The sequence below is a fragment of the Bradyrhizobium lablabi genome (assembly GCF_018131005.1).
Lineage (GTDB): Bacteria > Pseudomonadota > Alphaproteobacteria > Rhizobiales > Xanthobacteraceae > Bradyrhizobium > Bradyrhizobium lablabi_D.
On sequence record NZ_JAFCJK010000004.1, the window covers coordinates 1 to 55,348 of the forward strand.

Sequence of the window (55,348 nt, forward strand, 5' to 3'; positions counted from 1 at the left end):
GACACCACGATCGGCATGCCGAAAACAGTGGCAGTGCGTGCTAGAGCGATCACGTTGTTCAGAAGCATTTGGCGATCAATCGATCCCACGCCGAAAGCAAGTCCGGCTTGCTGATCAACCAGCACCAAGGCGCAATCCTTCGCCTCGATCAGGATGTCGGGCATTGCCCCCGCGGTTCCGGGTCCTGTCATGATTTCGTTAACTCCAAACATTGGGGATCTGTCACCGCGGCTTCGCTTCTGCTCCCGACAGCATGGCCTTGAAGGTGATTTCGATGAGCTGTTCAGAAAAGGCCAGTCTCGTCACGCCGATCAGGTTGCTGGCGCACCGAGGTCGTGCCGTGCCGTAGGCCTCCTTGCGCACCTTGCCCGCGGCAACGAATGCGGCGTCAACATCGAGGACATAGAGCGTCTCCTCGACGACGTTGTCGAGCGTTGCCCCGAAGCGCGCCAAGAGCTTGACGGCATTGGCGTAGGTCGCCCGCATCTGCCGTTCCATCATCGAGAACTCGGCCGGCTTGCCGGATTCGTCGAGAGAAGCAGGCGCGATCAGGTTCCCCTTCTCGTCGTGGCTGAGCTGGCCGGAAACATGAATCGTGTCATCAACCTTGATCGCCTGCGCGTATCCGTAGGCATCTTCCCACGGCACACCGAAATAGGTCGCCTCTTTACCATTCACCGCGGCTACGTTTACGTCGTGATCTTGCATATCGAACCTCCTGGCTTCTCAATCTGGCATCGCGCCTCGGTGGCGGCACTCAAAGCTTCGGTACGACGATGCTTTGGAGAATGACCTTGCAACGCCGGCGAGGGAAATCACCTCTCGCCATAGAGTCGATAGACGATCGTTATTCCCGTCACGCCGCGTGATGCAGTAGCGAGGAATGCCACCAGCCGCATCTGCAGAGACTTCTAGACCTGTCGTGTGCCACGTCGCCGACCGGATGCCCGACAATGGCCGGATCATCGTGATCGGCTCGACCAACGGCGACGCTGTGCCCTTTCCGCGCATAAGCGCCTATGCGCTCACCAACTCGGCGGTGCAGGGCATGGTGCGTGGGCTCGCACGCGATTTCGGCGCGCGTGGAATTACAGCATCGAGCCTGGACCGAGCGACAGCGACATGAATCCAGCGAACGGACCGAGCGCCGAGTTCATGCGTAGCTTCTGGCCATCAAGCACGGCGCGAGAAAACTCGATGCGGGGAATTTCAATGGAGACCGGTTCGTATCCGAACGCTCATGGACAGGGTGAGGCTTGCGTCAAATTCGCCATCAACGGTCCCTTGGTCGCGGCTGTGCCGGAGCCTGCCACCTTGGCCGTCCGAATAAACATCTGCGCTGTAGGGGTCGGCTCCGCGCGGCACGCCCGTGGGTTGCCTCGCGGTTAGCCCAATCCGATGCGGGCCTGGCGATATCCTCCATCGAGGATAGCCCGCCACCAATCACGGTTCTCGTGATACCAGCGGACGGTCTTCGCCAATCCGCTCTCGAAATTCTCCGCCGCCTTCCACCCCAGTTCGCGTTCGAGCTTCGAGGCGTCGATTGCATAGCGTCGATCGTGTCCAGGCCGATCGGCGACGAACGAGATCAGCCTTCGTCTTGAATCGGGTCCGGGAACCAGCCCGTCGAGCAGGTCGCAAATCGCTTCAACCACTTCGAGATTGGTCCTCTCGTTGCGGCCGCCGACATTGTAGGTTTCGCCGACCACGCCCCGCTCGAGCACCTTTGTGAGCGCTCGCGCGTGATCCTCGACATAGAGCCAGTCGCGGATGTTGCGACCGTCGCCATAGACCGGCAAAGCCTCTCCCGCGAGCCCCTTGATGATCATGTGGGGGATCAGCTTTTCCGGGAAATGGTAGGGACCATAATTGTTGGAGCAGTTCGTGATCATGGTCGGAAGTTCGTAGGTTTCCCGCCAGGCACGGACCAAATGATCGGAGGCGGCCTTGCTCGCCGAATAGGGAGAGTTCGGCGCATAGGCGGTGGTTTCCGAGAACAGGCCGCTCGCGCCCAGTGAGCCGAATACCTCGTCGGTCGAGACGTGGAGCAAGCGAAATGCGGCTCGTGCCTCCGGTGACAGGCTGCGCCAGTAGCGCAGGGATTCCTGCAGCAAGGTGAACGTGCCGATGATGTTCGTCTGCATGAACTCGTCCGGTCCGTCGATCGATCGGTCGACATGACTCTCGGCCGCAAGATTGATAACCGCATGCGGGCGGTACTTGTCGAAAAGTCCACGCAGGGAGGGTGCCTCGCGGATGCATTGCCGCTCGAAAGCATATCGCGGGTTCCCGACGGCGCCCGGCAGCGAGTTGAGATTGGCTGCATAGGTGAGCTTGTCGATGTTGACGACGCGCGCGCCGGTGTCCGCCAGCAGATGACGCACGACGGCGGAGCCTATGAAGCCCGCGCCGCCGGTGACGAAGACAATACTGTCCTTGAAGCGCACGATCTGACGAACTAGCTGGCGAACGAACGAGCGACGGATTTCAGATATTCTCCGTAGCTGCTCTTTGCGGTCTTATCGGCCGTGCGATTGAACGCTTCAAGCGTAATGTATCCTTGCCGCAATGCGATCTCCTCCGGGCAGGCGATGCGCAGCCCCTGGCGTTGTTCGAGAATTTGGACGAAGTGGCTGGCCTCGACCAGCGACGAATGGGTGCCGGTGTCGAGCCATGCGAAGCCGCGGCCAAGCACTTCCACAAACAGATCTCCACGCTCCAGATAGGCCTTGTTGACGTCGGTGATTTCGATCTCGCCTCTTGCGGAGGGTTTCAGTCCCGCCGCGATGTCGACCACGTCGTTGTCGTAGAAATAGAGCCCGGTCACAGCGACGTTGGATTTCGGGACCTTCGGCTTTTCCTCGATCGATCGTGCCCGTCCGCTCTTGTCCAATTCGATCACGCCGTATTGCTCGGGGCTGTTCACGTAATAACCGAACACAGTGGCGCCGCGCTCGCGGCCGGCGGCCTTCGTGAGCATTTCGGGTAGTCCGTGGCCATAAAAGATATTGTCGCCAAGAACGAGCGCGACGGGATCGTTCCCGACGAAGCGGCGGCCGACGATAAAGGCATCGGCCAATCCGCGCGGCGTTTCCTGGCTGGCGTAGGAGAAGGTGAGGCCGATCTCTGAGCCGTCGCCGAGCAGACGCTGAAACAGAGGCGCGTCCTGAGGCGTCGAGATGATGAGAATGTCGCGAATGCCACCCAACATGAGAGTGGATAGCGGATAGTAAATCATCGGCTTGTCAAAGACCGGCAGCAACTGCTTCGAAACGACGGTCGTTACCGGAAAAAGGCGTGACCCGGTTCCGCCGGCGAGTATTATGCCCTTCATTGTTCCTCGCAAATTCCCAAGTAAAGAATATCACTTGTGGTGCGACGCACAAGTTTGTTTACGGCACCTAAGATTTGAGAAGTGTAAATGAAGGTAATTCCGACAGATATTCCTGAGATTTTGGTTATCGAGCCTGAATTATTCGGCGACCAGCGAGGATTTTTCCTAGAAACCTACCAGCTTGCGCGCTATGCGGCGCACGGCATCACGCGGCCCTTCATCCAGGATAATCTTTCGCGTTCGCGGCGCGGCGTGCTGCGTGGGCTGCATCTTCAGAATCCTTCGACGCAGGGCAAGCTTGTGACCGTTCTTAGCGGGTGCGTGCTCGATGTCGCCGTTGACGTCCGCATCGGAAGTCCGACCTTCGGGCGTCACGTCGCTGTCGAGCTGAACGACGAGAACCGGCGTCAAATGTGGGTTCCTCGCGGCTTTGCCCACGGTTTTGCGGTGGTCTCTGAGACCGTGGATTTCTTCTACAAATGCGACGAAGCCTATAGTCCCCAGCATGAAGTTGCCATCCGGTGGAATGACCCGGCGATCGGGATCGCGTGGGGGATTACCAATCCTGCGCTTTCCCCGAAAGATGCCGCGGCGCCGCTGCTCGCTGACGTCAAGGGCCTGCCGAGATACGGAGAGGTCTGATGCGGGTTCTCGTGACGGGAAGCGCGGGCCAGGTTGGCGGAGCTCTGTTGCCGCTTGTCGAAAATCAAGCGGTCGTATTGGCGCCGTCGCGCCAGGACTTTGATCTGTCTCGACCCGCTGACCTGCCGGACAGGCTGAGCGCGCTGAAGCCGGACCTGATTATCAATCCTGCAGCCTACACGGTGGTTGACCGGGCCGAAGACGAATCCGAACTCGCATTCCGCATCAATGCGGAGGCGCCTGGCGCAATCGCAGAGTGGGCCGCGCGCCATCGGGTTCCTTTTCTCCATTTTTCCACCGACTATGTCTTCGACGGTTCGGGAGCGGCGCCCTGGCGGGAAGACGGCCCCACAGGACCTCTTTCCGTCTATGGCGCGAGCAAGCTTGCAGGCGAGGAAGCGGTGAAAAGCGCCGGTGGGCCTCATCTCATCGTTCGCACATCCTGGGTGTATGCGGCGAAGGGCGCGAATTTCCTCCGCACGATTGCGCGGCTCGCGGCCGAGCGGGAGGAGTTGCGGATTGTCGACGATCAGATTGGGGCGCCGACCTCGGCGCACGCAATCGCTCATGCGGTCTGCACGATCCTGCCACCGGGCTTCGAGGACGTCGGCGCTGCACTGGAGAAGCGCGGAGGGATCGTCAACATCGTTTGCGCGGGAGAGACCAGTTGGTACGGCTTCGCGGTCGCGATCGTTGCAGGCTTGAGGTCGCGAGGCGCCAATCTGAGGGTAGAGCGCATCCTTCCAATAGGGTCCGCAGAATTCCCGGCAAAGGCGAAACGCCCCTTCAATTCACGCCTTGATCTAACGCGGTTGCGCCATGCATTCGGTGTGAGCATGCCATCATGGCAGCAGGCGCTTGATCGCGAACTGGACTTGATCCGGGAATTGGCCTGAACGATCCTGTCGTGCGGTCTCGGCACCAGAGCCGCCCCGGTCAGTGCCTTCCCGCAGGCGTGGCAGCACGAGTCAGTTGCAGCAACCCGTTCGGGCCTTGCTTAAGGTCGCCCCGATTTGCGCGTCACGACATTGCAGGTTCACGGGGGTCGAACTGATTGTTCCTTCACTCACACCGTCGCGCGCCATCGTCTCGATCGTTGTCCAGTTCTCCCGAAAGATTCTGGTCGCCTCGTTGGCGCTAGCCGCCTGGATCGTCAGGCTGCAGGCGCGTCTCGCGCCGTTGCTGGCCAGTTGAAAATAAAAAACATATCCAGGCGAATCCGCGCTCACCGCGCCCGGCCGGGGTTGCTGCTGCATGAAGGCACTTTCCATTGTGAGTCTGTGGCCCGTTGCAGGCAGGATCGAACCTCGATGCGGCACAGTCGTGTTTGCAGTCGGGCAATCTGCGCGATCGTGCTTTTTCTTCGACGGTGTTGCCCGAATTCAACACCGGGCAGGGGAGTCCGGTCCGACGAAAGCGTGGACACGTGCAGGATCGACGTTTGCGCACCCTCGCGACAGCTTGCAGTTGTGGCGGATAGAGGTGCGATCTCACCGGCCGTTTCGGCGATTTCGTGTACACACCATCGTGAACCGGGCGACCGGGCCTGCGGGTAACGGCATCACCGAGTCCTACGTAGCTCCGAGTAGAACAAGGCCGGCGCGCCGGCCGATGTTGCTATCGTATAATCAGAAAAGAGCTCTTCATGGATATGTCATTCAACGTCGCCGAAAAGGGCGGCGGATCATACAGCCTGCTCGCGATCCTGCGCTGGGTCATGGTCATCATCTTCGTGTCGTTCGGCATGCAGAAATTCACGCTGCAGTCGGCGCAGGGCCTGGTGCAGTTCATCAGCAACAGTCCCTTCATCTCATGGATATCGGTGTTCGGCTTCAGGGGCGAAGCCTATGTCCTCGGCGTCATCGAGTTCATCATCGCCGCGCTGCTGGTGGCGGGCGCGTTCAGCCCCATCCTGTCGGCTCTCGGTTCGCTGATGGGTGTGGTCACGTTCATGATCACATGGTCGTTCTTTTTCACGACGCCGGGCGTCGTGAAGTGGAGCTGGTCGACGGATCCGATGGCCTGGAATCTCGCCGGCGAGTTCATCTTCAAGGACATCGTCCTGCTCTGCGTCTGTATCGTGCTGTTCCTGGCTTCGCTGCCGAAGTCCGTCGTCGGGTTGCGGGCTCCGTAGTTGGCTGCGTTTCGACGGCAGTGCGGTTCTCACAGTAAAATGCAGCCACATGACAAGGCTGCCGAAACGGGGGAGAGAGATGCAAAAATCGCCGTGGCGCTGCCAACCCTTCGGCTGTATAAACCGGTAGCTTCTTCTCCTAAACGAAGAGGCTGACATGATCGATTTGCATACGTGGCTTTCGCAACAGCACCACGGCTTGCGGACCTTCAAGACCTTCCAGCAAAAACTCGAAACTTTGAGCCGCGACGACCCGGAGCAGCGCGCCTTGTGCCGGCTGCTGAGCGGCCTCGTCGGCAGCTATATCGAGGCGTTCGACGAAGAGCCATTGCCCGTCGCGGTTGCCGATCAGGCGTATGGCCGCCTGCTCGACCTCGTGGCAAGCCTCGATCTTCGGGCGAATGCCGATCGCCGGCTTGCCGACGTCAACCGCATTGCCGCCTGCGATCTCCTGCATTGATCGCGCAGGAAGTCCGGTTCTGCTTCAATCAGCGCCGATGATGCTCTGGTCACGGCGCGTCGCCGCTAATTCGCGGTAGAGCGCGGCGTAGCGGCCCGCGCGATTGTGCCACGACACGTCGGTCGTCATGCCGTTGTGCTGAAGCCGGCGCCAGGTCACCTTGTCGTTGAACAGGAGGTTGGCCTTGCGCAGGGCGTGGGCGAGCGCCTCCGGGACGACCGGGCCGAACTTGATGCCGGTCGCTTCGCCGCCGGCGACTGCCGCTTCGTCGACATCCAGAACCGTGTCCGCGAGGCCGCCGACATCGGAGACGATCGGGACCGCCCCATAGCGCAGAGCGCACAACTGGGTGAGGCCGCAGGGCTCGAAGCGCGATGGCACGACGAGCGCATCCGCGCCGGCCTGGATGAGGTGGGCGAGCTCCTCGTCATAGCCGATCACGACCGCGATCCGCCCCGGATTGGCGTGCGCCAGCGACTGATAGCGATCCTGGAGATCGCGGTCGCCGCTTCCGAGCAGCGCCAACTGCATGCCTTCGCTCAGGAGGGTTTGGGCATTCTCGAGCAGCAGATCGAGACCCTTCTGCCAGGACAGCCGGCTGATGACGCCGAGCAGCAGCGCGTCCGGTGACGGATCGAGGCCGAAGCGTTGCCGCAGCGCCGCCTTGTTTGCCGCGCGCGCCGGCAATTGCTCCGCGCAGAAACGAGTAGCGAGATGCGGATCGGTGCCCGGATTCCACACCGAAACGTCGATGCCGTTGAGGATGCCACTCAGCACCTCGGACCGTTCACGCAACAAGCCAGCAAACCCCATGCCGCCTTGATCGCTCTGGATCTCGCGCGCATAGGTCGGGGACACCGTGGTGATGCGATCCGCGAACTGCACGCCCGCCTTCAGGAAGCTGATCGTTCCGTAATATTCGACGCCGTGGATGGTGTAGGACTCGGCGGGCAGTCCGAAAGCGGCGAGCATCTCCGGCGAAAATTGGCCCTGATAGGCGAGGTTATGCACCGTCATCACGGTGCCCGGCCGCGGACGCCTGCCATAGTGCAGGTGGGCGGGAACAAGCCCGGCCTGCCAGTCGTGTGCGTGCACGACGTCAGGTACAAAGGACGAAACGGCACCCTGGCCAATCTCGGCGGCCATGCGCGAGAGCGCAGCAAAGCGGATCCCGTTGTCCGGCCAGTCCCGGCCGTCCGGCCCGAGATAGGGATTGCCCGGGCGTGCAAACAGATGCGGTGCCTCGAGCGCATAGAGGTCGAGGCCGTCGTGCCGGCCGCCGAGCAGGCGGATCGGCCCGCCGTAGAAGTCCGGCCGGTGCAGCAATGTTTCCGCTGATTGCAGCGCCTTGAGAACGTCGGGATACCCAGGCACCAGCGTCCGGGTCGCGATGCCGTGCTCCTTCAAGGCGGCCGGCAGCGCACCGACGACGTCGGCAAGGCCGCCGGTCTTGACGAGAGGAAAAATTTCCGAGGCGACCGCGAGGACGCTGACCGATGTCATGCGCCGAGCCTGTCGATCATCGGCTGCGTGATCAGCGAGATGCCCTGCGGGGTGGTGCGGAACCGCTTCGCATCGAATTCCTGGTCCTCCCCGACCACCAGTCCCTCCGGAATCTGAACCCCCCGGTCGATGACGACATTCCTGAGCCGCGCGCCCCGGCCTACATTGACGTAAGGCATGATCACCGCATTTTCGATACTGGCAAATGAATTGACGTGCACCCCGGTGAAGAGAAGGGAGCGGCGCAGAGCCGCACCGGAGATGATGCATCCTCCCGATACCAGCGACGTCACTGCTTGTCCGCGCCGCCCGTCCTCGTCATGAACGAACTTGGCGGGCGGAGTGATTTCGGCATAGGTCCAGATTGGCCATGCGCGGTCGTAGAGGTCGAGCTCCGGCAGGACATCCGTGAGATCGATGTTGGCGGCCCAGTAGGCGTCGACGGTGCCGACGTCCCGCCAATAGGCGCGGGGATCGTCGCCGGAGCGGACACAGGATTCGCCGAACTGATGAGCAACCGCCCGGCCGTGCTTCACGAGATGGGGGATGATGTCCTTGCCGAAATCATGGCTCGAATTCGGATCGGCCGCATCGCGCCGCAGCTCGTCGAACAGGAATTCTGAATCGAACACGTAGATTCCCATGCTGGCGAGCGACCTGTCGGGCTTGCCCGGCATCGGCGGCGGATTGATCGGCTTCTCGAGGAAGGATTGGATGACGCCGTCATTATCGATATGCATGATGCCAAAGCCGCTCGATTCCGCCCGCGGCATCTCGAGGCAGCCGACGGTCACGTCGGCGTGGCTCTCGACGTGCTGCTTCAGCATCAGCTCGTAGTCCATCTTGTAGATGTGGTCGCCCGCGAGCACGACGATGAACCTGCTGCCGTGCGGCTTGATGATGTCGATGTTCTGATAGACGGCATCAGCCGTGCCGAGATACCAGTTCGTTTCCGAGACACGCTGGCTCGCCGGGAGGATATCAAAGCTCTCGTTGCGTTCCGGGCGAAAGAAGTTCCAGCCCATCTGCAAATGCCGGATCAGGCTGTGGGCCTTGTACTGGGTTGCCACCGCGATGCGACGGATGCCGGAGTTCACCGCGTTGGAGAGGGCGAAATCGATGATCCGCGATTTTCCGCCGAAATAGACCGCCGGCTTGGCGCGCTTGTCGGTCAGCTCGAGCAGCCTGCTGCCGCGCCCGCCGGCGAGCACGAACGCAAGCGCGTGGCGCGACAGCGGTTCTTGTCCGGCGGTTCTCATGTTGGTCCTCCCAGCCGTAAGGCCATGGCTCCATTACCTTCTCTTGTCCGGAAGGTTTGGTCGGGCGCCAATGCGGCCGACGGCGAGCCTAGCAAGCACAACCATTGTTAGCAAAGCGGCATCCCGGCCTTTCGTTCCGCGGGCTGGCATTTTTGGCCGCGGCCGCCGGGCTCGCAAGCGGAGGCCGAACCGCATCGCAGAAACCATTGACGAGGCAGCGTTTCGGTATAGAGCACTCGGTGAATCCGTCGTCTCGCGCGAGCCAGCAATCCATGAGTATTCCAACCGTCACGCCCCAGGACATCCGCGCTGCGCTACTGCTGCGCCGGGAGATCGCGCTGCTCGATCTCAGGCATGAGGCGGCGTTCGCCACCGGTCATCCTCTGTTCGCCGCCAACATGGCGGCTGGCCGGATCGAGATCGAAGCCAGCGTGCGGTTGCCGCGCAAGGATGTGCCGATCGCTGTTTATGATGACGGTGAAGGTCTGGTCGCCGCCGCGAAGGATCAATTCGAAGCCCTCGGCTACCACAATGTTCGCGCGCTGGCCGGGGGCCTCCAGGCCTGGCGTTCGGCCGGCTACGAGGTATTCCAGGACGTCAATTCCTATGCCAAGGCGTTCGGCGAGTTGGTCGAGGCGCGCCGCCATACGCCGTCGCTGAGCGCGGACGAAGTAGCATCGTTGATCGCAGACAAGGCCAATATCGTCATCCTCGATGTCCGCCGCTTCGATGAATATGCCACGATGAACATCCCGGGGTCGGTCAGTGTGCCGGGCGCCGAACTCGTGCTGCGTGCGGCCCGCGCCGCCCCCGATCCCGAGACCACCATCATCGTCAACTGCGCGGGCCGCACGCGCTCGATTATCGGAACGCAATCCCTGATCAATGCGGGGCTGCCAAACAAGGTTCAGGCATTGCGCAACGGCACGATCGGCTGGACGCTCGCCAAGCATCGCCTTGAACATGGCGCCAATCGGCGCGGCGGCATCGGCCTGTTCGACCACGCCGGCGACAATGCCCGCGAGGTCGCCTATCGCGCCGGCGTGCGACATATCGGTATGCGCGAACTGGCCACGCTGCAGAACGACGGTACGCGCACGCTCTACCGCTTCGACGTCCGCGACGCGGACGAATATGCGGCCGGTCATCTTCCGGGCTTTCGTCACTACGCTGGCGGCCAGCTTGTGCAGGAGATCGACATCGCGGCTCCCGTGCGCGGCGCGCGCATCCTGCTGAGCGACGACAGGAGTGTCCGCGCGGAAATGACGGCTTCGTGGCTCGGGCAGATGGGGTGGGAAACTTACGTCGTTGAAGGCGGCTATGACAGCGCGCTCGAGGTCGGGCCGCCGCAGGTTGTGCCAAAACCAGATCCCGCGCACCGTTACCGGCGTCCCTATGAGGGCACCGACGTGGCGGAGGCAGCGATGCAGGCCTATCTCGACTGGGAATTCGGCCTTGTCGAGCAACTGCGCCGCGACGCAACGCACGGGTTCTACGTGATCTGACGGACGAGGTGCGCCGGCCTCGCCCACCGGACAAGGCCGATCCACCTCTTGAGGTTTGATGCTTGACCTAGTCGGCCGTCATTTCGGCAGCGCGACGGGCTTCAGCGTGAACGGGCCAGGATCCTTTTCCTTGTTGTCGCCGATGATATAGGACAGCTTGCCCTCGGCGATCCAGCCGATGTCACCGACCTGCGTCACCGAGACCGGCTCGGTGAGCCCGTCCTTGATGGTTTCAATCTTGGCGTCGTCACCCGTCACCGTAACCTTGTCGAGCTTGCCACTGCCCTCGATCAGCAGGAAGCCATTGCCATGGGCGCGGAAGGCATCGGCATGATCGAGCGGATGCGACGATTTTAGTTCCGTCACCGCGCCGGCCTTGCCGTCCTTGAGCGCCACCCGAAACAGCTTCGCGGGGATGTAGGTCGTGACATAGAGATTGCCGTCCGCGCCGATGGCGATACCGTCGAGTCCGACGCCGTCCTTTGCGGGCGCGAGCTGAGGATCGGTGACGAAGGTTGCAAGCGCCGTGCCGCCCGGTTTCAGGCTGTACACGATCGGCGTGAAGGAATCGGTCACGTAAGCCGTTCCGTCGCTGCCGACTGCGATGTCGTTGCAAAGCGATTTTGGATCGCTCAGCGCAAAGCTGCCCTTCGGCGCACCGCTCTTGAGGTCGAAGGTCTTGAGCCACGAGCCCTTGACGTCGTTCGGACCGGCAACGCCGAAGCCGCTGATGTCGTTCGAGCAGACATAGAGCGTGCCGCTCTTCTCGTCCGCCAGTACGCCGAGCGTCGAGCGGCTGTCGCCGGCGCCCGGCTTGACGAATTGCTCCGCCTTGCCGCCTGACGACACCTTTGTCACGCCACCGAGGTTGAAGCTGCCGACGTAGAGTGTGCCGTCCGATGTCGACGTTATGCTCTCCGGAAAGCTCTTGTCGGGGACGCCAACCGGTGATTCCGCGCGCACGGCCCCTGTCGATGCGGGGTTGAGCATGATGATGATGGCCGCCGCGCTAAGCGCAGTTCCACGACGGATACTGAGCGGTTCTCCCTTTGCGAGCGGACGTTCCGTTCTGCCGTTCTGTCTTGTCATGATGGCGTTTCCTGATGGGACATGGTCCGACCAGGCAGGAAGTTCGAGGCGATCGTCGCCGGTCGACGGCTTGTTGTTGTCTGCAGGTTCCCGACCGGGATTGCTCACCGCCTGCCTTGTCGCCAACGATATATACAATAGTATATAACGAGAGGGAAGCGGTGACGATGGAGAGAGCCGATTATGGAGCCTGAGCTGATTGCGCAGCACCGATGCTTGTGCTGTGACGGCGTTATCTGCGATCTCGCCGATGACGGTGCAGTCGGATTCGACCACCGGATTGGCCTGTTCTCGGACGAATGCGCGTTCATCTGCAACGACTGTACGGTGAGCTTGATCGAAGCGGCAGCCCGGCGAAGGCAGCAAACGAGCCGCCGAAGGTAGCTGTGCTGCGATCACCGCGTTCAGTTAGCCCCGAACGCGTCGTAGACCAGCTTCTTGAATGCCGGTGTGATGCGGCCGCGTTCCTTCTGGGTCTGCTCCAGCATGATGTAGATCATGTCGAGCTTTCGATCGACGCCGAAATAGGTGCCGCTGCCGCTGTCCCATTTCAACTCGCCGATCGAGCCCGCCGGCGGCGGCTTCGCGTTGCCCGGATCGGTGCGCACGGCGATGCCATAGCCATAGCCGAAGCCGTCGCCCGGGAAATAGAAATAGTCGCGCGCGATACCTGAGCCCGGCCCGATATGATCGGTTGTCATGTCCTTGAACGCCGCGGGGCTGAGATAGCGCTTGCCGTCAAATTCTCCGCCATTCAGCAACATCTGGGCAAAGCGCGCATAGTCTGTCACGGTCGACACGAGCCCGCCGCCGCCCGACTCCCATTCGGGGTGCGTGCGCCGGTCATGCTCGGCGGCGAGCAGGATCCTGTCGGTCGGCAACGGCTCGGCCATCCGCGCGCGTTCCTCGTCGGTGTCGAGCACGAACTTGGTGCTGGTCATATGCAGCGGATCGAGGACGCGCTCCTTCTCGAATGCGTAGAGCGTCTTGCCCGAAACGATCTCGATGACGCGGCCAAGCACGTCGGTCGAATGGCCGTAGCGCCAGAGCGTGCCGGGCTGCCGCGATAGCGGCAGCTTCGCGATCCGTTCGGCAAACTCCCTGTTGTCGAACTTGCCGTCGTACAGATGGCCCTGCGAGTAGAGCTGCTCGATCCATTTCGCGCCGATATATTCGTAGGTGATGCCGGAGGTGTGCCGCATCAGGTCCTGTATCGTGACCGGGCGTGCCGGCGGCTCCAGCTCCAGTGTCGCCAGGCTGTTCTCATCCGGCGGCTCGATGCCGACCTGCACGTTGGCAAAGGATGGTATGTACTTCGACAGCGGATCCTGCAGCGACAGCTTGCCCTCGTCGATCAGCGTCATGGCCGCGACACTCGTGATCGGCTTGGTCATCGAATGCAGCGCGAAGATCGTGTCGATCGTCATCGGCGCCTTGGTGGTGACGTCGCGCATGCCGAAGGTCTTGAGATAGACCGGCTTGCCGTGCTGCTGGATCAGGATCACGGCGCCGGGAATTCGTCCGGTCGCGACCTCGTTGTCGAAGAACTCGGTGATGCGCTCGAGCTTTTCCGGCGACGGAGTGGGGACGTCGGCCGCACGGCAGGCGCCGATGCAACCGGCGAGGGTTGCGATCACCAAGGCTATCGCTCGAAGCAGCCGCGGTGCAACCGAAGCGAGCCGCCGATTAAATCCGCTTGACATTGAAGAGAGCGTCCCGATTGTCTGATGCGATCCTGAAATCATTCTTCAGGGATTGCCTGCCGACTGTAGCGCGGGCACCAACCGGTATACAGTGCGTTTCCGCGGCGTCGTGCTGCGACGAACGTCGCGGCCTACACAATCTGGGTTGCGCCGACCGGCGCTCGCACCGCGTTCGACAGCATCTGGAGCGCATGGCTCAACTCGGCGCGGTTGCGCGCTGCGCCAAGCGACACGCGCAGGCCGCGCGTAGCGCCGCTTCCGACCGCGAAGGCATCTTCGCCGACAATAGCCAAACCATTGCGCATCAAATGCGATAGCAGGTCCGTGCCGTCGAGGTCCCTGGGCAGCGGCATCCAGAGGTGATGGCTTGCCGGCCGCGCCGCATAGGTGACACCTTTGAGGAAGCGCGCCGCGAGCTGTTGGCGCGCCGCCGCCTCGTTGCGAATGGCGCGGATGATCTCGCCGGCAACGCCGGATTTGAGCCACTGTGTGACCAGCGCAACCATCAGAGACGGCGGCATCTGCATCGTGGCCTGCAGGCCCGCGCGCATGCGCTGCTCGGTGGTCGGATCGGGTGCCAGAAAATAGGCAACCCGAAGCGCCGGTGCGATGCATTTGGAGATGCTTGCGGCGTAAAAGGTGCGTTCGGGGATTAGCGTTGTGATCGGTTCGACTTGCGGCTCGAGCGGGCCATAGACATCGTCCTCGATCAGGACGCAGTCGCTCTTGCGGATGATTTCGGCGATCGCCTTGCGCCGGGCGGCGCTCATCGTTGCCGTGGTCGGATTCTGTTGCGTCGGCACCAGATAGACCGCCTTTGGCTTGTGCTTGCGGCAGGCTTCGTCGAGCGCGTCGGGATGAGCGCCTTCGCCGTCCATCGCGACGCCGACCAGCCGGATATCGAGCCGCGCGGCGGCGGCCTTCACGCCGGGAAACGTCAATGCTTCCGTCAGGACCACGTCGCCTGGCGAGGCCAGCGCGAGCAGGGCGTTGAAGATGATGGCCTGCGACCCCGGATAGATCACGATGCGGTCGGCCGACGCCTGCGGCACGCGCGCCCGCAACCAGTTCGCCGCGACCTCACGCTCCCCGGGCGTGCCGCCGGGACGTGCATAGCCCAGATAGGCGCTGAAGCCGGCGTCTGAGCGGATGGTCGCAAGCCCCTGCGCGATGCGCAGATCGAGATTGGCTTCGACCGGCTGCGGCGGAAGGTTCATCGACAGATCGATATTGACCGGCGCTGGCAGGTCGGAAGCCGCGCGCGCGGTCGTCTCCGATACGAAGGTGCCCTGGCCGACGCGGGCCTCCAGCAATCCGCGCCGCCGCGCCTCGCCATAGGCCCGCGTCACTGTGGTGAGATCGATGCCGAGCGCGGACGCCAGCGCGCGATGGGTCGGCAGCCGCTGGCCGCGCACCAGCCGGCCGGCGGCGATATCGGCTCCCAGCGCATCGACGATGCGCAGGAACATCGGGCCTTGCCATTCGGAAACTGTAGGGATCCAATCCATGCAATCTGGGCCATTTGTCTTTGATTGTAGGCGCTAGAATACATATTGTATGGATCAACAGATCAGGTCAAGGATGACGGCAATGGTACAAGCGGTTTCCCTGTCAAAGGCATTATGGCGCGGCTTTACGATGAAGTGCCCGAACTGCGGGCGCGGCCATTTGTTCGGCCGTTTCCTGAAAGTCGCCGATCATTGCGAGGTGTGCGGCGAGGATTTCACCCCGCAGCGCGCCGACGATCTTCCGGCCTATCTCGTGATCGTCGTGGTCGGCCACATCGTCGTGCCGACGCTGCTCTGGGTCGAGATGACCTATGCACCGCCCGCCTGGCTGCAGCTTGCGATCTGGCTGCCGGTGACGCTGTTCAGCGCGCTCGCGCTGCTGCAACCGACCAAGGGCGCGATCGTCGGCCTGCAATGGCAGACTGGCATGCACGGATTCGAAACGACACGGCGGCACGCGATGCAAACGTGCCGCGGCGTCGGACGAATTAGCGAGGCGTAGTTCGCCGGTCCACATCCCTCTCTCCCTCATCAGCACAGGGCGGATGAGGTCGGCGACCTGGACGCTCAAATCACGCCCAGCATTGCCTTCAGTTTCGCCACGGCGCTGTCGGGCGTCGTCAGCACCGGCCTGCCGGTTGCTTCGGCAACGCGGTCGGCCGCCGGTGCCATGCTGTACTGGGCGAGCGCGATCAGATCGCAGTCCCGTAAAGCCCGGGACGTCTCGACCACAATGCGGTCATGCTCGGCTCGGTCGCCGCGATCGAGCGCGGCGAGAGCACCTTCGGCGAGCCTGGGCACGAGCTGGACGGACGAAGGAAACTCCGGCGGCATCGAACCGAGCGTCGGCGGGAAGGTCGAGAGCAGCCCGATCCGCTTTCCCTTCGCCGCCGCCTGTTCGATCATGGCCTCGTTCGGCTTCAGCACCGGCATCGGCGCATGTTCGCGCGCGACCGCCTCGATGCAGGGACCGAATGCGGAGCATGTGAAAAGGATGCCGTTGGTGCCGGTGCCGGCCGCATATCGGCCGATGGTCAGGAAGCGCTCTGTCATGCGCTCGGTGAGCCTGCCGTCGCGCGCGAGGTCGGCGGAAAGGCTATCGTCGAGCAGGTTCATCAGCCGCGCCTGCGGCCATAATCTTGCGAACGACGCCTCGATCGGGGCGATCGAGTGTTTGAGAGCGTGAACGAGGGCGATGCGCATGACGTCGTTGTCTCTTCTCCCTCTCCCCGCACTTCGCTGGGAGAGGGTCGGGGTGAGGGGCTCTATCGGCGTGGAAGGTGGGAGGAGGATTCGCGGGAGACTCCCTTTCACCCGTCATTCAAGCTCTGCTTGAATGACGACCTCTTCCCGCAAGCAGGGAGAGGTGAAGGTCATTATTTGAACGGAATCGCGTACATCAGGCCGCCCTTGCTCCAGGTGCCGTTGAGGCCGCGCTCGAGCTTCAGGGGGCTAGCCTTGCCGACATTGCGCTCGAAGATCTCACCGTAATTGCCGCCGGACTTGATCGCAGCTACCAGCCATTTGTTGTCGAGGCCGAGGCGCGAGCCGAGATCACCCGAGGTGCCGAGCAGGCGCTGGATCGCTGGTATCTGCGACTTCGTCATTTCATCGACATTGGCCTGGGTGATGCCGAGCTCTTCGGCCTCGATCAGGCCGTAGTGCAGCCAGGTGATGATGTCGCTCCAGACCTCGTCCCCGTTGCGGGTGAATGGGCCGAGTGGCTCCTTGCTGATGGTTTGCGGCAGTACGACGTAATCGGCCGCGTTCGGTGCCGCGGTCGCGACCGCGCCGGCGAGCGCAGAGGCGTCCTGAGTCATGGCATCGCAGCGGCCCCCGAAGAAGGTTTGGTACATGGTGTCGACGCGGTCGAACACCAGGGGCTTCCAGTCGATGCCGTTGGCGCGGCCGTAGTCGCCGAGCGTCACTTCATGCGTGGTGCCCTGGGCGACGCAGACGGTCGCGCCGTTGAGGCCCTTGAGATCCTTCACGCCGGTGTCCTTTTTCACCACAAACCCCTGACCGTCATAGAAATTGACCGGGCCTTGGCGCAGCCCCAGGGTGACACCGCGGAGAAAGGTCTGAGTCGAATTGCGGTAGAGCACGTCGATCTCGCCGGATTGCAAGGCGGTGAAACGGTTCTGCGCGGTCAGCGCGACGTAGCGCACCTTGTTGGGATCGCCGAGCACGCCGGCCGCGAGCGCGCGGCAGTAGTCGACGTCGAGGCCCTTGTAGTTGCCTTGCGAGTCCGGCGCCGAGAAGCCGGCAAAACCGGCGCTGACGCCGCACACCAGCGTGCCGCGCTGCTTCACGGTGTCGAGGGTGGCCGCGCTTGCGCTGGATATGCCTGCGGCGAGCAAGCCCGCCGCAATCATCACTTTCCTCATTCTGTCCTCCTCCTAGTGACCAACACTTTTCAACGCGCTGTCTACCGCAGCGCCGAGTCTCTCGACGATCATGTCAATGTCGCCGGAAGTTGCGATGTAGGGCGGGGCGAGCAACACATGGTCGCCGTTATGGCCGTCGGCCGTGCCGCCCGCGGGATAGCAGGCAAGGCCGCCGGCGAAGGCGGCGGATTTGATCCGCTGGTGCAGTTTCAGTTTGGGATCGAACGGCCGCCGCTTGCTGCGGTCGGCGACAAGTTCGATCGCCCAGAACAGGCCGCGGCCCCTGATGTCGCCGACATGTCGATGATTGCCGAAGCGTTCGACAAGGCGGCGCTCGAGCTGGTTGCCGCGTTGCTTGACCCGGTCGAGCAGGCGTTCGTCGCTGATCGTTCGCTGCACTTCGAGCGCGGCAGCGCATGCGAGCGGATGCGCCAGATAGGTGTGGCCATGCTGGAACGCACCGGAGCCGCCACGCACAGTATCGACGATGGTGCCGCTCGCGAGCATCGCGCCGATCGGCTGGTAGCCGCCGCCAAGGCCCTTGGCGATCGCCTGGATGTCAGGCGCGATGCCTTCCTGTTCCCATGCGTGCAGCGTGCCGGTGCGTCCCATGCCGCACATCACCTCGTCGAGGATCAACAGCGCGCCGTGGCGATTGCATATTTCGCGCACCGCCTTGAAGTAGCCTTCCGGAGCCGGGACGCAGCCGGCGGTGGCGCCGACCACGGGTTCGGCGATGAAGGCCGCGACCGTGTCGGGGCCGAGTCGCTGGAATTCGGCCTCCAACTCGGCGGCAAGTCGCGCCATGAAGCCGGCCTCGGACTCATCATCGCGCTTTTCGTGATAGGCGAAGGCCGGCGTGACATGGCTGAATGACGGCGACAGCAGCGGGGCGTAGGGCTCGCGGCGCCAGGCATTGCCGCCGGCCGAGAGCGCGCCGAGCGTATTGCCGTGATAGCTCTGGCGGCGTGCGATGAAACGCGTCCGCTTCGGCTCGCCGCGCTCGATGAAATATTGACGCGCCAGTTTGATGCTGGCCTCGATCGCTTCCGATCCGCCGCTGACGAAATAGGCATAGGCCAAGCCGCCGGGTTCATGGCCCACCAGGCGCTCGGCCAATTCTTCTGCGGGCTCTGACGAGAAGAAGGCCGTATGGGCATAGGCGAGCGTCGAGGCTTGCCTTGCGATCGCGTCGAGCACGCGTGGATGCTGATGGCCGAGGCAGGAGACCGCGGCGCCACCGGAGGAATCGAGAACGCGGCGGCCATCTTCCGCGATCAGCCAGACCCCATCGCCGCCGACTGCTTTCGGCGGCGTCTCGCGCAGGCTTCGGTGCATCACGCGGCTCTTGGTGGCTGCCATGACAGTCATCCTCTCTCGGAAAAATATTGCGACGTCTCGGCCAGCCGGTCCTCGGTCTCTTCCAGCCTGCGCTTAGCGCCCGCGCCGCCCAGCGTGAAGGCGACGGCTGCGAGCGACTGCGCAATGGCGATCGCGCCGGTAAGGCTCGGGAAGAAGCCGGGAGAGGCGGCGGCTTCATACAGCAGGAGGTGATCGGCGCCTTCGGCCATCGGCGCGGCAATGGTGTCGGCGATCGCGATCAGCGTTGCGCCTGCCCGATGCGCGGCGCGCGCCGACAGCACGCTCGCGGTGGAGTAGGGCGCAAAGCCAATGACGACGACCGCATCGCCGGCGCGGAAGGCGCCATGGTCGATATCGTCGGGCCCGGAACCGCCGACGAGTTGCACGGCGCCGGGACGGAACAGGCGAAGCTGGTAGGTCAGGAGTTCCGCGACGCTGCGGCAGCTACGAAAGCCGGCGATCCAGACCCGGTCTGCTCCGTGCAGCGCGCGCGCGGCGTCGGCGATGGCGGTCGATGAGATGCGTCCGAGACCCGCGGCCTCGGCTTCCAGCTTCTCATTTACCAGCGTGACATCCGCATTGGGGCCGGCGCGGCGGCCCCTGGCACGTCCGGAGAACGGCGCGGCCTGCGCCGGCCGGCGCGCTTCGGTCAGCGCCGCGCGCAGTTCGTCCCAGCCGGAATAGCCGATTGCTTTTGCAAGGCGGGTGAATGAGGCGGGATCGGCGCCGGCGACGGCGGCGAGTTCCCGCATCGAGCGCGTGGTTGCGTCATAGTCGTTGGCGGCGACAAACCGGCCGACTTCCTGCAACCGCATCGGCAGCGATGGCAATGCGCTGCACAATTCGTTCAAGGGCGACGCTTTCGGCTGGGCCTGAGCCATGAAACATATGTTGCACGAATATGAATTTGGTGCAACATATGAAGTGCGCACCCCGCGCATGGCAGAAGATCGCTTTCAAGGGGATCCGGTGCTGTGACGACGTCGACGCCGAAACGCCCTCCTGCGCGGCCCTGGCGGCTTTCGCTGAGCGATCCGCGCGTCGCCGGTCTGTTCTGGCAGATCGTGGTGGTCGCCATCGCAGTCGCGGCCGTCGCCTGGCTATGGTCAAACGCCGTCCATAATCTCTCGGTGCGGCGCATCTCGACCGGCTTTGCCTTCCTTGGCCGCGAGGCCGGCATGCCGATCGCCGATAGCTGGATCGAGTACAGCCCGAAGAACACCTACCTGCGCGCCTTCATCGTCGGCATCGTCAATACGCTGCGCGTCGCCGTGATCGGCATCGTGCTTGCGACCGTGCTTGGAACGGCGGTCGGCATCGCGCGGCTGTCGTCGAACTGGCTGCTGTCGCGGCTTGCCGCCGTGTATGTCGAGGTGCTGCGCGACCTGCCGCTGCTGCTGCAACTGCTGTTCTGGTACGTGCTGATGCAGGGGCTGCCGGCTGCGCGGCAGGCATGGAAGCCGGTGGAAGGCGTGTTTCTGTCGAATCGCGGCCTCGTGCTGCCGTCGATCCCACTCGATGCGGCCAATCTGTGGACGACCCTCGCCGCGGTTGTCGGATTGACCGTGTTGCATTTCATCCGGCGACGGCTGATCGCGCAACAGATGCTGGACGGGAGGGCGCGGCCAGCCTGGCCCTATGCAATCGTCCTCGTTGTCGTGCTGCCGGCGCTGGTGTCGCTCCTGTCGGGTGCGAGCTGGCGTATCACGCTGCCCGAATTGCGCGGCTTCAATTTCGTCGGCGGACTGACGTTGGCGCCGGAATATTTCGCACTGCTGATCGCGCTCGTCACCTATACCTCGGCCTTCATTGCCGAGATTGTGCGCAGCGGCATCCAGGCGGTGCCACGCGGGCAGTGGGACGCCGCCAAGGCGCTGGGGCTGAAGCGCAGCTTCGTGCTGCAACACATCGTGCTGCCGCAGGCGCTGCGTGTCATCATTCCGCCAATGACGAGCCAGTACCTGAACCTGACCAAGAATTCCTCCCTGGCAGTTGCCGTCGGCTATCAGGACATCGTCTCGATTGCCAACACCACGCTGAACCAGACCGGCCAGGCGATCGAGGCGATCGCGCTGATCATGATGGTGTTCCTCACCATAAGCCTCGGCATCAGCCTGTTCATGAACTGGTACAATGCGCGGATCGCGCTGGTGGAGCGCTGACATGACCTCGATCGCTCACATTCCCGAGGATCCGCTTCCACTCAGCCGGCCGCGCGCGCGGCGGACCCTCGGCGGCCAGATCGTCGTCTGGCTGCGCGCAAATCTGTTCGCCTCGATCCCCTCGACCATCGTCACGCTGCTGCTTGTGGCCTTGCTTGGCAAGGCCTGCGTCAGCCTCTGGCAATGGGGTATCGCCAACGCGGTCTGGATCGTCGCAGGCAACGACACCGCCGCCTGCCGCGCGTTGCGCGGGCTGGGGGCCTGCTGGGCGGTGATCCCCGAGAAATACCGCTTCATCCTGTTCGGCACCTACCCGTTCGAGGAGCAGTGGCGACCGGCGCTCGCGGTACTGATCTTCATCTTGCTGTTTGTTCTTTCCAGCCGCCGCAGCTTCTGGCGCAAGGAATTGATCCTGCTCTGGGCGGGCGCGCTGATCATCATCGGACTCTTGATGTGGGGCGGCATTTTCGGCATGTCTTATGTGACGCAGGATCGCTGGGGCGGCTTGCCGGTGACGCTGATTTTGGCAACTTTCGGGCTTGCCTTCGGATTCCCGCTCGGCATCCTGGTCGCGCTCGGTCGGCGCTCCAAGCTTCCGGCGATCCGCTCGCTTTGCGTGCTCTATGTAGAGTTGATCCGCGGCGTGCCGCTGATCAGCCTCCTGTTCATGGCGAGTGTGATGTTTCCGCTGTTCATGCCCGACGGCGTCAACATCGACAAGCTGCTGCGCGCACAGATCGCCTTCGTGCTCTATGCCGGCGCTTACCTGGCCGAGGTCGTGCGCGGCGGCCTCCAGGCAGTGCCGCGCGGACAATATGAGGCGGCGGATGCGCTCGGGCTGTCATATTGGCAGAAAAATGCGCTGATCGTGCTGCCGCAGGCGATCCGTCACGTGATACCGCCGCTGGTCAATACCTTCATCGCCTTCTTCAAGGACACCAGCCTTGTTCTGATCATCGGCATCTTCGACCTGCTGACGACGGCGAAGACCGCGATTATCGACCCGGCTTGGCAATCGTTCAGCGTCGAGGTCTATGTTTTCGTCGGGCTGATCTATTTCGCGTTCTGCTTTGCAATGTCACGCTATAGCCGCAGTCTTGAGTCGCAGGCCGCGCCGCGCTGACTGTGCCTCCCTGGCATGCATCAAAAGCGCGTGTGGCTGCGCGCGGAACGCAGGCGCTTTCTTGACAGGGTCGTGCCCAACCTCTTCCCTCATCCGCGGATGATGAATTGTGGCTGGGATCGCGGCGTGCAAAACGAACCTGTCGTCAAGCGGCGTGACCTGCTCGCGCTGATCGGCACCATCGCCGGCAGCTCCGCGATGTATCACGCAATGACCAGCCTCGGTTTCGCGTCCGAATCCGCCTACAGGGGGCCACCCAGGCTCGCCGGCGATCCGAGGGGCGCTTCCGTCCTGATCCTGGGCGCCGGGCTCGCCGGCATGACAGCGGCGCTGGAACTGCGCAAGGCCGGCTACAAGGTTCAGGTCCTCGAGTTCAACAACCGCGCCGGCGGCCGCAACTGGACGATCCGTGGCGGCGACACTGTTGTCGAACTCGGCGGCTTCACGCAGAAATGCCAATTCGAGCAGGGACTCTACATCAATCCCGGCCCGTGGCGGATTCCCTATCACCACCACGCGCTGCTCGACTACTGCCGACGTCTCAATGTCACGTTGGAGCCATTTATCCAGCTCAATCACAACGCGTACCTGCATGCGACGCGCGCGTTCGACGGCGCGCCGCAGCGCATCCGCAGCATCAAGGCCGATTTCCAGGGCCAGCTGTCGGAACTGCTCGCCAAAGTGACCCAGCAGGGCAAGCTCGACGAGGCGATCACGAAGGAGGATCGCGAGATCCTGTTGCAGTCGTTGCGTGCCTGGGGAGCGCTCGACCGCGACTACAGGTACAATGCCAATCTCATCTCGGCCGCGTTCCGCGGTTATGCGCGCGATCCTGGCGGTGGGCTGACGGCCGCGCCGGTGCCCGGCGAGCCGGTCGCGCTGTCGGAGATCCTGCGCTCGCGGCTATGGCGCTACCTGCAGGCCTTTTCCCTCTACAATTTCCAGACCACGATGTTCCAGCCGGTCGGCGGCATGGACATGATCGGCAAGGCGTTCGCGCGTGAGGTCGGCGACGTCATCCGCTACAATGCCAAGGTCACGCAGATCCGCCAGAATGGCAGCGGCGTCACCGTGAGCTATGTCGATACCGCGAATCCGTCCGCCGTGCAGCAGGCGACCGCGGATTGGTGCATCTGCACCATCCCGCTCTCGATTTTGAGCCAATTGGCGATCGACGTCAGTGCGCCCCTGAGGAACGCGATCGACGCCTTGCCCTATGCCGGTGCGGTGAAAATCGGGCTGCAGTTCAAGCGCCGCTTCTGGGAAGAGGACGAGGCGATCTATGGCGGCATCAGCTTTACCGACCTTCCGATCCGCCAGATCTCCTATCCGAGCTACGGCTTCAACCGCGCCGGCCGCGGCATCCTGCTCGGCGCCTATCTGTTCGAGGGCGCCAATGCTTACGAATTCACGGCCATGACGCCTTCCGAACGGGTCGCGAGCGCAGTCGAATTTGGCGCCATGATCCATCCGCAATACAAGGCGGAGTTCGAGACCGGCGTCGCGGTCGCCTGGCATCGTGTGCCTTTTACGCTCGGTTGCAGCGGCGAGTGGACCGATGCCGGACGGGCACAGCATTACCGAAATCTCTGCCAGATCGACGGCCGCATTGTGCTGGCGGGTGAACATGTCTCCCACCTGCCGGCCTGGCAGGAAGGCGCGATCCTGTCCTCGCTCGACGCTATCGCGCGGCTGCACGAACGCGTGGTGAAGACATGATGGCCCAAGTAGTGACGAGAGCCGCGGTGGTGCTGGCGCTGCTGTCAGCGACCGCGGTGTTCGCAGAGGACAATACGGCGAGCAGACGCACGTTCAGTTCCGACTATCGCTTCGTCGAGATGACCGGCGAGGAGCTGTTCGCCAATGTCTGTCAGGGTTGTCATATGCCGGATGCGATGGGCGCGACCGGCGCCGGGATCTATCCGTCGCTCGCCGGCAACCAGCACCTCGAATCCAGCGGATATCCGATCTACGTCATCATTAATGGCAGGCACGGCATGCCGGCGTTCGGCGACATGATGACCGATGGCCAGATTGCCGCCGTTGTGAACTATGTCCGCACGCATTTTGGCAATAATTTTCGGGATGCGGTGACGGCCAGCGACGTCCAGGACGCGCGCCGCTAGAAGCAGTCCATACTTTTGGGGAGGCCATCATGAAGCTCGTTGCGATCGTGCTTGGTTCAGCGCTGTCGGCAATGGCGACGGCGGCGGCCGCGGACGTGATCCGGCACCCGATCCCCAATTCGACATTCCCGATCGCACAGGCCGTGACGGTCACCGGTGGTACCACGACAGTCTATGTCAGCGGGCAGGTGCCGCCGGTCGTGAACAAGGACGCCGATCCGTCCAGCCCGCAGGCCTACGGCGATGTGAAGACCCAGACGGTCGGCGTACTCAACCGCATCAAGGGCATCCTGGAAGGCCTCGGGCTTGGCATGGGCGATGTCGTCAAGATGCAGGTTTTCCTGGTGCACAACGCCTCCGCGCCGATGGACTTCAAGGCGTTCATGGACGGGTATACCCAGTTCTTCGGTGGCAGCCAGCCGAACCTGCCGGCGCGATCGGTGGTCGGCGTCGCCTCTCTCGCCAATCCCGGCTTCCTGGTCGAGATCGAGGTGATCGCGGCAAAGGACGCGAAGTAGCGCTGCCTGCGCGCGAAAATTGAGGGCTCGCCATCTTGCCAAAGCACGTGCCGCCTGTCTGAATTCGATCAGGCGAGGCCATCGAGTTTTGGGGGATAGTACGATGTCGCGAAAAGCCCGGAGGACGATTCGTTCGCTGTCGCTGTCGGCCGCGTTCGGCCCGGCGCTGCTTGCAACCTGCGCCGCGGCGCAGGGATTGACCGAACAGCAGCAGCTCGCCCGCAGCATCTATCAGGAGTTGGTCGAGATAGACACGACCACCGCGACCGGCGATACGCAAAAGGCGGCCGAAGCGATGGCGGCGCGGCTGCGTGCTGCGGGCTTCCCTGAAGGCGACGTCCGTGTGTTCTCGCCCGCGCCGCGCAAGGGCAATCTGGTGGCGCGGCTCCGCGGCTCCGGCGCGCGCAAGCCGATCCTGCTGCTCGCCCATATCGACGTCGTTCCCGCCAAGCGCGAGGACTGGACGGTCGATCCGTTCAAGCTCACCGAGCAGGACGGCTATTTCTACGGGCGCGGCACTGGCGACGACAAATACATGGCGACGGCTTTCGTCACCAATTTGATTCGCTACAAGAAGGAGGGATACAAGCCCGACCGCGACATCATCGTCGCGCTCGAAACCGACGAGGAGATCCTCGACAGCAATGGTCTCGGCATCCAGTGGCTGATCAGGAACCATCGCGATCTGATCGACGCCGAATTCGCGCTGAACGAGGGCGGCCCGGTCGGGCTGAAGAACGGCAAGGCAATCCGCAACGCCGTGCAGACCAGCGAAAAAGTGTCGATCGGCTATCAGCTGACGGTGAAGAACCGCGGCGGCCACAGTTCGCTGCCGCGCAAGGACAATGCGATCTACCGCCTCGCCGAAGGGCTTGTTCGCCTGTCGAACCACGGCTTTCCGCTGAACCTCAATGAGACGACGCGGATCTATTTCGAGCGGATGGCCGAGATCGAGAGCAAGCAGAACACGGACGACATTCGCGCCGTTCTAGCGCCGCAGCCTGATCCGGCCGCACTGGCGCGACTGTCCGAGAATGTCGGCTATAACGCGCAGCTGCGCACCACCTGCATCGCTACGATGCTGGAAGGCGGTCACGCGATCAACGCCCTGCCGCAGCTTGCAACCGCCAAGGTCAGTTGTCGGATCATGCCAGGCGAATCGGTCGAAGGCGTTCAGGCCACGATCGAGCGGGTGCTCGCCGACAAGGAGATCGAGGTCGCTCCGACCGGCAAGGCAGTGCTGAGCGCGCCGTCGCCACTGAACGAGGAGATCATGGGGGCGATCGAGAAACTGTCGAAGGATTTCTGGCCGAATGCCGCGATCGTGCCGGTCATGAGCACCGGCGCAACCGACGGCAGCTATCTGCGTAATGCTGGCATCCCGACCTACGGCCATTCCGGCCTTGCGAGCGATGTCGACGACAACCGATCCCATGGCAAGGATGAGCGCGTGCTGGTGAGATCGTTCTACGAGGGCGAGGAGTATCTCTATCGCCTGGTCAAGATGCTTGCCGGCGGCAAGTCGTAGCCAATGGCGGACAGGACAAGGACAAGCGTTGCAGTCGCCGGCCTCGGGGCGATCGGTGCCGATGTCGTGAAGGCACTCGATCAGGGCATTGAGGGGCTGACGCTGGTGGCGGTATCGGCACAAAATCCCGACAAGCACCGTGGTTGGCTGGCCGGCCTGAAGACGGCGCCCAAGATGGTGGCGATCGAAGAGCTTGCCGATGTTGCCGACATCGTGGTCGAATGCGCGCCGAGCAAGGTTGTCCGCTCGATCGTCGCGCCGGTGGTCGAGCGCGGTAAGACCGCAGTGGTGCTGAGTGTCGGTGCGCTCCTGCAGAACGAAGACCTCATCGACATTGCGCGGCGCAACGGCGGCCAGATCATCGTGCCGACCGGTGCGCTGATCGGGCTAGATGCCGTGACGGCCGCCGCGGTCGGATCGATCCATTCGGCGAAGCTTGTGACACGTAAGCCGATCGCGGGTTTGCTCGGCGCGCCGCACCTCGTCGAGAACAGGATTCCGATCGAAGGCATCACGGAACCGCTGCGGATTTTCGAAGGCACCGCGCGCGACGCCGCAGAGGGCTTTCCCGCCAACCTCAATGTCGCGGTCGCATTGTCGCTCGCCGGGATCGGGCCCGACCGGACGCGTGTCGAGATCTGGGCCGATCCGACGGTGACGCGCAACACCCACCGTATCGAGGTCGATTCCGACTCGGCGCGGTTCTCGATGACGATCGAGAATATCCCGTCGGAGAATCCCAAGACCGGCCGGATCACGGCTCTGTCGGTGATCGCCTGCCTGCGCAAGCTGCGCGCCTCGCTGCGCATCGGGACATGACAATAGTGAGGATTTAGCCCGACGATCTGTTTCTCGTCATCGATGTGCAAAACGACCTCCGTCCGCGCGACGCGATGCGCGCCGGCCAGAGCATGATGCGGAAAAGTGTGTAGCGGTTTTCCGAAAGGATCATGCTCAAATAAGGACCTAAAGCGCGATGACGATTCAGCCTAATCTCATCGCGATTTAGGCTCCGAGACCGTGGTGGTGACGGCAGGCTGCCGCGCCATCGATCCCGCGGGCTCGCTCACTGAGGCGTCGGTGGGCATGCGCGCGGCCGGCGTGGCGTTGACCGACGACCCCGCCTGAGCTGATGACGGTGGCAAGAACCATTGTTTTGACTGGACTTTTGCTTTAATCCCCGACGATTGACGGCATTCGCAGGCGGAGACCCCGTGTCGGGACAGGTGTTACGGATTGGCACGCGCAAAAGCGCGATGGCGCTGGCGCAGACCGAGGAGGTCGCACGCCTGCTGCGCATCTCCGCTCCTGACCTTGCGGTTGACGTCGTCAAATTCGAGACCCGCGGCGACCAGGACCAGACCAGCAAGCTGTTGCGCCACGGCGGCAAGGGCGGGGCGTTCGTCGCCGAGATCCGCGAGGCGATGCGCGCCGGCACGCTGCAGGCGGCGATGCACTCACTCAAGGACGTGCCTGGCAATGAGGAGACGCCGGGGCTCGTGCTCGCCGCAATGCTTGCGCGCGACGCGGCGAACGACTCCCTCGTGCTGCGTCCCGGCCTGTCGCTGCAGACGTTTCGCGCAACTCGCGGCAAGGGCTTCAAGATCGGCACCAATGCGGTGCGGCGCGCCGCCTATCTGCGCCGGCTGTTCCCGCAAGCCACCGTGATCCACTACCGCGGTGCTGCCGACACGCGGATCGCAAAGCTCGATCGCGGCGACAAGCAGCGGTTGCCCGATGGCGGCGAAGTCGGTCCGGCGGACGCCCTTGTCATGGCGCGCTCGGGGCTCGCGCGCATCGGCATGACCGCGCGCATCGCGCATGATTTCTCCGTCGACGAGATGCTGCCCGCGGTGGGTCAGGGGATCGTCGCTGTGGAATGCGTCGAGACGGATTGGGCGACGCGCGCGCGGCTCGCCAGCATCGCGAACGTGGAGTCGCGGATCAGCGCCGAGGCCGAGCGCGAGGTGTTGTGGGTGCTCAACGGCCATTGCAACTCGCCGATCGGCGGTCATGCGACGCTCGCAGGCGGCGAGATGACGCTGCGCGCCTCCGTGCTCGATGAGACTGGCGACAGCTTCATAGAGGCGACGCGGACCGGCGCCGCGAACCGGCCGCGCGAACTCGGTCGCGCTGTTGGGCTCGAGCTGCTGGACAAGGGCGCTGCCGAGCTCATCGCGCGGACCAGGCCGGACGAGTAGGCCTGCGACCCACTCCGGCGGCGCCCCGGCCTTCGTCGGACGACGGGAGAGTTATGAGCGCAGCGGCCAGCTCCCGATGATCCGGAAGCACGATGCGGCGTCATCCTGCCTGAACAGCGCGATGCGATCGATCGCCAGCGTCGCGAGTCCGATTGCAGCGAACCGCTCCCGCAGCCATACCAGGGTCTGCCCGCGCCGCTCATCGCTCAACCGTCCCGTCAGCGTCATGTGGAAGCGGAACTCCTCCATCACGTAAGGGTAGCCCCAACGATCCAGATGGTCGCGCTGCCGCTGGGAGAGTTTTGTGGGATTGCGCCGCGCGCGATCTTCCGGAGTCAGTGGCGCACGGAAACAATCGAAATCGCTGACGCAGTCGCCGGCGAGGTGTTGAAGATCGTCCGACCGCGTGGCCGGAACCACCGCGATGAATCCGCTGATGGAATCGATGACTGGCTCGATCACGGGAATGCGTCGCCCGCGATTGGCGAAGGCGACGCAGGCCGTGACGAGGTCCGCCTCGCCTGTGCCGTCCGCCAACGCGATCGGCGCCTTTAGCGTAGCGTGGAAGCCGTATTTGCGCGGGTCCTGCGTCACTTCGCGCCAGTCAGTCGGAATTCCGTCGGGAAAGGGCAACTCGTCGCCCGAAACGGCGTCGTAGCCGAGATAGTCGGATCCAAATCGGTGAAGCGCGCTGCCCGATGACGGCGCGTAGTAGATCGCGTAGCGCGGATAATCTGCCATCAGAGCCGCACTACACAACCGCAACCGCCTTGCGCGGCGCGACCGAATGGACGAGGCGGCTCGCATCCGCCAGATGCACCAATCGCCCGGCCGCGATGACTGCGATGATGCGCGGCCGCAGGGGCTGCCTGTCGTCGACGATGATGATGTCGGCGCGCCGGCCCGCGGCCAGCGCGCCGCGATCCTCAAGCCCCGCGGCGCGGGCCGGCGCCAATGAGATCAGGTCCCAGGCCCTGGCGAGCGGTAGCGTGCCGTCGGCGGCGAGGCGGAATGCCGCGAGCAGCGGCGCCGGATAGAAATAGTCGGACGCCAGCACTGAGCAGAGACCCTTGGCTATCATGTCGGATGCCCTGGTCCACCCGGTATGGCTGCCGCCGCGCACCACATTGGGCGCGCCGAACACGATGAAGTCGCCGGCCGCGGCCGCTTCCCGCGCGGTCTCCTCATTGACGGGGAATTCGGCGATCGTAATGCCTTGGGCGCGAAAGCCCTGACGCGTCGTCGGATTGTTGTCGTCATGCGAGAGCATACGCACGCCGGACTCACGCGCCGCTTGCGCAAGCCGCGCGATCGATGCCGGCACGTCGTCGGCGCGCGATAGCACGCGTTCGACCAGCCGATCGAACTCCTCATCGGCAAGGCCGGTCCGCTCGACCATGCGGCTGCGTTTCTTTGGCCTGGCGAGGTCGCCGATAGTTCCGTCCATGTGATCGTTGAATGCGAACAGGTCGATCCGCCCTTCCGTCAACCACTCGACGATCTCAGCTTCCGCGTCGAGATTGTAGGTTTCGTGACGAAGATGGAAGCGGGTGTCTGCGGCAAGCTGCGGCCGCAGCGCCTCGATCGCCTCGAGCAGCTTCCGTGCGTTCTCGGCGCTGCGCAGGCCTGGCTCCCACGACCAGGTCGTGGCGTGAAAGACCGTGGTGATGCCGTTGCTGATCGCCTGCCGATCGCTGTCGACAAGCGCGACGTCGATCGGGAAATCGACGCCGGGGCGCGGCATTATCTGCCGCTCGAACGCGTCGCCATGCAAGTCGACGATGCCGGGCAGCACCAGCAGGCCGCTCGCATCGATATGGAGCGCGGCGCGGCCGTGGTCGGCGTCGAGCGGACCGATGTCGAGGCCCGTGGTGCGCAGCGATGTCTCGGTGAACTCACCGTCAGCCAGCGCTCGTCCGTTCTCGATGAAAATATCAGTCACGACGCGGCACTCCGCTTGTTGTCCTGTGAATTTGCCGCGCCCATGGCCTCGTATTTTTCGAGGAATTCTTCCACCGAAAGTTTGCGGAAGTCGGGCAGGGTCCGCCGAAGCATTTCATGGTCCCACTCCCACCACGCGAGCGCAACGAGGCGGTGCGCGATGGCCTCCCGGAATCGCCGCTTGATCGGTCGCGCCGGATTTCCGCCGACGATCGTGTAGTCCGGCACGTCCTTGGTCACGATCGCTCCGGCGGCAATGACGGCGCCAGTTCCGATGTTGCGCCCCGGCAGGATGATCGCGCCGTGGCCGATCCATACGTCATGGCCGATATCCACGTGGTGCGCACGTCGCCAATTGAAGAACTCCGCGTCGTCGCTCTCGCCTGGAAAATAGGCACTGGCGCGGTAGGTGAAATGCGCCTGGGTGGCGCGGTGCATTGGGTGGTTGCCGGGATTAATCCGGGTCATGGCCGCAATCGAGCAGAACTTGCCTATCGTGGTGTAGGTGATCTGGCTGTCGTTCACGACATACGAATAATCATCCATGCTGACTTCGAGCAGAATGCTGCGCGCACCAACCTCCGTATAGGTGCCTAGTCTGCTTTCGCGGACGGATGCCGTGGGGTCGATGGTCGGTACGACCGAGAGCGCTCTTCCGGCCATCTGTGCCTCCTTGTTCACTCTAGCTTGCAGGGACGCTCGTCATCCGGACGCTTGATGACAATATCATGACGACCCGATGACGAGCGGTCTCAAGGGTGTGGAGGATCGCCGCGCTGCGGCGCGCTGTCACATAACTGTAAAGCACCGGGGATAGCGATGGCCCAAACGCGATGCGGTTGGAGTAGTGCATGCTGGTTGTGGAAGGTTTGACGTGCCGTTTCGGCACAAAAGCCGCAGTCGATAACGCATCGTTCGCCATTGCGCCGGGCAGCTTCGTCGGCGTGATCGGCCGCTCCGGCGCCGGCAAGTCGACGTTACTCAGAATGATCAACCGTCTCGCCGATCCGACCGAGGGTCGGATCCTGTTCGAAGGCACTGACGTGACCTCGCTGCGCGGCAAGGCGCTGCGGCAGTGGCGAGCACGCTCGGCCATGATCTTTCAGCAATTCAACCTTGTTGGCCGGCTCGACGTGCTGACCAACGTGCTGATGGGCCGGCTCGCCGAGATCCCGTCCTGGCGCTCGCTCGCCCAGTTCTGGCCGGAGCACGACAAGGCGCTGGCGATGTCCGCGCTCGAGCAGTTCGATATTGCGCCGCTCGCAGCTCAGCGCGCCGACCAGCTCTCCGGCGGCCAACAGCAACGTGTCGCGATCGCCCGCGCGCTGGTGCAGGAGCCGGACATTATCCTTGCCGACGAGCCGATCGCATCGCTCGATCCGCGCAATACCAAGATCGTGATGGATGCGCTGTTGCGCATCAACAAACACTTCGGCATCACCGTGCTCTGCAATCTGCATTCGCTCGACCTGGCACGGACCTATTGTGACCGCCTGATCGGCATGGCGGCGGGCCGCGTGGTGTTCGATGGCGCGCCCGCCGCGCTGACTGACCACATTGCGCGCGAGCTCTACGACCTCGAAGCCAATGACGTCATCGGCGCGGCGCCGCTGCCGGCGCCGGAGGCTGCAAGCGTTCCGGCCCTCGGCACCGTAGCCGCGGCCTGAACGTCGGATCGTCCGATCGGGGCGGCCGAGCATCGTGCCCGGCCGACAGCGTAACCACCACAAGAGGGCTAAACATGATCAATCGTCGTATCGTTCTGGCCGGCGCTGCCGTGCTGGCGTTCGCCGGCCCCGCTTCGGCCGAGGACTGGAAAGCAAAATATCCGGAGATCACCTTTGCCGTGATCCCGGCCGAAAACGGCTCGGGCGTCACCGAGCGCTTCACCCCGCTGACGAATTACCTGTCCCAGGAGCTCGGTATCAAGGTGAATCTGCGCGTCGCCAACGACTACGCGGCCGTCATCGAGGGCCAGCGTGCCGGCAACATCCACATCGGCTATTACGGTCCGGCGTCATTCGCGCGCGCCCGTCTCACCGGCGTCAAGACCGACGCGTTCGTGATCGACGTCAATGCGGACGGTTCGAAGGGTTACCATTCGGTGTTCTACGTGCTCGCCAAGAGCCCGTACCAGAAGGTCGAGGACCTCAAGGGCAAGAACCTCGGCCTGGTCGACCCCAATTCGACGTCCGGCAACAACATGCCGCGCTTCAAGCTGAACCAGATGGGCATCGACCCGGATGCCTATTTCTCCAAGGTGATCTTCACCGGCAGCCATGAGAACGCCGTGCTCGCGCTGGCGCAGGGCACCGTCGATGTCGCCGCCAATTGGTGGAACGCCGACGACGATTCGAACCTCACCCGCATGCTCGCCAAGAACATGGTGAAATCGAGCGACGGCACGCCGCTGAAGAAGGAGGACTTCCGCATCATCGTGAAGTCCGACCTCATCATCAACTCGCCCTATGCTTATCTCGAGAGCCTTCCCGACGACATGAAGGCCAAGATCAAGCAGGCATTCCTCGACATGCCGAAAAAGGATCCGGAAGCCTTCAAGAAGCTGTCCGACGGCAAGAACCTGCCGTGGCAGCCGATCAGTAATGCCGACTACGACAAGACCATCGAACTGATCAAGTTCGTCGACAATCTGCGCAAGAAGGCGACCTGATCGATTGGCACCGTCGAAATGGGGCCGGGTTCGACAACCCGGCCCCATTTCCGTTCAACCTCAAGCAGATTGTTCCGCGCCGATGGCGACCGCCATATCCATCCTTCCCACCCAGCAATTGGCGGTGCTGAATGACGCCTATCGCAAGGCGGTTGCGCGCAAGCGGCTGAAGGCAGCCTGCGCCGCCGCGTTGTTCTGTGCAGCGCTCGTGATCGCTGCACTCGGCGCCGAAGTCAACCTGCGCACGCTGTTCACCTATTTCGGCAATTTCGTCAGCTATTTCGACCGTATTCTCACGCTCGAGAACGGCGCGCGGGTCTGGACCGACTTTGCCGAGTGGTTCTGGGGCTGGAAGAAATGGCTGAGGCTGCTCGGTGAGACGCTTCTGATCAGCTATGTCGGCACGCTGATCGGTGCGGTGTTCGCCTTTGTGCTGAATTTCTTCGCCGCCCAGAACACCTCGCCGGCGCCGTGGCTGCGCTTCACGGTGCGTCGCCTGCTGGAATTCGCCCGCACGGTTCCCGGCATCGTGTTCGCGCTGATCTTCGTCATCGCCTTCGGCCTCGGGCCGATGGCCGGCGTGCTCGCACTCGCGATCCATTCGAGCGGTACGCTGGGGAAGCTGTTCGCCGAAATCGTCGAGAACGCGGACATGAAGCCCGTGGAGGGTGTCCGCTCCACCGGCGCGAGCTGGCTGTCGTGCATGCGTTTTGCGGTCCTGCCGCAAGTCCTGGCCGGCTATGCGAGCTATGCGCTGCTGCGTTTTGAGATCAACGTTCGCGAGGCCTCGGTCATGGGCTTCGTCGGTGCCGGCGGTATCGGCCAGGAACTGGTGGTTGCGATCCGCAAGTTTTACTATTCCGACGTCAGCGCGATCCTGCTCACCATCGTCGTCACCGTCTTCCTGATCGACATCTCGACGGGTTGGGTGCGCGGCCGGCTGTTCGGCAAGGAGACGCGCCGATGAGTCAGTTGCCGAAGCCGGACACAGCGCAACTGCGGGCGAAATACCCTGAATTGTTTGACCGGCCCGCCTCTGCGCGGCTCGCAACACCGGTGATGATCGTACTGGCGCTCGCGATCTTCGTGTTCGGACTGGTCGATCTCGACTTCTCGCCGTCGAAGCTGATCTCGGGGATAAGCCAGCTTGGCTGGATCACCATGTTGATGATCCCGCCAAATCCCGGTTCGTCGCTTCCGCTCTACATGCAGGCGCTCGGCGAGACGCTGTCGATCGCGCTGCTCGGCACCACGCTCGCGGCGATCCTGGCGCTTCCGATCAGCCTGCTTGCGGCGCGCAACATCATTCACTCGAATTTCATCCGCTTCCCGGTACGCCGCTTCCTCGATTCGATCCGCGGCGTCGATACGCTGATCTGGGCGCTGGTCTGGATCAACGTCGTCGGTCTTGGCCCGTTCGCCGGCGTACTGGCAATCATGGTTTCGGATTTCGGTGCCTTTGGAAAGCTGTTCTCGGAGGCGATCGAAGCTGCCGACAAAAAGCAGGTCGAGGGCATCCGCGCTTCCGGCGGCAGTGCGCTGCATGAGATCCGTTTTGGCCTGGTGCCGCAGGTGCTGCCGGTAATCGCCGGGCAGGTGCTCTATTTCATCGAGTCGAACACACGCTCGGCCACCATCATCGGGATCGTCGGCGCCGGCGGCATCGGCCTGCAGCTTGCCGAGCAGATCCGCGTGCTGGAGTGGCAGAAGGTTTCTTTCCTGATCCTGATGATCCTGGTCGCGGTCGCCGCGATCGACCTCATCTCAAGCAAGCTCCGCTTTGCCATCATCGGACAAAGAGCGGTGCCCTGACAAGTTTCCTTGCCCCGCTCTCGCGGGGCGAGGGAGCTGAGCTCAACCATTCTCCACCAGAAACTCCACCCGCTCCGCGGCAAAGCGCGAACGTTTCGTCACCAGCGGCTTGTCCGAAGGGTCGACGTCGGTGGCGTCGACGACCAGCACCGGGCGACCCAGCGCAAGGTCGAGCCGCGCGGCGTCGGTGGCATCTGCAATCGCGGCGGTGATCCGGGTCGAGGAGCGCCGGTAGTCCCTGACTCCATAATGGGCCAATAGCTTGGTCATCGAGCGGACGTTGCCAAACACGCTGCCGGCATCGGGAAAGCGTTCTGCCGACAGCCAGGTGGTGGAGACGCAGATGGGCATGCGGTCTGCAAGCCGCACCGATTCGATCCGGATCAGCCGCGCGCCGGTCTTCAGTCCGAGTTCGCGCGCGATCTCGCGGGTGGCGATTTCGTCGCAGGCATCGATCAACTGGCCGCGCGGCTCATGGCCGCTGGCGCCGACGATCTCCGAGAACCGGGTGCGAGAGCGCAGCGGGTAGGCCAGGCGCTGCGCCTCGACATAGGTGCCGCTGCCGCGCTCGGCGCGCACCAGGCCGCGTTCGGCTAGCGCGGCGAGCGCCCGCCGTACGGTGTGGCGGTTGACCCGGTATGTCTCGGCGATCTCCACTTCGCCCGGCAGTTTTGTACCCGCGGCAAAGCGACCGTCGGCGATGCCGCGCTCGATGCCGTCGGCAACTTGCCGCCACAGGGCGACACCGGAACTCTCCTCCACGCTCATGGCGTGCTGGTACCCAGAAATCTTCGGTTTGTCACGAAACAGTCATGGCGTTCGGCTACCAAGTTGTCTATTAGCATAGACAACTTGGATCGGGCAAGGCGGCTCATGACTTCGACCGTGCGGAACAAGGAAGCGCAGCGCAAGGCAGCGATGACGGTGCTGGCGCATTCCGGCGCTGCCGAGATCGCCGAGCGTCTCGCTGAAGTCGCGGTGCCCGCGCATGAGAACTTGCGCGAGCCGGAGAACGGCCTCGTCATGGTGCGCGGCCGCATCGGCGGCGACGGCGCGCCGTTCAATCTCGGCGAGGCGACGGTGTCACGCGCCGCGGTGCGTCTCGCAAGCGGCGAGGTCGGCTTCGGGTACACGCTCGGCCGCGACAGGCGGAAGGCGCAGATGATCGCGCTGTGCGATGCGATGGTGCAATCGGCGGACTTCTCCGGCGCGGTGGAGGCGAAGGTGATCGCGCCGCTGCGAGCGGCCATGATCGCCGAACGCAACCGCAAGGCCGCGGAGACGGCGGCGACGCGGGTCGATTTCTACACGATGGTTCGCGGCGAGGGGTGATGTGATGACGACGGTTGCCGAACTGCCTGCTGGCTTTGCCGACAAGGTTTTGTCGGCGCAGTCGACCTTCCGCTCGGTGATGGATGCGATGGCGCGCCCCGGCAGCGTGCAGCGCATCACGGCTGCCGCGGGGATGCCCGCCGGCGTGATGCGCGGCTCGGCTGCGATCGCGCTGACCCTGTTCGATCACGACACGCCGATCTGGCTCGATGCTGCGATGTCGGCGACATCGGATGTCGCCAAATGGCTCAAGTTCCACACCAGTGCGCCCGTGATCGCGGATTCCTCGATTGCCAGCTTCGCATTGATTGGGGAAGCGAACGATCTTCCATCGCTCGATCGCTTCGCCTTCGGCAGCAATGAATATCCGGATCGTTCGACCACGCTGATCCTGCAGGTCGACAGCCTGGCGCAAGGTCCAACCTTTGAATTGAGGGGCCCCGGCATCGACGGCGCTGCGCTGCTGCAGGCGATGATCCGGCCGCGCGACCTGTTCGAGCGGCTCTCCGTCAACGAAACCCTGTTCCCGCGTGGCATCGATGTGGTGCTGGTCCATGACGACCGCATCGTCGCGATTCCTCGTAGCACGCGGCTGGTCGCAAGCGGAGCGTAAGAGATGTATGTAGCCGTCAAGGGAGGCGAGCGCGCCATCGAGAATGCCCACCGCCTGCTCGCTCATGAGCGGCGCGGCGATCGCGATGTACCGGAAGTGTCGCTGTCGCAAATCGCCGAACAGCTTTCGCTCGGCGTCGACCGTGTCATGACCGAAGGTTCGCTCTATGACCGCGAACTCGCAGCGCTTGCGATCAAGCAGGCGCGCGGCGACATGATCGAGGCGATCTTCCTCGTCCGTGCCTTCCGCGCCACGCTACCGCGCTTCGGCGCTACCGAGCCGGTCAACACCGGCGAGATGCAGGTGCGCCGGCGGATCTCCTCCACCTTCAAGGATATTCCGGGCGGCCAGATTCTGGGTCCAACGTTTGACTACACCCATCGCCTGCTCGATCCGCAGCTTGCCGAAGGATTTGTGCCGGAACAGCCGGTGACGTCGGAGGCAGCACAGGCGGCGATGCCGCGCGTCACCGATATCCTCGGCCGCGACGGCCTGATCGAGCGGTCGCCGGCCGCGGACGCCGACGCGGTGGTCGGAGATCTCACGCGCGAGCCGCTGAGCTTTCCGGCCGACCGCGATCTGCGACTGCAGAATCTGGCCCGCGCCGATGAGGGCTTCTTGTTGGCGCTCGGTTATTCCTCGCAGCGCGGCTATGGCCGCAACCATCCCTTTGCCGGTGAGATCCGGTTCGGCGAGGTCGAGGTCGAGTTCTTCGCGGAGGATGCCGGCTTTGCCGTGCCACTCGGATCGATCGCGCTGACCGAGTGCCAGATGGTCAACCAGTTCAGGGGCTCGGCGACCGAAGCGCCGTGCTTCACCCGCGGCTATGGCCTCGCCTTCGGGCAGAGCGAGCGCAAGACCATGTCGATGGCGCTGGTCGACCGCTCCTTGCGGGCGCGCGAGCTCGGCGAGGAGGCCAACGCGCCGGCGCAGGACGAGGAATTCGTGATGTCGCATTCCGACAATGTGCAGGCGACCGGCTTCGTCGAGCACTTGAAGCTGCCGCATTATGTCGACTTCCAATCCGAGCTTGGCCTGTTGCGCAAGCTGCGCAAGGAATTCGCCGAGGCCAATGAGGCTCCTGACATGCAGGAGGCCGCGGAATGAACGCGCCGGCTTACAATTTCGCCTATCTCGACGAACAGACCAAACGGATGATCCGCCGCGCGATCCTGAAGGCGATCGCGATCCCCGGCTACCAGGTGCCGTTTGCGAGCCGCGAGATGCCGATGCCCTATGGATGGGGCACCGGAGGCGTACAGGTGACGGCGGCGATCCTCGGGCCCGATGACGTGCTGAAAGTGATCGACCAGGGTTCGGACGACACCACCAACGCGATCTCGATCCGCAAATTCTTCGGCAAGACTGCTGGCGTTGCCACCACGACCGCGACCGCCGAAGCAACCGTGATCCAGACCCGGCACCGGATTCCCGAGGCGCCGCTGCATGCAGGCCAGGTGCTGGTCTATCAGGTGCCGATCCCGGAACCGCTACGCTTTCTCGAGCCACGCGAGACCGAAACGCGACGCATGCATGCGCTTGCCGAATACGGACTGATGCATGTCAAGCTCTATGAGGACATTGCCCGCTTCGGCCATATCGCGACCTCCTATGCCTATCCGGTGAAGGTCAACGCGCGCTATGTGATGGATCCCTCACCGACGCCGAAATTCGACAATCCGAAGATGGACAATTGCCCGGCGCTGCAACTGTTCGGCGCCGGCCGCGAGAAGCGCATCTACGCGATCCCGCCGCACACGGCCGTGGTGTCGCTCGACTTCGAGGATCACCCCTTCACCCGTTACCGGTTCGATGCGCCCTGCGCATTGTGCGGAGCTGACGGTTCCTATCTCGACGAGATCGTCACCGATGACAAGGGAGGACGGATGTTCGTCTGCTCCGACACCGATTTCTGCGAGTCGCGCCAGGCGGCCGGCCATCACGGCACCGAAAGCGCCGCGCCGCACAAGGAGAAGGCGCATGTCTGAGCCGACGAGCCTCGACACCGACCAGCCGCTCTTGGTCGCCGAAGGGCTTGCCAAGAACTACGGCCAACTCGCGGCCTGCCGCGACGTCTCGTTCTCGCTCTATCCCGGCGAGGTGCTGGCGATTGTCGGCGAATCCGGCTCTGGAAAATCGACGCTGTTGCAGCTTCTGTCGGCGCAGCTTGCGCCGAGCGCGGGCCGCGTGTCCTATCGGATGCGCGATGAGGTGCTGCGCGACCTCGCCGAGCTCGGCGAAGCCGAGCGGCGTTTCCTGTTTCGCACCGATTGGGGCTATGTACATCAGGATCCCGCGCAAGGGCTGCGCATGGCGGTGTCCGCCGGCGCCAATGTCGGCGAGCGGCTGATGGCGGTTGGCTGGAATCATTACGGCCGCATCCGCGACACCGCCTCGGGCTGGCTCGAGCGCGTCGAGATCGATGTCGGCCGCATCGACGACGCGCCACGGACCTATTCCGGCGGTATGCGGCAACGGCTGCAGATCGCGCGCAATCTCGTCACCGAGCCGCGGCTGGTGTTCATGGACGAGCCGACCGGCGGCCTCGACGTCTCGGTGCAGGCGCGCCTGCTCGATCTCATGCGCAACCTCGTCAGCGAGCTCGGTCTTGCCGCCATCGTCGTGACCCATGATCTCGCCGTTGCCCGCCTGCTGTCGCACCGCGTGATGGTGATGAAGGGCGGCCGCGTCATCGAGACCGGCCTCACCGACCAGGTGCTCGACGATCCCTGCGAGCCCTATACTCAACTGCTCGTTTCCTCGATCCTTCCGCCATGAGCTAGTCCAATGACCGCGATGATCGACATTGCCAACGCCGAAAAGACCTTCACAATGCACCTGCAAGGCGGGGTTGAGCTGCCCGTGGTGCGCGGCGTCTCTTTTCATGTCGAGCCCGGCGAATGCGTGGTGCTTTCGGGGCCGTCGGGTGCCGGCAAGTCCTCGATCCTGAAGATGATCTTCGGCAATTACCGTTGCGACGGCGGCCGGATCGGCATCCGCCACCAGGGCGCGGTGATTGATCTCGCCACCGCAGAGCCGCGACTGGTGCTGAGCGTGCGTCGCTCGACCATCGGCTATGTCAGCCAGTTTCTGCGCGCGGTGCCGCGCGTGCCGACAACCGACGTCGTCGCCGAGCCCTTGACCGTCAACGGCGTGGCGCGCGAGGAGGCCCGCGAACGCGCAGGCCGCCTGCTGCGCCGGCTCAACATTCCTGAGCGGCTGTGGTGCCTTCCGCCCTCGACCTTCTCCGGCGGCGAGCAGCAGCGCGTCAACATCGCGCGCGGCTTCATCTCGGACTTGCCGATCCTGCTGCTTGACGAGCCGACCGCCTCGCTGGACGCCGCCAACCGGGCCGTGGTGGTTGAGCTGATCGCCGAAAAGAAAAAAAGGGGGGTCGCGATGGTTGCGATCGTCCATGACGACGAGATCCGCCATCTGATCGCAGATCGCATCGTTGATGTGACCTCGTTCGCCGCCGCAGCCTGAAGGACAGGATGAGATGACTGCCGCGCAAGACACCATCATCGGCAACGCCCGGGTCGTCCTCGCCGATCGCGTGATCGAGCGGGGCTGGGTGGCCATCGCCAACGGCAAGATCGCCGAATTCGGCGAGGGCAGCGCGCCCGAAGCGGCCGAGGACGCCGGCGGTGACATGATCATGCCCGGGCTGATCGAGCTGCACACCGACCATCTCGAAGCGCACTACGTGCCGCGGCCAAAGGTGTTTTGGGATCCCGTTGCCGCCGTCATTTCCTATGACGGACAGCTTGCGACCTCCGGCATCACCACCGTGCTGGATTCGCTCCGCGTCTGGCGCGAGGACGGCGCCGAGGACGTCGATGGCCGGGCCGGCATCTTGTCGGCGGCGATCTCGACGGCGCGCGAGGAGAATCTGCTGCGCGCCGATCACTTCCTGCATCTGCGCTGCGAAGTGCCGATGCCCGATGTGGTTGCCGAAGCCAAGGAACTGATCGGCCGACCCGATGTGCGGCTGATGTCACTGATGGACCATACGCCTGGTCAGCGCCAGTTCCGCGACGAGGTAAAGCTCCGCGACTATTACCGTGGCAAAGGCGGCGGCATGACCGACGCCGAACTCGACGTGCTGTTTGCGCGACGCTTTGACTACCAGAAGCAATATGCTGCGACCAATATGCGCGAGATTGTCGCGCTGGCTCGGCAATACCGGGTTCCGCTGGCGAGCCATGACGACACCACCGAGGAGAACGTGGCGGATGCCGTCTGCGATCAAGTCGCAGTGGCGGAATTCCCGACCACCATGGAGGCCGCGCGCGGCCTGCACGCGGCCGGTATTGATGTCCTGATGGGAGCCCCGAACGTGGTGCGCGGCGGTTCGCATTCCGGCAACATCGCCGCCGTCGATCTCGCCCGCGAGGGGCTGCTTGACATTCTGTCGTCGGACTACATCCCCTCCAGCCTGTTGATGGCGGCGCTCCAGCTGCCTCAGCGCGTGCCGGCGATCAATCTCGCCTCCGCCGTCCGCACCGTGACCAGAACGCCGGCTGAGGCGGTCGGGCTCACCGACCGCGGCGAGATAGCAGTCGGCAAGCGCGCCGACCTGATCCGCGTGCACGTCGCTCGCGATCTGCCGGTCGTGCGCAGCGTCTGGCGCGAAGGCGGGAGGGTTGCATGAGCGACGTCCCTGTGATCACCGGGCAGCGCGTCACGGCGATCGGCCCCGGCCGCCTGGTACTGGTGGTCGGTCCGAGCGGAGCCGGCAAGGATACGTTGCTTGGACTTGCGAGGGCCGCCTGCGTCGAGGATCGCAACATCGTGTTCCCGCGCCGGTCGATCACCCGCAAGGCCTCGGCATTTGAGGACAATGAGGAAGTGAGCGCAGAGGCGTTCGAGCGCGCGCTCGCGGACGGCGACTACGCCATGCACTGGGAGGCTCATGGGCACCGCTACGCGCTGTCGCGGGCAATCGACGACGATATTCGCGCCGGCCGCACCGTGATCGCCAATGTCTCGCGCACCGTGATAGCGGCGACGCGCCGCGACTATGGCAATGTCACGGTTGTCTCGATCACTGCGCCGCCGGACGTGCTCGCCGCGCGGCTCGCGATGCGCGCCCGGGCCAGCGACGGCCAGCTTGCACAGCGGCTGGCCCGCACTGTCGACGAAGCCACGCCGGCGCCGGATTTCACCATCGTGAATTCCGGGACTGCGGAATACCACGCGCGACAGCTTGTCCGGATCATCAAGGGCGAGCGTTGGGAAAGTTAGTATTGGAGTGTGCGGAGATGTCGGTGATCGAAACGATCGAGCAGCTCGAGGCGATCTACGGCTTTCCAAACGACGCCTCGACCGTGAAGGTCGCCGCTCGCGTGACGCCGCCCTACCGCGTGCTGATCGAGCAATCGCCGTTCGCTGCGCTAGCGACCTGCGGGCCCGAGGGCCTTGACTGTTCGCCACGCGGCGATCTGGCGGGCTTCGTGCGCATCCATGACGAGAAGACGCTGATGATGCCGGACCGCCGCGGCAACAACCGCTGCGATTCGTTGCGCAACATCGTCCGCGATCCCCGCGTCGCGCTGCTCTTCCTGATCCCCGGCGCAGGCAGCACTCTACGCGTGAACGGACGGGCCCATGTGTCGGCGGAGCCAAACCTGCTCGCCACCTTCAAGATGGACGGCAAGACGCCGCGCACGGTCATTGTGATGACCGTGGAGGAAATGTATTTCCAGTGTGCGCGCGCGATCGTGCGTGCCGATCTGTGGAATCCCGACAGGCGGGTCGATCCAAAGATCTTACCGACGCCGGGCCAGATTCTTGCCGAAATGAGCGAGGGCGCGGTCGGCGGCGAACAATACGATCGCGAATGGCCCGACCGTGCGCGGCGCACGATGTGGTAATTGTGAATGCTGCGCGGCCCTTTGGCCGCGCGAAGTAAAAGCTAGGCCGCGACGTCCTGCAGAAGTTGCGACGACCCGCGGATCAGTGCCTTGCGGCCAGCCGGCGTCAGCACGAACGAATCGCCACGCTCGGCAACAAAGCCGAGCGTGATCAGGCTGTCGACGGCAAACCGGCTCAGTCTTGTTGGATTCGCGGCGGGAGCCCGCAGCGCTTTCAATGCTTCCCACTGATCTGGTCTGAGCTCGAGTTCTTCGTTCATGGGTCTTCGCGCTCCGGTCACCAAGTTACGGGATGCCTGATACCGGCTGCTGATGAATTTCGTGCGACGATAACGAGTCCGGATTTCGATATTTGTGGACCTGCCGTCACATCACTGTGTTATTGGAATATCTCAACTTTTCAGAATCGTGCGACGTCTTGACGCGTCGCTGTTCCATTCCAGCACGTCCTTCTGGTCGCGTTTGTTGCAAGGGATTTCCGGATCGCGCGGTAGCAATAAATGTTAACCGCAATGTTAACCGCGCCGTATGCTCGCACCGCCGTCGACCGGCAACGTGACACCGGTGATGAAGTTGGCTTCATCCGACGCGAGGAACAGCGCCGCGTTCGCGACGTCCCAGCCGGTTCCCATCTTCTTGCGCAGTGGCACCTTGCTGTCGCGCTCGGCCTCGACCTCCGCGCGGCTCTTCCTGAACTCGCGAGCGCGCGTGTCGACCGCCATCGGCGTGTTCATCAGCCCGGGCAAGATCACATTGGCGCGAATGCCATATTGCGCGTTCTGATAGGCGAGTTGTTCGGTAAAGGCGATCATCGCCGACTTGGTCGCCTTGTATGCGACGTAAGGGTAGGTGGTGATGGCGGCCATTGACGAGATGTTGATGATCGAGCCGCGCTTCTGCTGCCGCATGATCGGGATCGCGTGCTTGGCGGCGAGAATGCAGCTTTTGAGGTTGATCGCGACGCAGCGGTCGAACGCCTCCTCGGTGATGTCGAGCAACTCTGCGTCGCCGCCGGCGAGGCTGACGCCGACATTGTTGTGCAGGATGTCGACGCTGCCCCAGCGAGCGTGCGCGTCGGCGATCATCGCCTTGATGTCGGAATTCCTGGTCACGTCAGCCTTGAACGCTACCGCGGTGCCGCCTTTGCCCGCGATCAAGTCGACGGTTTCTTGCGCCGAGCCCAGATTATGATCGACGCACAGGACCCTGGCGCCCTCGCGCGCGAAGGTCAGGGCGGTAGCGCGGCCGTTGCCGATGCCCTCCCCGGGGCTCTGGCCGGCTCCGACGACAATGGCGACGCGATCTTGCAGGCGCATCCTATTTTACTCCCGGCATCGGGTACTGCTGCAGTACCTCTCTGTAGTGGGGTTCGTTGTCGATCTTCATGGTAGCGAGCACGCGGACCACGGCGCAGTAGAAGGCGATGGTCAGCACCAGATCGGTCATGTGCTCGTCGGACAACTCTTTCTTGATTTCGGCGAAGGTCGCGTCCGACATCGCAAGCTCGCGGACCATCTCGCGGGCGCCCTTCAGGATCGCTCTTGCCAGCGGTTCGAGTTTCGACGGCTTGCCCTCGGTCTCCGCCATCAGGCTCTCGATGTCCGCGTCGGTGACGCCGAACTCCTTGCCGATCTTCACGTGATGGGTGAATTCGTATTCCGACTTCTCCAGCCAACCAACCTGCAGGATCGCGAGCTCGCGTAAGCGGGGGTCGAGCTTGCTCTTGAAGCGGATGTACCCGCCGATGCCGTTGAAGGCGCGCGCCATGTCCGGTGAGTTGACCAGCAGCTTGTGCAGGTTGGTGTTGCGCTTGAGCATGTCGCGATATTCGGGTGCAACCTGGTCGGCTTCGAGATAGGGCAGGCGGGCCATTGTTGTTGTCCTGGTTCGGCAGCTTGCGGAATTGGGGCTCGGTCAAGCGTAGAGTGCCTGGTGCTCGCTCTCGTAGTTGGCGTAGGATTCCTTCATGCTGGCGCTGTTGAGCAGCATGGTCGCGACCAATTTGCCGTCGCCGCCGAACACCGTCGTTCGCACCCACATGCTTTCGGTGCGCTTGCTGCCTGAGAGCGCGACAACTTCGCGTTCCGCCCAGTAGGTCTCGCCCGGGAATAGCGGCCCGCGCAGGAGACGAATCTCCTGGTCTGCGAACAGACCGACCGCGGGGCCTCGGACCGGTAGCCGATCCTCTCGGGCGCGATACTGGAACAGCACGCTCAGCATCTCCATCGGGATGATGGCTCGTCCCCAGGGATTGTGTTCCTGCGAATAGTACGCCGATGGTTCAGTGATCACCTTCAGCTTGTCGGCCAGCGAAAACGGGTAGAGGTCGCCCATGTCCTGGTCGAAATCCATCTTGATCGCCTGTCGGCCGGTCTTCATTCCGACCTTGATGTCGGCGAGGATGACGGGATCGGCCAGCGGCTTCAATTCGCCGAGCCGGCGGCTGAGCGCGGTTTCCGTGCCGTCGCCGCCGACGGAAGCGGTGCCGCGCAAGATCTCCGCGCCGTCGCGTCTGGTCATCCCAATCGCGCAGACGGTCTGTCCCGGCTTCGGCTTCTCGATATTGGCCTGCACCTCTTCGCCTTCGAACGCTGGATTGCGATAATGCGCGGACAGGCAGCCCGTTTCGAACCAGGCCTGGCCCCAGATTCGCTCGCACAAGGGCGCGAACTGACTGAAATGCGTTGGCCCTTCGATCGTCCCGCCCTGAAAGCCAAGCTTTTGCGCGGTGGCATCGTCGTGAATCGAAGCGTGGGAGTCGTAGACCTGCGCCTGAAGCATCTGTTTGGGGCTCCGCCATGGACCCACAAGCAGATTGCCACTCTCCTGAATATTGGTCGTGAAGGGCGCTGGATTCATCCTGGTTGTCTCCCTTTGACCGTCAGCGTTTCAAACAAGGTGGGTTTCGGCAAGGGGCCGCGACAATCCATGGGACGTCGCGAGATATGTCCTGCCGCCATGGAACGGGGCTTTCCATGCATAGCAAAATCAGTGCATGCTCGCTCCCAACGAGACCGGTTCGGGCCGGCGTAGCATAGACGGGACGGGGAGCCTGACGAATGGCGTTGATGGAAGTTGGACTGGACGACAAGTACCGGTTGGACGCGAAACGAATCTTCCTCTCCGGTACCCAGGCGCTGGTCCGATTGCCCATGCTGCAGCGCGAACGCGATCGCGCCCATGGGCTGAACACCGCGGGCTTCATCTCCGGCTATCGCGGCTCGCCGCTCGGCATGTACGACCACGCGCTATGGCGCGCCAAATCCTTCCTGAAAGAGCATGACATCGCTTTCGTGCCGGGTCTCAACGAGGACCTCGCGGCTACTGCGGTGTGGGGCAGCCAGCAGGTCGGCATGTTCCCGGGCGCCAAGGTCGATGGCGTGTTCGGCATCTGGTATGGCAAGGGCCCCGGGGTAGACCGCTCCCTCGATGCGCTCAAGCACGCCAATTCGGCCGGCACCTCTCCCCATGGCGGCGTAATCGCGCTTGCGGGCGACGACCATGGCTGCCAGTCTTCGACGCTGGCCCACCAAAGCGAGCAGGTGTTCGCATCTGCGTTGATGCCGGTGGTCAACCCGGCCACTCTGCAGGACTATCTCGATCTCGGTATCCTCGGTTTTGCGCTGTCGCGCTTTTCCGCTTGCTGGGTCGGCTTCAAGGCGATCTCGGAGACGGTCGAAAGCTCGGCCTCGATCGTCAGCGATCCCAACCGGATCAAGATCATCACGCCTGACGATTTCGAGATGCCGCCGGGCGGGCTCTCGATCCGCTGGCCGGATCCGCCGCTCGAGGCCGAGCGGCGTTTGCATGGCCCGAAAATGGACGCGGTCGCTGCCTTCGCCCGCGTCAACCGCTTCGATCGTATCGTTGTGGATTCCAGATCGGCGCGGCTCGGCATCATGGCGACGGGCAAGGCCTATCTCGATCTTCGCCAGGCGCTGGCCGATCTCGGCATCACCGATGCGGAGGCGCAGGCGCTCGGTTTGCGTATCTACAAGGTGGCGTTGACCTGGCCGTTGGAAGAGCGCGGCGCGCGCGCCTTCGCCGAGAGCCTGCAGGACGTGCTCGTGGTGGAGGAGAAGCGCGGCTTCATCGAGGATCAGCTGGTCCGCATTCTCTACAACATGGACGCCTCGAAGCGTCCCTCGGTGGTCGGCAAGCGCGACGAAAGCGGCGCGATGCTTCTGCCGGGCGAGGGCGAGCTGACACCGACCATGGTGGCGGCCGCCGTGGTCGCGCGGCTTCGCAGGCTCGGCCACCGCAGCCCGATACTGGAGCAGCGGCTTGCAAAACTCGAAGCGTTCGACCGCCCGGCCGAAGGCGCAGGTACCGCGAAATTGCAGCGCACGCCGTATTTCTGCTCGGGCTGCCCGCACAACACCTCGACCAAGATTCCCGATGGCAGCCGCGCCATGGCCGGCATCGGCTGCCACGGCATGGCGCTGTCGGTGCCGAACCGCCGCACCGCGACAATCTCTCATATGGGCGCGGAGGGCGTGAGCTGGATCGGCCAGGCGCCGTTCACCAGCGAAGAGCACGTGTTCCAGAATTTGGGCGACGGCACCTACACCCATTCCGGCCTGCTGGCGCTGCGCGCCGCCGCCGCCGCCGGCGTCAGCATCACCTACAAGATCCTCTACAACGACGCGGTCGCGATGACCGGCGGGCAGCCCGCCGAGGGCGGCTTTTCGGTGTCGCAGATCGCGCACCAGGTCGCAGCCGAAGGCGCCAAGCGGCTCGCGATCGTATCCGACGATCCCGGCAAATATCCCGCGAACTATTTCCCGGCTGGCGCCACCGTGCACCACCGCCGTGAGCTCGATGCCGTGCAGCGCAAACTGCGCGATATCAAGGGCCTCACCGTGCTGATCTACGACCAGACCTGCGCCGCCGAGAAGCGCCGCCGCCGGAAGCGCGGGCTCTATCCCGATCCGCCGAAGCGCGTCTTCATCAACGAGCGCGTCTGCGAGGGCTGTGGCGATTGCTCGGTAGCGTCGAACTGCGTCTCGGTACAGCCGCTGGAGACCGAGTTCGGCCGCAAGCGCCGTATCGACCAGTCGAACTGCAACAAAGACTTTTCATGCGTCGAAGGCTTTTGCCCAAGCTTCGTCATGGTGCAGGATCCGAAGCTGCGCAAGGCCGACCGCGCCGCGGCCGATCCCGGGGCGCTGTTCGCCGATCTGCCGACTCCGCCGGCAACCGCGCTCGCCGGTCCCTATAACATCCTAGTCACTGGTATCGGGGGCACCGGTGTCATCACGATCGGCGCGCTGCTCGGCATGGCAGCGCATGTCCAGGGCCTAGCCTGCTCGACGCTCGACTTTACCGGCCTGTCGCAGAAGAACGGCGCGGTCATGAGCCATGTCCGCCTCGCGCCGGCGGCCGACATGCTCACCACAGTCCGCATTGCGCCCGGCAATGCCAATCTGATCCTCGGCTGCGATCTCGTCGTCGCCACCAGCGTGCCGGCGCTGAGCCGCGCCGAACGCGGCGTCACCCGCGCCGTCGTCAATGCCGATTTGCTGCCGACCGCGAGCTTTGTGATCGATCCCGACCTCGATTTCGAGGCCGGCGCGATGCGTGATGCGCTCAACGGCGCGGTGACGCCAGGCGATCTTGACATTCTCGATGCCACCGGCCTTGCCACTGCGCTGATGGGCGACAGCATCGCAACCAACGCGTTCATGCTCGGCTTCGCCTTCCAGCGCGGCGCGATTCCGCTGTCACTGGAGGCGATCCTGAAGGCCATCGAGCTTAACGGCGCGGCGGTCGAGATGAACAAGCTCGCGTTCTCGTGGGGCCGGCTTGCGGCGCACGATCTGCAGCGCGTGGTCAGTGCGGCGCGTTTCAGGAACGCGGCTGCTGCGCCGGTGAAGCGGACGCTGGATGAGACGATCGCGCTGCGCGCCAGATTTCTCACCGACTATCAGGACGAGGCCTATGCCAAGCGTTATCTCGCCGATGTCGCGCGCGTCCGCGCTGCTGAGATCGCGGCCGCGCCGGGCTCTCATGAACTGACCGAGGCCTTTGCAAAAGGCCTGTTCAAGCTGATGGCCTACAAGGACGAATACGAGGTCGCGCGACTTTACTCTGACGGCGAATTCGCCAAGGCAATGAAGGAACAATTCGACGGCGAGCCGGAGCTGAAGGTGTTGCTCGCGCCGCCGCTGCTAGCGCGGCGCGACGGGATCACCGGACATCTGCAGAAGCGCGAGTTCGGCCCTTGGGTGTTCAAGGTCTTTGGCGTGCTGGCGCGGCTCAAGGGCCTGCGCGGCACGGCCCTCGACATCTTCGGCTACACCGCGGAGCGGAAGATGGAACGGGCGTTGCCGGGCGAATATTCGGCGATGATCCTGCGCCACCTCGACGGCAGCGGGCCGTTCGATCTGGCGCAACTGGTGGCGCTGGCGAAGTCGGTCGACCTTGTGCGGGGCTTCGGTCACGTCAAGGAAGCCAATGTCGCCCGCTACCGCGCCGAATGCGCGCGGCTGGAACGCGCGATCGGCCAGCCGCTGGCGCAAGCGGCCGAGTAGGGCGGTCGCCGGAACTTTCCGCAGCCGCCCTAGAACGTTTTCGAGCGAAGTGGAAACCGGTTCGCGTGAAGAAAACGCATCAAAACAAGAATCTAGAGCCCCGTTCCGATTCTATCGGAACGAAAAGGGCTCTAGTCGGACGGTAACCTTGCCCGCAACACTGGCTGGTATTGCGCGGCTGGCTCCCTACATCATCACCGTTCAATTCGAGTAATTTCAGGAGGCCTTTGATGGTCCTGGAAGGTAGTTTGTAATGATCCTGAGAGGTAGTTTGGTTGCGGTCGCCTTTACGATGCTTCTGGCGTCGGGCAGCGCGGCGTCGGCTGACGAGTATCGACCGAGCGAGTTTCTCGGCCTCGATCTCTCGCGTGCGGCGCTGTCGCCGAAGCGGCTCGGCCCGCCGGCTCAATTCGCGCCGGTTCCGATCGAGGCGAACACCGATCGCAGTAGCGAGCCGCAAGCGAGCGCCGAGCCGAAGGTTGAGGAGCAGAATGTTAAGCCGCGCAAGATGATTCGTACGAACAAGGTGACGGCCGCGCCGGCCGAGGACAAGCCGCGCGCGGCGCGCGTTCCCGCCCGCGCCAAGCTCGCGCGGCGACACACGAACCCGCTCGACGCGCAGGCGCGCGATACCCGGATCCAGACCTGGCCGTGCCGCTCCGGCGGCATCTGCGACTGGCATTGACACGTTTCCACCCCGTCTTTTAACCCGCACCAAATATCGAACCTCCGAGCCGCGCGTACCGCGCTCCTCAGGGGTGATGGCCAGTCTGCCGGCCGGGCTTTCACGCCACATCTGAGCGACGGGCGGCTTGTCCGACCGGGCGGTTTGTGGGCAAACTACAGTCGGCAGCCCTGCCATTTTCATCGCTTCGCACGCTCGATTTGTACAGGCGATGCCGCTGCTTTCCCCGGCGGCGGACCTTTCAGGAGTCATACATGGAAAATCTTCACACACAGGGCATCAGCCTGCCCAGGCTTGGTCTCGGCACCTTCCGCATGCAGGGCGACACCTGCCGCGCGGCGGTCGAGAGCGCGCTTGGGCTCGGCTACCGGCATATCGACACCGCCGAGATGTACGCCAATGAGGAGGCAATCGGCGCGGCGATCGCCGCCTCGAAGGTTGCCCGCGGCGACCTGCATGTCACGACAAAAGTCTGGCACGAAAACCTGGCGCCGGATGCGATCCGCCAGGCTTTCGACGCCAGCCTGAAGAAATTGCGCCTCGATCACGTCGATCTCTATCTCGTGCACTGGCCGTCGCGATCGATGAATCTGCCGGCCGTCTTCGAGACTCTGATGAAGCTGAAGCAAGAGGGCCGCACCCGCGCCATCGGTGTCGCCAATTTCACGACCGCGCTGCTCAAGACCGTGGTGGAGGACATCAAGGCGCCGATCGCCTGTAATCAGGTCGAATATCATGCCATGCTGGACCAGACACCGGTGCGGACATATCTCGCGACGAAATCGATTCCGCTGGTCGCCTATTGCCCGCTGGCACAGGGCCGCTTTGCCACCGACGAGACGCTCGCGAAAATCGGCAGGAAGCACGATGCGACCGCGGCCCAGGTCGCGTTGAAATGGCTGCTCGACCAGGAGGGCGTCGCCGCGATCCCGAAGGCCTCTCGCGCCGAAAGCCAGAAGGCCAATCTCGATGCGCTCAACGTCAAGCTCGACGATGACGACCGCAAGGCAATCGCGGCGTTGCGCAAGGACATGCGGTGCGTCAATCCGGCTTTCGCGCCGGCGTGGGATTGATGATGCAGGTGGGAAAATCGACTTGCCCGCTGTAGCTCGAAGAGCAAAGATCTGCAAATCAGCACAAGACCCGACAAAGAAAATGGCTCCGCGAGGAGCCATTTTCCATTGTGTCGGTCTTAGTAGCGATGCTTCTTTACGATCACGACGCGGTCGTGATGGTGATGGCGCCAGCCATTGTGCCAGCCGCGGTCGTGGCGCATCTCGGCGCGCGCGTTCCAGCCGCGATCCCAGTGATGATAGCCGCCGCCGCGCTTGACCACGACGGTCTCGGCGTTTGCAATCGACGGCACCGCAACGGCAAGCGCACCGAGCGCGGCGAAAACAAATCCAAACTTCCTCATCGCATCCTCCTCAACTGAGCGTGGAAGAAACATCGCGCACATGGAAACGTTCCGAAGGAACGAGAGGAGTTTTCTGAACGGCTGTTCAGCAAGCGTGCGTTCCTATGCGCGTGCTGTCAGTTCGCATTGCTCCTCGCGAAGCGCATCAGGCACCCCGCGTGCTATCGGTGGACGCGGAGCATGATACGTGGATTCGTCCGCCGTCGGCTTCCGGTAACGCTTGCCTAACCGCCACGTCCGACGCATCATCGCGCCATAAAGATCATCCGTGGGGGGATATTGCCATGACCGGGCTTTCACGCCGCGATTTCCTTGCATTGACCGGATCTGCCGCCGCGGTGGCCGTCGCCGGGACCGCCGATGCCGCGATGGGACCGAATGACAAATTCGATCTCGTGATCAAGGGCGGCGACGTCATCGATCCGAGCCAGTCGCTGCGGGGAAAGCGCGATATCGGCATCCGCTGGGGCATGATCGAGGCCGTTGACAACGACATCCCGGCCGCCCGCGCCGCGAAGACCATCGACGCGTCGGGCAAGCTGGTGATGCCGGGTCTCGTCGACCTGCATTGCCACGTCTATCCCTATGGTTCGGCGATCGGCATTCCCGCCGACGAACTGGTGCAATTCCAGGGTACGACCACGGTGGTCTCGGCGGGCGATGCCGGGGTCAACAATCTTGCGGCGCTTCGGCGCTACATCGTGGCGCAGTCGCGGGCACGCATCTACGCCTTCGTCCATATCGCCAACAACGGCCTGTCCGCCTTCCCGGTGGCCGAACTCTACAACATCGACAACGCACAGGTCGAAGCCTGCGCGATGGCGCTTGCCGAAAACCCGGACTTCCTGATCGGCGTCAAGGTGCGCATGTCGGAGAATGTCATCTTCAAGCACGGACTGGAGCCACTGAAGCGCGGCATCCAGGCTTGCGAGATGTGCGGCTGGCCGGCGCGGATGATGGTGCATATCGGCGGCGTCGAGACCAAGGAGCTGATGTCTGACATCCTCAATCTGCTGCGGCCGGGCGATATCCTCACCCATGCTTATTCCGGCGCGCCGAATATCGGCGGCGTCTTCACCAACATCGTGCAGGACGGCAAGCTGCTGCCCGCGGCGCTTGCCGCCAAGCAGCGCGGCGTGCTGTTCGATGTCGGCCATGGCGGCGGCAGCTTCGACTTCACGGTGGCCGAAATCGCGATCCCGGGCGGTTGCACGCCGGACACGATTTCCTCCGATATCCACGTCTTCTCTGGCAACACGCCGGGAATGCCCTATCTGCCGAACGTGATGAGCAAATTCCTGGCGATGGGCTCCTCGCTGGAGCAGGTGGTTGCGATGGCGACCTCGGCGCCGGCGCGGATCATCAACCGCGCACCGAAGATCGGCACCCTGCAGCCAGGTGCCTCCGGCGATGTCGCGATCATGGATCTCGTCGAAGGACCGGTCTCCTTCGTCGACACCCGCAACAACAGGCGCGACGGCAATTTGTTGCTGAAGCCGGTGCAGACGGTCGTCAACGGGGTGCCGTTCGGCCGGCCGTACCAGTCACCGTTCGCGGTGAGGTGAGGCGCAAGGTGAGAGATGGATTGCTTCGCGGCGCTCCTCGCAATCGTGGAGAGATTGGTCATAGGCGTCATCGCGCGCCGGCCGGTCGCGCGAATGCGCGCCCGGTGACAGCCTCGGCGAACCAATCCATCGTGCCGCGGGTAGATCGCTAACCCCGCTTCTCCACATTGCTGCTCCGCGTCGGCACGCCGAACTCCTTGCGGCATACCTCGGCAAGCACCGCAACGCCCTCGCGGATCTGCTCGTGCGAGGGGCTTGCGAAGCACAGCCTGAGGCGGCTGCCGGAATGGGCGCTGTCGGTCGACCATTCCGGTCCCGGATTGATCGAGACGCCGGCGGCGAGTGCCGCCTGATATAGTCTCAACGTGTCGACATTGTCGGGGAGCTTGACCCAGAGGAAGATGCCGCCCTTCGGCGCCTCGAACTCGGCCGCGGTGCCGAACTGCTCGTTCAGCGCCTCCATCAGCGTATCGAGCTTTGTGCGCAGGACTCGCGTCAGCCTGGGCACGTGCGTTGAAAAATGCGGAACGCAATATTCGGCCAGCACCATCTGTTCCAGCGCGCCGGAGCCGGCGTCGGTCTTCAGCGCCAGCATCCGCGACATCATCTCCCAGGGCGCGACGATGAAGCCGACCCGCAGTGCCGGCGCGATCGACTTGGAAAATGAGCCGATATGGATCACGCCGCCCTGCTTGCTCATGGCATAGATCGCGGGCGGGCGCTCGCCGGTCCATATCAGGTCGGCATAGCAATCGTCCTCGAAGATCGGCACGCCGTAGTCCCGCGACAGTTTCAACATCTCGGCGCGACGGCTCTCGGGAAGGATGCTGCCGGTCGGGTTCTGCACGGTCGGGATCGTGTAGATGTATTTCGGTGTGATGCCGCGCCGCTTGTGGTCGGCGAGCGCGGACGCCAGCGCATCCATCCGCATGCCCTCGCGATCGAGCGGGATGCCGACCGCGTTGACGCCGAGCCGCGTCAACCGATTCAACGAGCCCTGGTAGGTCTCCTGCTCGATCAGCACGGTGTCGCCCTTGGCGAGCAGCGTGTGATTGACGAGATCGAGCGCCTGCAACGAGCCCGAGACGATCATCAAATCGTCCGCAGCGCAGGCGATGCCGGCGTCGCGCTTGAGCTTTCGCGTCAGAAACTCGCGCAAGGGCAAATAGCCCTGCGGTCCATGGGCGAGGTTGTAGGTCGCGAGATTCTTGCCCTCGCGCTTCAGCACCGCGGTGACCGCCTCGACCAGCCCGTCGACCGGGACCTGCTCGGGATCGTTGTTGCCGCCGACGAAGCTGTACTTTGCGAGCCCGGTCCACCGCGCGGCCGGCGCGGGCAGGCCGGCCGGGAGCAGGGGTGCAAAGTCGAACTGGGCTGAAGTGGTCATGGACATTTCGCTCCGTTTTGTTCTTGGTTGAGAAGGCCGTTGCGTTGCGGTCTTCCGGTCTGGGTCTTGTTCCGGTCTAAAGCGCGATGAGATTAGTTAGGCTGAATCATCATCGCGTTTTAGGTCTTTGTTTGAGCATGATCTTTTCGGAAAACCGCTACACACTTTTCCGGATCATGCTCTAGTTCTTGCCGACGAGCCTGATCGGCCGGCCCTGGCTGATGAAGGCATAATGCCCGGCGCCGACGCTGCCGACCATGAGCGCTTCGACGACCGGTTCCGCGATCTCGCCAGGCGCGGCCCAGTCCACCACGAAATTGGCCCCCGTGCCGCCGCGGGTATCCGCCGTGGCGATAGAGACCTCGATGGTCGAGAACGGTTTTAGCGCGACCGGCGACTTGAGGTAGCTTTCCACCATATTTCCTGATGTATCGAAATAGGCGATCCGCTTCAGCACCAGTGGGCTGGTCTCCGAGGCGTTGTGCACGCTGAGCGTGACCGAGAAATCGGCCCGGAGCTTGCCCTGGCTCATCGACACGCTGGAATAGACCGGCACGTAGAGCGCACCCGATACGGCGAGCGGACCCGATGGCACGGTGGTCAGCGAATTGGCAAAATTCTGCTCAACGGTCCCGGAGGATTGCGCCGCGGCCTCTCCCGTGCGAGCGATGAGCAGGCAGGCGAGCATCATCAGAGAGATGCCGCCTGCGCGGATGTGACACATTGCTCGCTTGATCCTCACGCCCGGCCCTCTAGGTTGCGGCAACAGGAAGTCTTCTGCGCATGCACGAACTTATTCGCGATATCACCGTAAGCATCCTGTTTGCCTGGGTGCTCGGGCTTTTCGCCCATTTCTCCCGGCAGCCGCTGATCCTGGCCTACCTTATCGCCGGCTTCTTGATTGGTCCATTCGGCATGGGCCTGGTCAAGTCTCAGGAATCGATCAGCGTCATTTCCGAGCTCGGGCTCATC

57 protein-coding genes (1 of these 57 cut by a window edge) are annotated in these 55,348 nt (G+C 63.5%); 33 read left to right on the forward strand and 24 right to left on the reverse strand.

Annotation, left to right across the window (positions count from 1 at the left end; all coding sequences use genetic code 11):
- Positions 1-222: 222 nt before the first annotated feature.
- Positions 223-708 carry a RidA family protein gene (locus tag JQ553_RS13105; RefSeq protein ID WP_212500394.1) on the reverse strand — a complete coding sequence of 162 codons (486 nt, stop codon included), beginning with the start codon at positions 706-708 and terminating at the stop codon, positions 223-225.
- A 214-nt stretch (positions 709-922) separates the two neighbouring features.
- On the opposite strand from JQ553_RS13105, the gene JQ553_RS34430 reads away from it, so the two are divergent.
- A complete protein-coding gene (locus JQ553_RS34430) occupies positions 923-1,126 on the forward strand; it encodes an SDR family NAD(P)-dependent oxidoreductase (protein WP_312015137.1) in 204 nt (67 codons plus the stop codon).
- A gap of 259 nt (positions 1,127-1,385) precedes the next feature.
- On the opposite strand, the gene rfbB is transcribed toward JQ553_RS34430, so the two are convergent.
- Together rfbB and rfbA are read right to left on the reverse strand one after the other, a co-directional pair.
- Positions 1,386-2,447 (reverse strand): dTDP-glucose 4,6-dehydratase, encoded by a 1,062-nt coding sequence (gene rfbB, locus JQ553_RS13115; protein WP_212500395.1) that lies wholly within the window; start codon positions 2,445-2,447, stop codon positions 1,386-1,388.
- A gap of 11 nt (positions 2,448-2,458) precedes the next feature.
- Positions 2,459-3,334 carry a glucose-1-phosphate thymidylyltransferase RfbA gene (rfbA, locus tag JQ553_RS13120; RefSeq protein ID WP_212500396.1) on the reverse strand — a complete coding sequence of 292 codons (876 nt, stop codon included), beginning with the start codon at positions 3,332-3,334 and terminating at the stop codon, positions 2,459-2,461.
- Between the two features lie 87 nt (positions 3,335-3,421).
- Here rfbA and rfbC point away from each other — a divergent pair, with 87 nt between their 5' ends.
- On the forward strand, positions 3,422-3,976 hold the full coding sequence (gene rfbC, locus JQ553_RS13125; RefSeq protein ID WP_212500397.1) for a dTDP-4-dehydrorhamnose 3,5-epimerase: 555 nt from the start codon (positions 3,422-3,424) through the stop codon (positions 3,974-3,976).
- Positions 3,976-4,872, forward strand: a complete 897-nt coding sequence (gene rfbD / locus JQ553_RS13130) for a dTDP-4-dehydrorhamnose reductase (protein ID WP_212500398.1) — start codon at positions 3,976-3,978, stop codon at positions 4,870-4,872. The genes rfbC and rfbD overlap by 1 nt, the downstream gene beginning before the upstream one ends.
- 72 nt (positions 4,873-4,944) lie before the next feature.
- Here the strand turns inward: rfbD and JQ553_RS13135 are convergent, their stop codons facing one another.
- Positions 4,945-5,232: a hypothetical protein gene (locus tag JQ553_RS13135; RefSeq protein ID WP_212500399.1), complete on the reverse strand. Its 288-nt coding sequence runs from the start codon at positions 5,230-5,232 to the stop codon at positions 4,945-4,947.
- 389 nt (positions 5,233-5,621) lie between these two features.
- On the opposite strand from JQ553_RS13135, the gene JQ553_RS13140 reads away from it, so the two are divergent.
- The gene (locus JQ553_RS13140) at positions 5,622-6,110 is read left to right on the forward strand and encodes a YkgB family protein (RefSeq protein ID WP_212500400.1); all 489 of its coding nucleotides are present in this window, start codon (positions 5,622-5,624) and stop codon (positions 6,108-6,110) included.
- Between the two features lie 157 nt (positions 6,111-6,267).
- Positions 6,268-6,570 (forward strand): hypothetical protein, encoded by a 303-nt coding sequence (locus JQ553_RS13145; protein ID WP_212500401.1) that lies wholly within the window; start codon positions 6,268-6,270, stop codon positions 6,568-6,570.
- Between the two features lie 24 nt (positions 6,571-6,594).
- Here JQ553_RS13145 and glgA read toward each other — a convergent pair whose 3' ends face one another.
- Together glgA and glgC are read right to left on the reverse strand one after the other, a co-directional pair.
- A complete protein-coding gene (gene glgA, locus JQ553_RS13150) occupies positions 6,595-8,073 on the reverse strand; it encodes a glycogen synthase GlgA (RefSeq protein ID WP_212500402.1) in 1,479 nt (492 codons plus the stop codon).
- Entirely contained in the window at positions 8,070-9,332 is a 1,263-nt protein-coding gene (gene glgC / locus JQ553_RS13155) for a glucose-1-phosphate adenylyltransferase (RefSeq protein ID WP_212500403.1), read from the reverse strand. Before glgC ends, glgA begins: the two co-directional genes overlap by 4 nt.
- Before the next feature lie 272 nt (positions 9,333-9,604).
- Between glgC and JQ553_RS13160 the strand changes: the two genes are divergently transcribed.
- Positions 9,605-10,837: a rhodanese-like domain-containing protein gene (locus JQ553_RS13160; RefSeq protein WP_212500404.1), complete on the forward strand. Its 1,233-nt coding sequence runs from the start codon at positions 9,605-9,607 to the stop codon at positions 10,835-10,837.
- A 78-nt stretch (positions 10,838-10,915) separates the two neighbouring features.
- Here JQ553_RS13160 and JQ553_RS13165 read toward each other — a convergent pair whose 3' ends face one another.
- The 3 genes from JQ553_RS13165 to JQ553_RS13175 all read right to left on the reverse strand — a co-directional run bounded on the left by JQ553_RS13165 (position 10,916) and on the right by JQ553_RS13175 (position 15,137).
- Positions 10,916-11,926, reverse strand: a complete 1,011-nt coding sequence (locus JQ553_RS13165) for a hypothetical protein (protein ID WP_212500405.1) — start codon at positions 11,924-11,926, stop codon at positions 10,916-10,918.
- Positions 11,927-12,330: 404 nt separating this feature from the next.
- On the reverse strand, positions 12,331-13,629 hold the full coding sequence (locus tag JQ553_RS13170; RefSeq protein WP_212500406.1) for a serine hydrolase domain-containing protein: 1,299 nt from the start codon (positions 13,627-13,629) through the stop codon (positions 12,331-12,333).
- Positions 13,630-13,760: 131 nt separating this feature from the next.
- Positions 13,761-15,137, reverse strand: coding sequence for a PLP-dependent aminotransferase family protein (locus tag JQ553_RS13175; protein WP_212500407.1), 1,377 nt, complete (start codon positions 15,135-15,137; stop codon positions 13,761-13,763).
- Positions 15,138-15,219: 82 nt separating this feature from the next.
- Here JQ553_RS13175 and JQ553_RS13180 point away from each other — a divergent pair, with 82 nt between their 5' ends.
- Entirely contained in the window at positions 15,220-15,639 is a 420-nt protein-coding gene (locus tag JQ553_RS13180) for a DUF983 domain-containing protein (RefSeq protein ID WP_249144264.1), read from the forward strand.
- 65 nt (positions 15,640-15,704) lie between these two features.
- Here JQ553_RS13180 and JQ553_RS13185 read toward each other — a convergent pair whose 3' ends face one another.
- The 4 genes from JQ553_RS13185 to JQ553_RS13200 form a co-directional block, all read right to left on the reverse strand.
- Entirely contained in the window at positions 15,705-16,340 is a 636-nt protein-coding gene (locus JQ553_RS13185; protein WP_212500409.1) for an aspartate/glutamate racemase family protein, read from the reverse strand.
- A gap of 173 nt (positions 16,341-16,513) precedes the next feature.
- Positions 16,514-17,524 (reverse strand): amino acid ABC transporter substrate-binding protein, encoded by a 1,011-nt coding sequence (locus tag JQ553_RS13190; protein ID WP_212500410.1) that lies wholly within the window; start codon positions 17,522-17,524, stop codon positions 16,514-16,516.
- Between the two features lie 12 nt (positions 17,525-17,536).
- The gene (locus JQ553_RS13195; protein WP_212500411.1) at positions 17,537-18,886 is read right to left on the reverse strand and encodes an aspartate aminotransferase family protein; all 1,350 of its coding nucleotides are present in this window, start codon (positions 18,884-18,886) and stop codon (positions 17,537-17,539) included.
- 5 nt (positions 18,887-18,891) lie between these two features.
- Complete coding sequence (locus JQ553_RS13200; RefSeq protein WP_212500412.1) at positions 18,892-19,767, reverse strand: MurR/RpiR family transcriptional regulator; 876 nt, start codon at positions 19,765-19,767, stop codon at positions 18,892-18,894.
- Between the two features lie 93 nt (positions 19,768-19,860).
- On the opposite strand from JQ553_RS13200, the gene JQ553_RS13205 reads away from it, so the two are divergent.
- The 8 genes from JQ553_RS13205 (at position 19,861) to hemC (ending at position 28,544) form a co-directional block, all read left to right on the forward strand.
- A complete protein-coding gene (locus JQ553_RS13205) occupies positions 19,861-21,048 on the forward strand; it encodes an ABC transporter permease subunit (RefSeq protein ID WP_212500413.1) in 1,188 nt (395 codons plus the stop codon).
- A 1-nt stretch (position 21,049) separates the two neighbouring features.
- Complete coding sequence (locus JQ553_RS13210; protein WP_212500414.1) at positions 21,050-22,171, forward strand: amino acid ABC transporter permease; 1,122 nt, start codon at positions 21,050-21,052, stop codon at positions 22,169-22,171.
- Between the two features lie 102 nt (positions 22,172-22,273).
- Positions 22,274-23,890, forward strand: a complete 1,617-nt coding sequence (locus JQ553_RS13215) for a flavin monoamine oxidase family protein (protein WP_212500902.1) — start codon at positions 22,274-22,276, stop codon at positions 23,888-23,890.
- On the forward strand, positions 23,887-24,297 hold the full coding sequence (locus JQ553_RS13220; protein WP_212500415.1) for a cytochrome c: 411 nt from the start codon (positions 23,887-23,889) through the stop codon (positions 24,295-24,297). The genes JQ553_RS13215 and JQ553_RS13220 overlap by 4 nt, the downstream gene beginning before the upstream one ends.
- Positions 24,298-24,326: 29 nt before the next feature.
- Complete coding sequence (locus JQ553_RS13225) at positions 24,327-24,815, forward strand: RidA family protein (RefSeq protein WP_212500416.1); 489 nt, start codon at positions 24,327-24,329, stop codon at positions 24,813-24,815.
- A gap of 103 nt (positions 24,816-24,918) precedes the next feature.
- Positions 24,919-26,343, forward strand: a complete 1,425-nt coding sequence (locus JQ553_RS13230) for a M20/M25/M40 family metallo-hydrolase (RefSeq protein WP_212500417.1) — start codon at positions 24,919-24,921, stop codon at positions 26,341-26,343.
- A 3-nt stretch (positions 26,344-26,346) separates the two neighbouring features.
- Positions 26,347-27,162: an aspartate dehydrogenase gene (locus tag JQ553_RS13235; RefSeq protein ID WP_212500418.1), complete on the forward strand. Its 816-nt coding sequence runs from the start codon at positions 26,347-26,349 to the stop codon at positions 27,160-27,162.
- Between the two features lie 395 nt (positions 27,163-27,557).
- Positions 27,558-28,544: a hydroxymethylbilane synthase gene (gene hemC / locus JQ553_RS13240; RefSeq protein ID WP_212500419.1), complete on the forward strand. Its 987-nt coding sequence runs from the start codon at positions 27,558-27,560 to the stop codon at positions 28,542-28,544.
- Between the two features lie 51 nt (positions 28,545-28,595).
- Here the strand turns inward: hemC and JQ553_RS13245 are convergent, their stop codons facing one another.
- The 3 genes from JQ553_RS13245 to JQ553_RS13255 are packed head-to-tail and all read right to left on the reverse strand — an operon-like array spanning position 28,596 to position 31,148.
- Complete coding sequence (locus tag JQ553_RS13245) at positions 28,596-29,285, reverse strand: DUF1045 domain-containing protein (protein WP_212500420.1); 690 nt, start codon at positions 29,283-29,285, stop codon at positions 28,596-28,598.
- A 10-nt stretch (positions 29,286-29,295) separates the two neighbouring features.
- A complete protein-coding gene (locus tag JQ553_RS13250; RefSeq protein ID WP_212500421.1) occupies positions 29,296-30,486 on the reverse strand; it encodes an alpha-D-ribose 1-methylphosphonate 5-triphosphate diphosphatase in 1,191 nt (396 codons plus the stop codon).
- Positions 30,483-31,148: a chloramphenicol acetyltransferase gene (locus JQ553_RS13255; protein ID WP_212500422.1), complete on the reverse strand. Its 666-nt coding sequence runs from the start codon at positions 31,146-31,148 to the stop codon at positions 30,483-30,485. The genes JQ553_RS13250 and JQ553_RS13255 overlap by 4 nt, the downstream gene beginning before the upstream one ends.
- A gap of 188 nt (positions 31,149-31,336) precedes the next feature.
- Here JQ553_RS13255 and phnC point away from each other — a divergent pair, with 188 nt between their 5' ends.
- The 4 genes from phnC to phnE (JQ553_RS13275) all read left to right on the forward strand — a co-directional run bounded on the left by phnC (position 31,337) and on the right by phnE (JQ553_RS13275) (position 34,968).
- Positions 31,337-32,152, forward strand: a complete 816-nt coding sequence (gene phnC, locus JQ553_RS13260) for a phosphonate ABC transporter ATP-binding protein (RefSeq protein WP_212500423.1) — start codon at positions 31,337-31,339, stop codon at positions 32,150-32,152.
- Positions 32,153-32,226: 74 nt separating this feature from the next.
- Positions 32,227-33,156, forward strand: a complete 930-nt coding sequence (gene phnD, locus JQ553_RS13265) for a phosphonate ABC transporter substrate-binding protein (RefSeq protein WP_212500424.1) — start codon at positions 32,227-32,229, stop codon at positions 33,154-33,156.
- A gap of 82 nt (positions 33,157-33,238) precedes the next feature.
- Entirely contained in the window at positions 33,239-34,123 is an 885-nt protein-coding gene (gene phnE / locus JQ553_RS13270) for a phosphonate ABC transporter, permease protein PhnE (RefSeq protein WP_212500425.1), read from the forward strand.
- Positions 34,120-34,968 (forward strand): phosphonate ABC transporter, permease protein PhnE, encoded by an 849-nt coding sequence (phnE, locus tag JQ553_RS13275; protein WP_212500426.1) that lies wholly within the window; start codon positions 34,120-34,122, stop codon positions 34,966-34,968. Before phnE (JQ553_RS13270) ends, phnE (JQ553_RS13275) begins: the two co-directional genes overlap by 4 nt.
- A 42-nt stretch (positions 34,969-35,010) precedes the next feature.
- Here the strand turns inward: phnE (JQ553_RS13275) and phnF are convergent, their stop codons facing one another.
- Positions 35,011-35,736, reverse strand: a complete 726-nt coding sequence (gene phnF, locus JQ553_RS13280) for a phosphonate metabolism transcriptional regulator PhnF (RefSeq protein WP_212500427.1) — start codon at positions 35,734-35,736, stop codon at positions 35,011-35,013.
- A 105-nt stretch (positions 35,737-35,841) separates the two neighbouring features.
- Between phnF and phnG the strand changes: the two genes are divergently transcribed.
- Genes phnG through JQ553_RS13325 form a run of 9 tightly spaced genes read left to right on the forward strand, consistent with a single transcriptional unit; the run spans position 35,842 to position 42,789 of the window.
- Positions 35,842-36,300, forward strand: coding sequence for a phosphonate C-P lyase system protein PhnG (phnG, locus tag JQ553_RS13285; RefSeq protein WP_212500428.1), 459 nt, complete (start codon positions 35,842-35,844; stop codon positions 36,298-36,300).
- Between the two features lie 4 nt (positions 36,301-36,304).
- Entirely contained in the window at positions 36,305-36,913 is a 609-nt protein-coding gene (gene phnH, locus JQ553_RS13290; RefSeq protein ID WP_212500429.1) for a phosphonate C-P lyase system protein PhnH, read from the forward strand.
- A gap of 3 nt (positions 36,914-36,916) precedes the next feature.
- Positions 36,917-38,020 carry a carbon-phosphorus lyase complex subunit PhnI gene (locus tag JQ553_RS13295; protein ID WP_212500430.1) on the forward strand — a complete coding sequence of 368 codons (1,104 nt, stop codon included), beginning with the start codon at positions 36,917-36,919 and terminating at the stop codon, positions 38,018-38,020.
- Entirely contained in the window at positions 38,017-38,901 is an 885-nt protein-coding gene (locus JQ553_RS13300; protein ID WP_212500431.1) for an alpha-D-ribose 1-methylphosphonate 5-phosphate C-P-lyase PhnJ, read from the forward strand. Before JQ553_RS13295 ends, JQ553_RS13300 begins: the two co-directional genes overlap by 4 nt.
- Complete coding sequence (phnK, locus tag JQ553_RS13305) at positions 38,894-39,691, forward strand: phosphonate C-P lyase system protein PhnK (protein ID WP_212500432.1); 798 nt, start codon at positions 38,894-38,896, stop codon at positions 39,689-39,691. The genes JQ553_RS13300 and phnK overlap by 8 nt, the downstream gene beginning before the upstream one ends.
- Before the next feature lie 9 nt (positions 39,692-39,700).
- The gene (gene phnL / locus JQ553_RS13310; RefSeq protein ID WP_212500433.1) at positions 39,701-40,399 is read left to right on the forward strand and encodes a phosphonate C-P lyase system protein PhnL; all 699 of its coding nucleotides are present in this window, start codon (positions 39,701-39,703) and stop codon (positions 40,397-40,399) included.
- A gap of 13 nt (positions 40,400-40,412) precedes the next feature.
- The gene (locus JQ553_RS13315; protein WP_212500434.1) at positions 40,413-41,567 is read left to right on the forward strand and encodes an alpha-D-ribose 1-methylphosphonate 5-triphosphate diphosphatase; all 1,155 of its coding nucleotides are present in this window, start codon (positions 40,413-40,415) and stop codon (positions 41,565-41,567) included.
- On the forward strand, positions 41,564-42,160 hold the full coding sequence (phnN, locus tag JQ553_RS13320; protein WP_212500435.1) for a phosphonate metabolism protein/1,5-bisphosphokinase (PRPP-forming) PhnN: 597 nt from the start codon (positions 41,564-41,566) through the stop codon (positions 42,158-42,160). Before JQ553_RS13315 ends, phnN begins: the two co-directional genes overlap by 4 nt.
- Before the next feature lie 17 nt (positions 42,161-42,177).
- The gene (locus JQ553_RS13325) at positions 42,178-42,789 is read left to right on the forward strand and encodes a pyridoxamine 5'-phosphate oxidase family protein (protein WP_212500436.1); all 612 of its coding nucleotides are present in this window, start codon (positions 42,178-42,180) and stop codon (positions 42,787-42,789) included.
- A 41-nt stretch (positions 42,790-42,830) separates the two neighbouring features.
- On the opposite strand, the gene JQ553_RS13330 is transcribed toward JQ553_RS13325, so the two are convergent.
- The 4 genes from JQ553_RS13330 to JQ553_RS13345 all read right to left on the reverse strand — a co-directional run bounded on the left by JQ553_RS13330 (position 42,831) and on the right by JQ553_RS13345 (position 45,648).
- Positions 42,831-43,049, reverse strand: coding sequence for a hypothetical protein (locus JQ553_RS13330; protein ID WP_212500437.1), 219 nt, complete (start codon positions 43,047-43,049; stop codon positions 42,831-42,833).
- A 255-nt stretch (positions 43,050-43,304) separates the two neighbouring features.
- Positions 43,305-44,105, reverse strand: a complete 801-nt coding sequence (locus JQ553_RS13335; protein WP_212500438.1) for an SDR family NAD(P)-dependent oxidoreductase — start codon at positions 44,103-44,105, stop codon at positions 43,305-43,307.
- A 1-nt stretch (position 44,106) separates the two neighbouring features.
- On the reverse strand, positions 44,107-44,661 hold the full coding sequence (locus tag JQ553_RS13340) for a carboxymuconolactone decarboxylase family protein (RefSeq protein WP_212500439.1): 555 nt from the start codon (positions 44,659-44,661) through the stop codon (positions 44,107-44,109).
- 42 nt (positions 44,662-44,703) lie between these two features.
- The gene (locus tag JQ553_RS13345; protein ID WP_212500440.1) at positions 44,704-45,648 is read right to left on the reverse strand and encodes a hotdog fold domain-containing protein; all 945 of its coding nucleotides are present in this window, start codon (positions 45,646-45,648) and stop codon (positions 44,704-44,706) included.
- A 200-nt stretch (positions 45,649-45,848) separates the two neighbouring features.
- Here JQ553_RS13345 and JQ553_RS13350 point away from each other — a divergent pair, with 200 nt between their 5' ends.
- From JQ553_RS13350 to JQ553_RS13360, 3 genes are all read left to right on the forward strand, one after another.
- The gene (locus tag JQ553_RS13350; RefSeq protein ID WP_212500441.1) at positions 45,849-49,322 is read left to right on the forward strand and encodes an indolepyruvate ferredoxin oxidoreductase family protein; all 3,474 of its coding nucleotides are present in this window, start codon (positions 45,849-45,851) and stop codon (positions 49,320-49,322) included.
- A 253-nt stretch (positions 49,323-49,575) separates the two neighbouring features.
- Positions 49,576-50,007 (forward strand): hypothetical protein, encoded by a 432-nt coding sequence (locus JQ553_RS13355; protein WP_212500442.1) that lies wholly within the window; start codon positions 49,576-49,578, stop codon positions 50,005-50,007.
- 254 nt (positions 50,008-50,261) lie between these two features.
- Positions 50,262-51,080, forward strand: coding sequence for an aldo/keto reductase (locus JQ553_RS13360; protein WP_212500443.1), 819 nt, complete (start codon positions 50,262-50,264; stop codon positions 51,078-51,080).
- A 119-nt stretch (positions 51,081-51,199) separates the two neighbouring features.
- On the opposite strand, the gene JQ553_RS13365 is transcribed toward JQ553_RS13360, so the two are convergent.
- Positions 51,200-51,424 (reverse strand): hypothetical protein, encoded by a 225-nt coding sequence (locus JQ553_RS13365; protein WP_212500444.1) that lies wholly within the window; start codon positions 51,422-51,424, stop codon positions 51,200-51,202.
- A 284-nt stretch (positions 51,425-51,708) separates the two neighbouring features.
- On the opposite strand from JQ553_RS13365, the gene JQ553_RS13370 reads away from it, so the two are divergent.
- Positions 51,709-52,989: an amidohydrolase family protein gene (locus tag JQ553_RS13370; protein WP_212500445.1), complete on the forward strand. Its 1,281-nt coding sequence runs from the start codon at positions 51,709-51,711 to the stop codon at positions 52,987-52,989.
- Between the two features lie 148 nt (positions 52,990-53,137).
- Here the strand turns inward: JQ553_RS13370 and JQ553_RS13375 are convergent, their stop codons facing one another.
- Positions 53,138-54,376, reverse strand: a complete 1,239-nt coding sequence (locus tag JQ553_RS13375) for a PLP-dependent aminotransferase family protein (protein WP_212500446.1) — start codon at positions 54,374-54,376, stop codon at positions 53,138-53,140.
- Positions 54,377-54,557: 181 nt separating this feature from the next.
- Entirely contained in the window at positions 54,558-55,100 is a 543-nt protein-coding gene (locus JQ553_RS13380) for a DUF3124 domain-containing protein (protein WP_409363065.1), read from the reverse strand.
- A gap of 59 nt (positions 55,101-55,159) precedes the next feature.
- Between JQ553_RS13380 and JQ553_RS13385 the strand changes: the two genes are divergently transcribed.
- Positions 55,160-55,348, forward strand: partial view of a cation:proton antiporter gene (locus JQ553_RS13385; protein ID WP_212500447.1) — the beginning only. The gene runs 1,539 nt beyond the window's last position; 189 of the gene's 1,728 nt are visible here — the first part of the coding sequence; it begins with the start codon at positions 55,160-55,162; the stop codon falls past the right edge of the window.

Bases quoted from the DNA above. Each gene is read 5' to 3' on its own strand.
- JQ553_RS13105 (WP_212500394.1), bottom strand. From the start codon at position 708: ATGCAAGATCACGACGTAAACGTAGCCGCGGTGAATGGTAAAGAGGCG.
- rfbA (WP_212500396.1), bottom strand. From the start codon at position 3,334: ATGAAGGGCATAATACTCGCCGGCGGAACCGGGTCACGCCTTTTTCCG.
- rfbC (WP_212500397.1), top strand. From the start codon at position 3,422: ATGAAGGTAATTCCGACAGATATTCCTGAGATTTTGGTTATCGAGCCT.
- rfbD (WP_212500398.1), top strand. From the start codon at position 3,976: ATGCGGGTTCTCGTGACGGGAAGCGCGGGCCAGGTTGGCGGAGCTCTG.
- JQ553_RS13135 (WP_212500399.1), bottom strand. From the start codon at position 5,232: ATGCAGCAGCAACCCCGGCCGGGCGCGGTGAGCGCGGATTCGCCTGGA.
- JQ553_RS13140 (WP_212500400.1), top strand. From the start codon at position 5,622: ATGGATATGTCATTCAACGTCGCCGAAAAGGGCGGCGGATCATACAGC.
- JQ553_RS13145 (WP_212500401.1), top strand. From the start codon at position 6,268: ATGATCGATTTGCATACGTGGCTTTCGCAACAGCACCACGGCTTGCGG.
- glgA (WP_212500402.1), bottom strand. From the start codon at position 8,073: ATGACATCGGTCAGCGTCCTCGCGGTCGCCTCGGAAATTTTTCCTCTC.
- glgC (WP_212500403.1), bottom strand. From the start codon at position 9,332: ATGAGAACCGCCGGACAAGAACCGCTGTCGCGCCACGCGCTTGCGTTC.
- JQ553_RS13160 (WP_212500404.1), top strand. From the start codon at position 9,605: ATGAGTATTCCAACCGTCACGCCCCAGGACATCCGCGCTGCGCTACTG.
- JQ553_RS13165 (WP_212500405.1), bottom strand. From the start codon at position 11,926: ATGACAAGACAGAACGGCAGAACGGAACGTCCGCTCGCAAAGGGAGAA.
- JQ553_RS13170 (WP_212500406.1), bottom strand. From the start codon at position 13,629: ATGTCAAGCGGATTTAATCGGCGGCTCGCTTCGGTTGCACCGCGGCTG.
- JQ553_RS13175 (WP_212500407.1), bottom strand. From the start codon at position 15,137: ATGGATTGGATCCCTACAGTTTCCGAATGGCAAGGCCCGATGTTCCTG.
- JQ553_RS13180 (WP_249144264.1), top strand. From the start codon at position 15,220: ATGGTACAAGCGGTTTCCCTGTCAAAGGCATTATGGCGCGGCTTTACG.
- JQ553_RS13185 (WP_212500409.1), bottom strand. From the start codon at position 16,340: ATGCGCATCGCCCTCGTTCACGCTCTCAAACACTCGATCGCCCCGATC.
- JQ553_RS13190 (WP_212500410.1), bottom strand. From the start codon at position 17,524: ATGAGGAAAGTGATGATTGCGGCGGGCTTGCTCGCCGCAGGCATATCC.
- JQ553_RS13195 (WP_212500411.1), bottom strand. From the start codon at position 18,886: ATGGCAGCCACCAAGAGCCGCGTGATGCACCGAAGCCTGCGCGAGACG.
- JQ553_RS13200 (WP_212500412.1), bottom strand. From the start codon at position 19,767: ATGGCTCAGGCCCAGCCGAAAGCGTCGCCCTTGAACGAATTGTGCAGC.
- JQ553_RS13210 (WP_212500414.1), top strand. From the start codon at position 21,050: ATGACCTCGATCGCTCACATTCCCGAGGATCCGCTTCCACTCAGCCGG.
- JQ553_RS13215 (WP_212500902.1), top strand. From the start codon at position 22,274: ATGAATTGTGGCTGGGATCGCGGCGTGCAAAACGAACCTGTCGTCAAG.
- JQ553_RS13220 (WP_212500415.1), top strand. From the start codon at position 23,887: ATGATGGCCCAAGTAGTGACGAGAGCCGCGGTGGTGCTGGCGCTGCTG.
- JQ553_RS13225 (WP_212500416.1), top strand. From the start codon at position 24,327: ATGAAGCTCGTTGCGATCGTGCTTGGTTCAGCGCTGTCGGCAATGGCG.
- JQ553_RS13230 (WP_212500417.1), top strand. From the start codon at position 24,919: ATGTCGCGAAAAGCCCGGAGGACGATTCGTTCGCTGTCGCTGTCGGCC.
- JQ553_RS13235 (WP_212500418.1), top strand. From the start codon at position 26,347: ATGGCGGACAGGACAAGGACAAGCGTTGCAGTCGCCGGCCTCGGGGCG.
- JQ553_RS13245 (WP_212500420.1), bottom strand. From the start codon at position 29,285: ATGGCAGATTATCCGCGCTACGCGATCTACTACGCGCCGTCATCGGGC.
- JQ553_RS13255 (WP_212500422.1), bottom strand. From the start codon at position 31,148: ATGGCCGGAAGAGCGCTCTCGGTCGTACCGACCATCGACCCCACGGCA.
- phnC (WP_212500423.1), top strand. From the start codon at position 31,337: ATGCTGGTTGTGGAAGGTTTGACGTGCCGTTTCGGCACAAAAGCCGCA.
- phnD (WP_212500424.1), top strand. From the start codon at position 32,227: ATGATCAATCGTCGTATCGTTCTGGCCGGCGCTGCCGTGCTGGCGTTC.
- phnE (WP_212500425.1), top strand. From the start codon at position 33,239: ATGGCGACCGCCATATCCATCCTTCCCACCCAGCAATTGGCGGTGCTG.
- phnE (WP_212500426.1), top strand. From the start codon at position 34,120: ATGAGTCAGTTGCCGAAGCCGGACACAGCGCAACTGCGGGCGAAATAC.
- phnF (WP_212500427.1), bottom strand. From the start codon at position 35,736: ATGAGCGTGGAGGAGAGTTCCGGTGTCGCCCTGTGGCGGCAAGTTGCC.
- phnG (WP_212500428.1), top strand. From the start codon at position 35,842: ATGACTTCGACCGTGCGGAACAAGGAAGCGCAGCGCAAGGCAGCGATG.
- phnH (WP_212500429.1), top strand. From the start codon at position 36,305: ATGACGACGGTTGCCGAACTGCCTGCTGGCTTTGCCGACAAGGTTTTG.
- JQ553_RS13295 (WP_212500430.1), top strand. From the start codon at position 36,917: ATGTATGTAGCCGTCAAGGGAGGCGAGCGCGCCATCGAGAATGCCCAC.
- JQ553_RS13300 (WP_212500431.1), top strand. From the start codon at position 38,017: ATGAACGCGCCGGCTTACAATTTCGCCTATCTCGACGAACAGACCAAA.
- phnK (WP_212500432.1), top strand. From the start codon at position 38,894: ATGTCTGAGCCGACGAGCCTCGACACCGACCAGCCGCTCTTGGTCGCC.
- phnL (WP_212500433.1), top strand. From the start codon at position 39,701: ATGACCGCGATGATCGACATTGCCAACGCCGAAAAGACCTTCACAATG.
- JQ553_RS13315 (WP_212500434.1), top strand. From the start codon at position 40,413: ATGACTGCCGCGCAAGACACCATCATCGGCAACGCCCGGGTCGTCCTC.
- phnN (WP_212500435.1), top strand. From the start codon at position 41,564: ATGAGCGACGTCCCTGTGATCACCGGGCAGCGCGTCACGGCGATCGGC.
- JQ553_RS13325 (WP_212500436.1), top strand. From the start codon at position 42,178: ATGTCGGTGATCGAAACGATCGAGCAGCTCGAGGCGATCTACGGCTTT.
- JQ553_RS13330 (WP_212500437.1), bottom strand. From the start codon at position 43,049: ATGAACGAAGAACTCGAGCTCAGACCAGATCAGTGGGAAGCATTGAAA.
- JQ553_RS13335 (WP_212500438.1), bottom strand. From the start codon at position 44,105: ATGCGCCTGCAAGATCGCGTCGCCATTGTCGTCGGAGCCGGCCAGAGC.
- JQ553_RS13340 (WP_212500439.1), bottom strand. From the start codon at position 44,661: ATGGCCCGCCTGCCCTATCTCGAAGCCGACCAGGTTGCACCCGAATAT.
- JQ553_RS13345 (WP_212500440.1), bottom strand. From the start codon at position 45,648: ATGAATCCAGCGCCCTTCACGACCAATATTCAGGAGAGTGGCAATCTG.
- JQ553_RS13350 (WP_212500441.1), top strand. From the start codon at position 45,849: ATGGCGTTGATGGAAGTTGGACTGGACGACAAGTACCGGTTGGACGCG.
- JQ553_RS13355 (WP_212500442.1), top strand. From the start codon at position 49,576: ATGATCCTGAGAGGTAGTTTGGTTGCGGTCGCCTTTACGATGCTTCTG.
- JQ553_RS13360 (WP_212500443.1), top strand. From the start codon at position 50,262: ATGGAAAATCTTCACACACAGGGCATCAGCCTGCCCAGGCTTGGTCTC.
- JQ553_RS13365 (WP_212500444.1), bottom strand. From the start codon at position 51,424: ATGAGGAAGTTTGGATTTGTTTTCGCCGCGCTCGGTGCGCTTGCCGTT.
- JQ553_RS13370 (WP_212500445.1), top strand. From the start codon at position 51,709: ATGACCGGGCTTTCACGCCGCGATTTCCTTGCATTGACCGGATCTGCC.
- JQ553_RS13375 (WP_212500446.1), bottom strand. From the start codon at position 54,376: ATGACCACTTCAGCCCAGTTCGACTTTGCACCCCTGCTCCCGGCCGGC.
- JQ553_RS13380 (WP_409363065.1), bottom strand. From the start codon at position 55,100: ATGTGTCACATCCGCGCAGGCGGCATCTCTCTGATGATGCTCGCCTGC.